Origin of the sequence: Arenibacter hampyeongensis (genome assembly GCF_002909255.1) — a bacterium.
In the GTDB taxonomy this organism is placed as follows: domain Bacteria; phylum Bacteroidota; class Bacteroidia; order Flavobacteriales; family Flavobacteriaceae; genus Arenibacter; species Arenibacter hampyeongensis.
The window spans coordinates 115,344-173,014 of the sequence record NZ_PIOB01000002.1; the positions used below are offsets into that span (position 1 = coordinate 115,344).

At 38.7% G+C, this 57,671-nt stretch carries 28 protein-coding genes, 1 tRNA gene and 1 pseudogene (1 of these 30 only partly in view); 11 read left to right on the top strand and 19 right to left on the bottom strand.

Going from position 1 to position 57,671, the window contains the following annotated elements; genetic code table 11:
* Nucleotides 1-304 precede the first annotated feature (304 nt).
* The 7 genes from CWD91_RS05535 to CWD91_RS05565 all read right to left on the bottom strand — a co-directional run bounded on the left by CWD91_RS05535 (nucleotide 305) and on the right by CWD91_RS05565 (nucleotide 8,362).
* Complete coding sequence (locus CWD91_RS05535) at nucleotides 305-757, bottom strand: hypothetical protein (protein WP_103439989.1); 453 nt, start codon at nucleotides 755-757, stop codon at nucleotides 305-307.
* 198 nt (nucleotides 758-955) lie between these two features.
* Complete coding sequence (locus CWD91_RS05540; protein WP_205164603.1) at nucleotides 956-2,212, bottom strand: sialidase family protein; 1,257 nt, start codon at nucleotides 2,210-2,212, stop codon at nucleotides 956-958.
* A 116-nt stretch (nucleotides 2,213-2,328) separates the two neighbouring features.
* Nucleotides 2,329-3,171 carry a carboxylesterase family protein gene (locus CWD91_RS05545; RefSeq protein ID WP_103439991.1) on the bottom strand — a complete coding sequence of 281 codons (843 nt, stop codon included), beginning with the start codon at nucleotides 3,169-3,171 and terminating at the stop codon, nucleotides 2,329-2,331.
* Between the two features lie 52 nt (nucleotides 3,172-3,223).
* Complete coding sequence (locus CWD91_RS05550; protein ID WP_103439992.1) at nucleotides 3,224-4,732, bottom strand: alkaline phosphatase D family protein; 1,509 nt, start codon at nucleotides 4,730-4,732, stop codon at nucleotides 3,224-3,226.
* A 79-nt stretch (nucleotides 4,733-4,811) separates the two neighbouring features.
* Nucleotides 4,812-5,468, bottom strand: coding sequence for a DNA alkylation repair protein (locus CWD91_RS05555; protein ID WP_103439993.1), 657 nt, complete (start codon nucleotides 5,466-5,468; stop codon nucleotides 4,812-4,814).
* Nucleotides 5,469-5,521: 53 nt separating this feature from the next.
* Nucleotides 5,522-6,463: an NAD(P)-dependent alcohol dehydrogenase gene (locus tag CWD91_RS05560; RefSeq protein WP_103439994.1), complete on the bottom strand. Its 942-nt coding sequence runs from the start codon at nucleotides 6,461-6,463 to the stop codon at nucleotides 5,522-5,524.
* Between the two features lie 960 nt (nucleotides 6,464-7,423).
* Entirely contained in the window at nucleotides 7,424-8,362 is a 939-nt protein-coding gene (locus tag CWD91_RS05565; protein WP_103439995.1) for an alpha/beta fold hydrolase, read from the bottom strand.
* 525 nt (nucleotides 8,363-8,887) lie between these two features.
* Here CWD91_RS05565 and CWD91_RS05570 point away from each other — a divergent pair.
* Nucleotides 8,888-9,127 (top strand): annotated as a pseudogene (locus CWD91_RS05570) (tyrosine-type recombinase/integrase); the annotation flags it as partial.
* 31 nt (nucleotides 9,128-9,158) lie between these two features.
* On the opposite strand, the gene CWD91_RS05575 reads toward CWD91_RS05570, so the two are convergent.
* From CWD91_RS05575 to CWD91_RS05590, 4 genes are read right to left on the bottom strand one after another with little or no spacing between them, the layout of a single operon-like run.
* On the bottom strand, nucleotides 9,159-10,472 hold the full coding sequence (locus CWD91_RS05575) for an APC family permease (RefSeq protein WP_103439997.1): 1,314 nt from the start codon (nucleotides 10,470-10,472) through the stop codon (nucleotides 9,159-9,161).
* Between the two features lie 58 nt (nucleotides 10,473-10,530).
* Complete coding sequence (locus CWD91_RS05580; RefSeq protein WP_239985667.1) at nucleotides 10,531-13,665, bottom strand: glycoside hydrolase family 2 TIM barrel-domain containing protein; 3,135 nt, start codon at nucleotides 13,663-13,665, stop codon at nucleotides 10,531-10,533.
* Nucleotides 13,666-13,686: 21 nt separating this feature from the next.
* A complete protein-coding gene (locus CWD91_RS05585) occupies nucleotides 13,687-16,716 on the bottom strand; it encodes an aminotransferase class III-fold pyridoxal phosphate-dependent enzyme (RefSeq protein ID WP_103439999.1) in 3,030 nt (1,009 codons plus the stop codon).
* 11 nt (nucleotides 16,717-16,727) lie between these two features.
* Nucleotides 16,728-18,749 carry an MGH1-like glycoside hydrolase domain-containing protein gene (locus CWD91_RS05590; protein WP_103440000.1) on the bottom strand — a complete coding sequence of 674 codons (2,022 nt, stop codon included), beginning with the start codon at nucleotides 18,747-18,749 and terminating at the stop codon, nucleotides 16,728-16,730.
* Between the two features lie 244 nt (nucleotides 18,750-18,993).
* Here CWD91_RS05590 and CWD91_RS05595 point away from each other — a divergent pair, with 244 nt between their 5' ends.
* From CWD91_RS05595 to CWD91_RS05610, 4 genes are all read left to right on the top strand, one after another.
* Complete coding sequence (locus CWD91_RS05595) at nucleotides 18,994-20,688, top strand: tetratricopeptide repeat protein (RefSeq protein ID WP_103440001.1); 1,695 nt, start codon at nucleotides 18,994-18,996, stop codon at nucleotides 20,686-20,688.
* Between the two features lie 299 nt (nucleotides 20,689-20,987).
* Complete coding sequence (locus tag CWD91_RS05600) at nucleotides 20,988-24,065, top strand: SusC/RagA family TonB-linked outer membrane protein (protein WP_103440002.1); 3,078 nt, start codon at nucleotides 20,988-20,990, stop codon at nucleotides 24,063-24,065.
* Nucleotides 24,066-24,097: 32 nt separating this feature from the next.
* The gene (locus tag CWD91_RS05605; protein ID WP_192877641.1) at nucleotides 24,098-25,618 is read left to right on the top strand and encodes a RagB/SusD family nutrient uptake outer membrane protein; all 1,521 of its coding nucleotides are present in this window, start codon (nucleotides 24,098-24,100) and stop codon (nucleotides 25,616-25,618) included.
* A gap of 111 nt (nucleotides 25,619-25,729) precedes the next feature.
* Entirely contained in the window at nucleotides 25,730-29,056 is a 3,327-nt protein-coding gene (locus CWD91_RS05610; protein ID WP_103440004.1) for a VCBS repeat-containing protein, read from the top strand.
* Here CWD91_RS05610 and CWD91_RS05615 read toward each other — a convergent pair.
* Nucleotides 29,053-29,940, bottom strand: a complete 888-nt coding sequence (locus tag CWD91_RS05615) for a LysR family transcriptional regulator (RefSeq protein ID WP_103440005.1) — start codon at nucleotides 29,938-29,940, stop codon at nucleotides 29,053-29,055. The two genes, CWD91_RS05610 and CWD91_RS05615, sit on opposite strands and share 4 nt — an antisense overlap.
* A 74-nt stretch (nucleotides 29,941-30,014) precedes the next feature.
* Between CWD91_RS05615 and CWD91_RS05620 the strand changes: the two genes are divergently transcribed.
* The 3 genes from CWD91_RS05620 (at nucleotide 30,015) to CWD91_RS05630 (ending at nucleotide 34,723) form a co-directional block, all read left to right on the top strand.
* Nucleotides 30,015-30,923, top strand: coding sequence for a DUF1338 domain-containing protein (locus CWD91_RS05620; protein ID WP_103440006.1), 909 nt, complete (start codon nucleotides 30,015-30,017; stop codon nucleotides 30,921-30,923).
* A 2-nt stretch (nucleotides 30,924-30,925) separates the two neighbouring features.
* Nucleotides 30,926-32,452: an L-piperidine-6-carboxylate dehydrogenase gene (amaB, locus tag CWD91_RS05625; RefSeq protein WP_103440007.1), complete on the top strand. Its 1,527-nt coding sequence runs from the start codon at nucleotides 30,926-30,928 to the stop codon at nucleotides 32,450-32,452.
* A gap of 1,056 nt (nucleotides 32,453-33,508) precedes the next feature.
* Nucleotides 33,509-34,723, top strand: a complete 1,215-nt coding sequence (locus tag CWD91_RS05630; RefSeq protein ID WP_103440008.1) for a site-specific integrase — start codon at nucleotides 33,509-33,511, stop codon at nucleotides 34,721-34,723.
* 1,483 nt (nucleotides 34,724-36,206) lie between these two features.
* Here CWD91_RS05630 and CWD91_RS05640 read toward each other — a convergent pair.
* Together CWD91_RS05640 and CWD91_RS05645 are read right to left on the bottom strand one after the other, a co-directional pair.
* Entirely contained in the window at nucleotides 36,207-37,835 is a 1,629-nt protein-coding gene (locus CWD91_RS05640; RefSeq protein WP_103440010.1) for a beta-N-acetylhexosaminidase, read from the bottom strand.
* A 143-nt stretch (nucleotides 37,836-37,978) separates the two neighbouring features.
* Complete coding sequence (locus CWD91_RS05645) at nucleotides 37,979-39,589, bottom strand: cellulase family glycosylhydrolase (RefSeq protein WP_103440011.1); 1,611 nt, start codon at nucleotides 39,587-39,589, stop codon at nucleotides 37,979-37,981.
* Nucleotides 39,590-40,055: 466 nt separating this feature from the next.
* Between CWD91_RS05645 and CWD91_RS05650 the strand changes: the two genes are divergently transcribed.
* Nucleotides 40,056-44,081, top strand: a complete 4,026-nt coding sequence (locus tag CWD91_RS05650; RefSeq protein ID WP_103440012.1) for a hybrid sensor histidine kinase/response regulator transcription factor — start codon at nucleotides 40,056-40,058, stop codon at nucleotides 44,079-44,081.
* A gap of 96 nt (nucleotides 44,082-44,177) precedes the next feature.
* Here the strand turns inward: CWD91_RS05650 and CWD91_RS05655 are convergent, their stop codons facing one another.
* From CWD91_RS05655 to CWD91_RS05670, 4 genes are all read right to left on the bottom strand, one after another.
* Nucleotides 44,178-47,561 (bottom strand): FG-GAP-like repeat-containing protein, encoded by a 3,384-nt coding sequence (locus CWD91_RS05655; protein WP_103440013.1) that lies wholly within the window; start codon nucleotides 47,559-47,561, stop codon nucleotides 44,178-44,180.
* Entirely contained in the window at nucleotides 47,551-50,940 is a 3,390-nt protein-coding gene (locus CWD91_RS05660; protein WP_103440014.1) for a VCBS repeat-containing protein, read from the bottom strand. The genes CWD91_RS05655 and CWD91_RS05660 overlap by 11 nt, the downstream gene beginning before the upstream one ends.
* A gap of 103 nt (nucleotides 50,941-51,043) precedes the next feature.
* Nucleotides 51,044-52,540, bottom strand: a complete 1,497-nt coding sequence (locus tag CWD91_RS05665) for a SusD/RagB family nutrient-binding outer membrane lipoprotein (RefSeq protein ID WP_103440015.1) — start codon at nucleotides 52,538-52,540, stop codon at nucleotides 51,044-51,046.
* Nucleotides 52,541-52,562: 22 nt separating this feature from the next.
* Nucleotides 52,563-55,772, bottom strand: coding sequence for a SusC/RagA family TonB-linked outer membrane protein (locus tag CWD91_RS05670; protein WP_103440016.1), 3,210 nt, complete (start codon nucleotides 55,770-55,772; stop codon nucleotides 52,563-52,565).
* A gap of 667 nt (nucleotides 55,773-56,439) precedes the next feature.
* On the opposite strand from CWD91_RS05670, the gene CWD91_RS05675 reads away from it, so the two are divergent.
* Nucleotides 56,440-56,616 (top strand): transposase, encoded by a 177-nt coding sequence (locus CWD91_RS05675; RefSeq protein ID WP_262923129.1) that lies wholly within the window; start codon nucleotides 56,440-56,442, stop codon nucleotides 56,614-56,616.
* A 162-nt stretch (nucleotides 56,617-56,778) separates the two neighbouring features.
* Here CWD91_RS05675 and CWD91_RS05680 read toward each other — a convergent pair.
* Nucleotides 56,779-56,855, bottom strand: a tRNA-Arg gene (locus CWD91_RS05680).
* A 335-nt stretch (nucleotides 56,856-57,190) separates the two neighbouring features.
* Here CWD91_RS05680 and CWD91_RS05685 point away from each other — a divergent pair.
* On the top strand, nucleotides 57,191-57,671 hold the 5' end (the start) of the coding sequence (locus CWD91_RS05685; RefSeq protein WP_103440017.1) for a hybrid sensor histidine kinase/response regulator transcription factor. 3,467 nt of this gene lie beyond the right edge of the window; 481 of the gene's 3,948 nt are visible here — the first part of the coding sequence; its start codon is at nucleotides 57,191-57,193; its stop codon lies off the right edge, out of view.

Sequence of the window (57,671 nt, forward strand, 5' to 3'; positions counted from 1 at the left end):
ATTAGTCGAATAAAATTTTAACAGGGGCAAAAAGGGGGAAGTACTATTACCAAGAATTGCTTCAATCCTTCTAAGGTAACGAATAATCGGTTTAGTATACACTTAATAAATAAAAATAGATAATGACCTAGGTATGGTGTTTATTGGATGGTCAGGATTTTACCATTAATTCGCAAAGAGCAGGAATGACCTAAAGTAAAATGATACTTTAGTAAACAGAACTTAATTAAACACAATACTATCACTGTAGGTTGAGCCACAGCTTCCCCCTATTGCAAAAGGCCAATGCACTTATTCAAGTTTTTCACTCTTTGGCCAAAACCTTTTTCAATGCTGTCTGAACGATTCCGATATCATTGGAACCCTGAAAACCACTAAATCCTACAGAAATGCGACTCTCATCGTCTAATTGGATCAATTGTCCGCCAACCCAGCCAATAAGGTCGGGAAGTTCTATAGGGGCATCTTCGGGGTCCATAGTACCCCCGAAAACAATCTTTTCATAATCTCCTGTATTATGCCCGGTTATCCACACCTGACTCGCTTTTTGCCAGGCAATCCTAAAGATTTCCCGTTGTTCTATTTTATCTGTACCAAATAACTTCCCATAAACTTTGCCATCTTCCGAGATGATACAGATTGCTACATTCCCATTACAAATTTCCCAATCTTCAGGACTGTTTTGAAACCCGGGAATTTCTTTTTCCAATGCTTCAAATAAGGAGTTAATAGTTTTTTCAAGTTTAGTGGTGGTCATTAAAGATTGGTTTTAGATTTATAATTCTTTGTAAAAGTGATATAATAAACATGAAACTTCAAATATTTTTATCCAACAAAAATTGAAAACATTCATTGGGCGCACCACACTTCAATCATTAATGCATTTGACAACTAAAGATTTGGGCGCTTATTAAAACCAGCGTTATACATCTGATTATTTTTAAAAACCCATATACTATTTATTTTTTATTTCGAGCATAGTGCCCGCTATATAACGGGTGCCATTATCTTGATTGAAATAGTAGATTACCAAAACTTTATCATCCTGGAGTTCGGTTGCCCAGGTATAACCAATATCACTACTGCCGCCATCATCGCGAAGTACAATCTCAGGAGCTGTTGCAAAATCGGTACATTCCGCATTTAGAATACGGGCGCGTATTCCGTATGGTTCATGGCGGTATCCGTAGGTAAGTAAAACTCTATTATCTTTTAATCGCAAAGCATTTAAAGGATGTCCCTGGAAACCCATTGACTCCCATTTAAAAGTTTTACCGCCATCTGTTGAACGGGAAATAACAGCTTGGTCTTCAAAATGAGCTGTTCTTAAAAAACCTACAAGATCGCCTTTAGGCGTTTCTATTATTGATGCCTCATTAAATGAAATTTTGCTATCAACGGCTACCGGGGAAACATAATCCCAGGTCAACCCTTTATCCTTTGAGGTGATAAGATGATTGGAAGTCTTGGTAGGGGTATCATGCGCTGCTACTACCCATAAAATCCTCCCATCATTTGCCTCGTATAATGCTCCTCGATTATATGCAGCCACTGGATTTCCTAATGCATCATTTAAAACTTCTGGTGCTATATGTGGAGGATATATAGCATCACCCCACGTTTTTCCACCATCATGGGAACGAACCAGATAGCCTCCTAAAAAAACGGCATTTCCAGAGTTAATAAAACTCGGTTCCTTTAAGTTAGATAAGCCATCAGGCCTTACAAAAGCCCAGCCATAACTGGCACAAAGAAGAGTGCCGTCCTTCATTTGCAATAAACAGGGGTCTTGGGAACCCCCAAAAGGATGTGCATAAATTAATTTCGGGGTCTTTGTCCATGTTTCTCCGTTATCGCTTGATTGCACCGATACCAAATAGCTGTTGGGATCAACGTGATTTGTTTTACTCTCTTCGAATATTTTACGATCTGGTGCCCTGCGAAATGCCACCAATATCTCTCCATCTGGCCGAGTTATTACAGACGGAAATGTAGAGAAAAACATAGAATCCTTATAAATTACGATATCCTTTATTTTACGAACACCCGGAGTACTATCCCCCAAATATTGAGGGCTTTCATTTATTGCCAGGAGAGCGCTGTCGGATTTTACTTCTGGACTGGATTTGGTTGAATTCCTATCTGTACATTGCACGGCAACAATCAGAAGCAAACCTAATAAGCTGAATGTTTTTAGTTTACGTTTCATCATAATTATATTTCCACTTTATTTAACTTGAATTATTTTTATACTTGCCGATTGCTCAGAACAGGAGTTATGTTGATTATCCCCTTCTTCCCCACTTTACCAGATCTAAAAAATCAATATCAGTATTTTATACTATTTTCTTGAGTTTCATCTTCGTTGACCTGAGCAAAAAACCAATCCAGCAAATCCGGGGTATCAAAAGCCTCATGCCAGCTCCCATGACCAACCCCGGGAAACTCAGTATATTTTGGATTTCCACCTGCCTTTTTAATTGCGGCAATCATACGTCGTGAAAAGTCAACAGGAACGGTTTTATCATTGTCACCATGGAAAACCCATAAAGGTACATGAGTGATATTTTTTGCAAGATCAGGATTAGCTCCCCCACAGATGGGTATGGCCGCAGCAAACATTTGAGGGTGGTTTAGGATGTAATGCCAGGTTCCAAAACCGCCCATGGACTGACCGGTAATATAACGTCTAATGGTATCTATATTAAATTCTTCTTCCAAGGCCGATATGGTTTCAAAAACTAAAGCTTCCACATTGGGTTGATTGTATCTTCCCCGTGCAATCAGGCCTTCTCTTTCCATCTTTCCCAGAGATCTTCCCCAATCAGCACCAGGTGGGCATTGGGGCACAAAAATAAAAGCAGGATACTTTTTTCTGTTTTCCAAAGTGGACAGCACTTGAGCTGCCTTGGAACCTGCAATTTGCTGGATATTATCCGTACCCCTGCCAGCTCCTCCTGACAGACATACTACCAAGGGGTATTGTTTATTGGGATCGTAATCCAAAGGCATAAGCAATCGATAGTGCAGCGTATCGTTTTGCATGTTCACATGGATTCTCCCGCTGAACAATTCGGCAATTTTCGTCTCCTTGGTCTGGGAGACCGATCTGGTTACACCTAAACTGAATATGCCAACTGCAATGATCAATATTTTTAGAACTCTCGTCATTACCTTTATATTAATTCTCCCCGGTACTGAATTGAAACAACTTCCTTGTCAATTAGTTTCGGCCAATTTTTTCGGTCTCATAAAGTAAATTTCCCTTTTCATCATAATGTTGAAAGGTTGCTACTGGAATACTATCCTTTCTTTGCACGGTAACCGACAAAAATCCACCACTTGCGGACTCCTTATCCCCTTGAATATAGAATTGTTTAATCAAGCTATCAGGATCGGTTGATTCGGGATCTCCTGCCAAACGCCCAGCGCGTGAATTGTTTTCGACCAAGGCACCTGTAGAGAATTCCTCAAATCCACTCGGGTGCATGGCGTGGTATTGCCAATGCCTGTCGCCACATATGATGTAAAGATTTTTATCGAGAAATCGATTATCACCCAACCATGTAAAAATTGCTTCTCCCTCATGCCTAAAACCGTCATGATTTACATGATTATCTGTTTTGTACCCATCATCGGGGCCCACCATTGGAGTAGGTGAAATTATGAGCTTAAAACTGGCATCGCTCTCCATTAAAGTCTCCTTAAGCCAATCTAATTGCCCGGTTCCCAAAAGGGTTTTGTCGGGTCCATTTTTCATTTCATTGGCACTTCTGTAGTCCCTCCCCTCCAACATCCAAACCTGAAGATCTTGGCTCATGCGATGGGTACGATAGGTTTTGGCATTTATGTCCTCCAAATCCACCACGGGTAATTGCTCCTTAAAATTCTTGATCCCCAATTCATGGGATATAGGAAACTCCTGATAGGGATCGGCATCGTTGAATCTATAATCATGATCATCCTTTTCCCAGTAGGTTCCCAACTTGCTAAAGAGTTCCCGAAACCTTGGTTGGGCAAATTGTTCATGGTATTTCCTTCGGATCCCTTCTTCATCCACCACTTCCATTCCCTTATATCCTCCAGGGTTAGGATTCTTCCCAGCTTTAACGGCTCTGTCGAAGTTGGTCTTGTGGGGATGGTCAAAGTAAACGTTATCACCAGTACCAATGAAGTAATCCGGGTTCAGGTTTTGGATAGCCTGCAATGCGGGATACCCTTGAAGCTTGTCTTCTCCGGAATATGCCGTTCCTTCCTCATATTTTCCATAATGGAAAAAATAGTGGTTCATACCCGTTACCACAACCATTGATACTTTTGTATTGCTATTGGGTCCGGGCAAAGTTTTAAAAGTTGCTACTTCACTTTCAAAAAGTGTATTCTTGTCCCTTCCGAATTGGAGACGATAGAAGTATTTATTTCCTGGCTCCAGACCTTCAATTTTCTTTTTAATAATAAAGTCGTTCTCTGATGTAGCCTCTGCAAAGTCAGAATACAGGGGATTATCAAAAGTAGCATCCTTATCAAATTCAAATCGAGCGACACCTTCTATACCGGGTAAATCCCCCTTGATCAAGCTGTCGGAAACCGTTAATCTGGATTGTAGGATTACGGAGGTAGAAGTGGCTTCACCGGCCATAATTCCTTGTCCAAGATAAATGTCCTGAACCATGGGTTTGCAGGAAGTAATTAGGGTGGCGATCAGAAGGGTTCTTATAATTGTTTTTATCATACTATGGTTATTGTTGGCTTGGTTTAGATTATGGTTCGTGTCCTATAAGGCATGCATTATACTTTGTTGGCGGTAGTTTTTATGTATTCTTTTTGCCCAATCCCAAATAATGCTTTCGCGTCTCAGGATCAAACTTCTCAATGGCATATCTTAAGGTAACCCTAGCTAGCGTTGGTGCATATTCATCCAGAAAGCCTTTCAGTTTATTTTCGTCTCTTTTGCCTGCTTCCCTGATCCAGCTACCCATTGCTTTTTGTACAAATTCGTCCGAATCATTTGCAAGAATTTCGGCAATTTTAAAGGTGTCATCCAATTCATTCTTTCTTATAAAATAGTAGGTACTTACAATGGCTGTCCTTCTTTCCATGGGATTTGGGGATTTTGCCAAATTGTATAAAGGCTTTCTGTCCTTATCGAATAAATACCCACCCACTACATAGGGTGCGGCCCTATCCACCAACCCCCAATCGTCTATATATTTATGATTTTCGATATACGCCAGGTAAGTATCCTGCCTCTCCCCTACGGAGGTTTTCTTATTACGTGCTTTCCAATCCAAGATGGATACTGCACCAAGTCGGTGATCGTAATTTTCGTCTCTTAGTAATTTAACCACCTCAGCAACCGGCATGTACTGAAAATCTTTCGCTAAAAAAAATATCTCCCTTTTAGGAATACCTCTCGAATATTGCTGGCCAATGTCTTTTAAAGTTTCAATGAATTCTGTTGCTGTCATTATCCTATGGTTTCATTGTTCTGCTTTGCTTTCGAAGTCATTTGTACTATATTTTATCCCTGTAACATTATAATTACTTTGCCTTGTGCGTGACCTTCACTTAAATATTGCATTGCTTCAGCTGTCCTGTCAAGTGAATATCTTCTTTCGATAACCGGCTTTATTTTGTGATTCTCTAAGAGCTTTACTACAAAATCCAAATCATTTTGGTTTGATTTGGCCGAAAGATATCGCATTTTCTTTTTTCCGAACGACAACAGCCAACCGAAAAAAATTGACTTCATAATTTGCAATAACCCCCCACCTACCATGACATATGTACCGTTCGAACTTAAGATTTTTCTATAGCCCAAAAGTGGATAATTGCCATTGATAGCCACAATCAGATCATAACGTTCATTACTTTTGGTGAAATCCTCCTTTGTATAATCAATTACATGATCTGCGCCCAAGGCACTTGCCTGCTTCATATTTCTGGGACCGCATACTGCTGTTGTTATCGTCCCGTAATACTTGGCAAGTTGCACGGCAAAGGTGCCAACTCCGCCGGCAGCACCAACAATTAACACCTTCTGTTCTTTTTGGATATTGCCTTTGTCACGTAATGCTTTTAAGGCTGTTGTAGCTGCAACGGGTAAAGTAACAGCTTCTTCAAACAAAATTTTCGCAGGTTTTAGTACCAAGGCTTTTTCAGGTGCCACGGTGTATTCTGCCAATCCACCAAATCCAAAATCAGAAAGGTCTCCGAGCACTTCATCCCCAGGCTTGAACTGTCGGATATTTTTTCCCACTGATTCTATCCTACCCGCTATAGCGGATCCGAAGATTTTTTTCTTCGGAGTAATTCCCATTTTCATAGAACGGTAATCCGCAGCATTTAGCGAGGCACAAACAATTTTTATCAATACTTCGTTGTCGTTTGGCCTAGGCTTCTCAACATCGCAATATATTAACTTATCGGATGGATGTTTCTTATTGTATACTATTGCTTTCATTACTGAAGCTATGTTAGCTGATTTTTCAACATATTCTTAAATGAATCCCAACGTATGGACATATGTAACGGTTCATATAATTCCATTCTAATGGGACATCCCTAAATACATTTTAGTGTCTTATAATTATTCTTAATCCAATAAAATTATCGCTGCTGTAAAGAGGGGAATCAATACAACCAGGTATTTGGTTCTAAGTTAGTAAATATTGAATTTAGTATCAGCTATATTTATATAGGTCGATATTAGCCATGGAATGGTATTCCTATGATTTGGTGAGTAGGTAGCATTCGCTTTGAAAAAGAAAAGGATAAATGTATAGAGATCGTGTTGCAGAATTTTATGATGCTGTGGACTAAATAATTTCATTTTTTCACCACAGCTTCACCAAATGAAGCTTATGATCCTGCTACTATTATTGTTGAAGTCTTTCGCTATTAAAAATCCTGATACGTATTAAGTTTAGGTAGCTCCATAGATGCCAACAATTCAATACCCCCAAAATTAACATTGGAGCCTGATGCTAATAAAAATATAACCCTAAGTAACTTTACTAGGGGATTTCAAGGGAGTCATTGTTATTATCACTAGTAGTTACGGTCTGCCTAGCACGTTTTACATGAGTTTTGTTCAGATTCTGATCTGTTCCAATATGTTCTTTGAAATTCAATTTTCTATAATGCTAAAAAGCATCTTTCAAGCTCATAACTTGAATATTTTTCGTATATTATAACTATGGATTTACCAATTGAGGTTTTCGAGATACTTATTCCTGTGGCTATAATAAGTGTAGCGCTGGTTCTTGTACATTACTTGACAAGAGGCAGTAGGAATTTCAGAAGCAGCAGAAATAGAAAGGCTAGGAAGCAGTTTTAATCGGCTAAATTCATCTTTTGGATTTATTGTAGACCAACTTTCCCTAGTTGAAAAAGCATATCACTCACCGAAAGGACTGGGTTCTTATTTTAAAAAGTCAAGCATTTTTTCATTCACTGTTTCCGCTTGATCAATAGATAAAAAATGTCCTGCATTTTGTATTGTTTCACCTTTCCCTTTTGGTAGCCTATTGGCAATTTCAACCGTTCGTTTTTCATTGATCATATCGTCATCACCAATTAAAACCAAAACAGGCATTTGTAAAGATTTAAGTTCATCATTGGAAAAAGGTTGCATACTGCTTACAAATTTGTTTTCAGACTCCAATTCCGCACCCAATTTATATTGATTTACGTAGGCAACGCTAATATTGGCAACATTGCTGGACATGCTTTCCAAGCTTTGTGCAATTTGTTTTTCCTTTGAAGAAAGTATCCTAACAATATTTTTTAATAAATCCGTACTTGGTTTGATCCATGTAAAAGTTTGGGCCGGACTTAATAATATTAAGCTTTTTATCTTTGTCTGATCGTTTAATGCTAGCTTAACCGCCAACCACCCACCCCGGGAAGCTCCAATAACATGAAAGCTATCCAACTCCAAGGCAAATAGAACTTCTTTATACCAATCGGTAACTTTTTCCACACTATCAATATCATTGTACAAAAAGGATTTTCCTGCTTCCAATATAAAGTCGACCGCAAACACCCGATGGTTTTTGGTAAGCGATTCAATATTGGGATACCACATGGTAGAACTTGCATTCATTCCGTGAAGCAATACCACTGGTTCTGCATTTTTAGGGCCACTTACAATAACATGGGCAATTCCGTTGGTTGTAGGAATATATAATTCCTCATAAGAGACATTCCATAATTTTAAGGTTTCGTCATAAGCTTCAAAATAAGCTGCATTTGAAGCAGATGGCTCTGTAATATATTCTGGTGTTTTTTTGTATTTATCGTATTTGTCCGTACAACCAACACCTAAAACAAAAAAAACAAGCAATAGAAATAGTCTCATAGAATGCAATATACAATGGATAAATCCCAAAAGTTATGTGAATTGCATAAAGATAGAATAAACTATCCTGGAGTAAGTGTTTTGTTCCTTCATACCGTGACGTAAATTAACATTCCAATTTCGATACGCTGGCCGCACCCTGAGCCTGCCTACCGTTAGGTTGGCCTGCCATGTCGATAGACAGGCGGAGTCGAAGGTCTGGACAAGCAAAGAAAACGTAGGTTCCTGAATACCTTGAAACAACAGGCAGAAATGCTTTTACAAAGAATAGATGATACCAAATTATAACTTTTTAGGTTATATTAATCTTTATTTTGAGCTAAAAAATTATCAGCCCTCTTCTTTTCGCGGTTTAAGGGTGCGTTGCTGAAGAACCAATATGCACCACTGCGAGTTTATTTAATTACTACAAAGCTCAAACAAGTTTGGCTTTTTCACTGCCCCATAGGATTACCTGCGGTGATATTTCCTTATTAATTTCCCGCAAAATATAATGGCAGTACAAAGCATTATGAGAAATATAAAACCCAAAGAAGAAGGATGAACAGCCGTCTTAAGACTATTGCCAAGGATGCAGGTATCGAAGAACATTTTACCACTTATACCATCCGTCATTCCTGGGCTACGATAGCCAAGTTTATGGGGATTTCAACAGAGGTTATCAGCGAAGGATTGGGCCATAACTCCTTAAAAACAACACAGATCTATCTAAAGAGTTTTACCAACCATGTTTTGGATGAGGCGAATGAGATGGTGGTTTCCTAAATAGTTATTCAAATAACCTCTTTTAATTCCCTTATCTATTATGCCTTACTACATTAATTAAATAATAGATTATGGATAATACTCCAATAAAAGTACCAATGGCAATCAATTCATTAAATGACAGATTGGATAAAAAGAATAAAATTACGAGAACTGCCATAATTGGGACAAGATATCCTCCAGGAATTCTAAATGAACCTTTAGACAATACGGAATCTTCCCTATTTTCCTTTTTTCTCAATTTTATCACAGCGATTGCCACTCCCAAATAAATAAGTAAAATAGAGGCGCTAGATAGAATTGCCAATTGCTTAAATCCACCTAATGAAGCAAATAAAAAGCAAAGTCCAACATAAATTATAATTGACACATATGGCGTAGAGAACTTCTTATGAACTCGAGATGCAATTTCAATTGGAATTACTTCATCCTTTGCGGCCCGATATAGCATCCTTGGCATACTCAATATTTCACTACTCAAATTTCCGAACATGGATACTACAGCTCCAATGGTTATCAAAGTAAACCCTATTGGTCCAAAAATCTTGCTTGCCACCTCGCCCAATGGATTTTCTTTGAAACTGGCCAATGTTTCCCCCAATACTCCCTGGGCAGCAGTTTGGATCATTACATAAATTAGCAACACCACCGTAATACTTATCAGTATGGCCCTTGGTATAGTTTTATTAGGATTCCTTACCTCGCCACTTACCGAAAGACCTGATTCCGCACCTTGAAAGGCAAAGAATAGTATCAAGGATACTTCTCCAACATCCATAACGGTTGGGGTAAAATCCCATACGAGATTTACAATGTCTACTTTCGTCCATGCTAAAAAAATCAACACCATTAAGGGGGCAATTTTAAAAATAGTAATCAACTTCACCAATCTTATTCCTTCCTTGACCCCAATTACATTAATGTATCCTAAGCCTGAAAAAAGACAAAGAAAGAAGATTGTTCTGATAATTGTTCCCTTAAAAAAAGGATTGATAGAACCCATAATATCAACAATGGTATTGGCAACTGCTGCATCTGCGGAAATAGTTGCCAATAGAAAAAGAACAGCCGCAATAAAACCGAAATACTTGCCGAATACACCTTCAATATAGGCATATGCCCCACCTGTATCAGTTATTTTACTGCCAATTTCGGCAAAACACAGCATGACTAAAGAAATCAACAATCCACAAAAAAGATAAGCCAACACACTTGCTGAACCAAGGCCAGCAGCCACAACGGCAGGCAAAACGAATATGCCAGCTCCAATCATTATATTGATCAAATTGGCACTTAGACCCCAAGTTCCTATATTTCTTTTTAATTCGTCAGCTTGCTCTTTCATAGATTAACATTCAATTATACAATGATAAACATTAGGTACTGTTGTGGATAATATTATGCTATCTCAAAAATGGCTCTATCGAATATGAATAGCTAAATGACTTTGGTTGAATAGTATATTCGACATGCACGTTCCTTCCCCATGAATTATCACCTCCGACTCCCATTTGCAATAAATCCACATTCCACTGTACCGTCTCTCCGATTCTAATATCTGCCCCATGTCTTTTTGTTACTGGAACAAGGCCAGAGGCCGAAATCCCAGCCTGATCCTTATTAAAGTCAATTTCTTTCATCGTAAAGGGCCAAACACTGGAATTCAAAAGCACATTGCTTTTTACATTTAGCGTCAAATCATTTGAAGAAACGTTCATCCAACGAACATCCGTTTTATTTCCAGTTTCTTGCGGTCTCATATATCTATGAAACTGATCTATCACCTTTCCTTTATAAATCCCTATTTTAACTCCGGTCTTCCTATCCCAATAACTTTCAGTAGGACCCTTGCCGTACCAAGAAACATCACTAAAATCCTTAGGTAGGGTAAGATACATTCCTAACCTTGGAATATTGGGAAGATCTTTTTGATTGGGCTCAAAGTGATAATCAATAGTCAAAACTCCTTCATTGGAAATTTCATAATAAACTACTACTTCGGCTACTTTGTTTGGAAGAGAGTATGCAACCTTATATCCAACCCCTTTATGTGATTGTGACGGTTGACCTACCAATTCGGCAGAATAGTTATAACTGGCATCCTGCCATATTTCTGCCCATTTATCCATTCTGTTCCCCAAATCATTATCTGTTGGTGGTCTCCAGAAATTAGGACGAATAGGTTGGTCCGTAATTTTCTTTCCCATAAATGTCCATGAAGTAATTTCTCCACTGTTCCCGTTAATCATAAGATTAATAATATCGTTTGCTATTTCGATGATTTGCCCAGTAGATTTCATGTTTAAAATAGGGCCCTTTGTAATTGGCCTTGAAACATATGCTCCTTTATGAAGCACAAATTGACCCCAGGCCAACTCATATCCTTGTGGTATTAAGGCCGAATTATTTTTTTGAACAAGGCTTACTTCGAGTATGTATTCCCTATTTAAGTCATTGAAATCAGGAAAATTTTTAATTTGAATTTTACTAGATTCCTGGGGGCCTACTTCCAACATTTTTTCTAAACTTTGGAATACCTCTACCCCATCTTTTAATACCATAATATTTAGTTCCTTATCTGAAAAATCTGCAAAGAAGTTTTTATTCTCAATCCCAATAGTTCCATTTCCCAAATATCTAAACTGAACCGGTTCATATACCTTTTTCACTTCAGAAAGATGTGGATGTGGATTGCGGAAAGGATCCACCAGTCCATTGTTTAAAAAATTTCCATCCGTTGGTAAATCGGGGTGATAATCATGACCATATGCAAAATAGGGCTTGCCGTCCTTATCTTTAAGTTCCAGACTCTGATCTACCCAATCCCAAATGAACCCTCCTTGTAGGTTGGGGTATTTTTCAATAATATCCCAATAATCCTGTAAATTTCCCACAGAATTGCCCATGGCGTGCGCATATTCTATCATTATTGATGGCTTGTCCGAATCCGAATTTCCATGTTCGATAAGATATTCGGGTGTAGGATACATTGGGCAGTACAGGTCTGTATAATCCTCCTTTCCAGCTGGCTCATATTGTACGATCCGGTTGTCGTCGTGACTTTTCAACCATTTGTAAGTAGATCTAAAAATTTCACCTTCCCCAGCTTCGTTACCCAAGGACCAAGAATATATGGAGGGGTGGTTCCTATCGCGATAATACATCCTTTGGGTACGCATCATATGTGCAGGTAACCAACTCATTTCATTTCCTATCTGGGTTTTCTCGCTTATGGCTAGTGGATGGCTTTCAATGTTGGCTTCGTCAACCACATATATTCCGTAAGTGTCACAAAGATCTAACCAATAGGGATCGTTTGGGTAATGCGAACTGCGTACGGCATTAATATTATTTTGCTTCATGAGCATAATATCCTTTTCCATAGATGCCTTTGATACCACATGTCCTGTCAGGGGGTCGGTTTCATGCCTGTCCACACCTTTAATATAAATGGCCTTTCCGTTCAAAAGAACTTGACTGTTCTTGATTTCCACCCTTTTAAAACCAATATTTCGCTTTATGTACTGATTGTTTTTTGGATTCTTAGGGTCTTCCAATGAAATTATAAGTTGGTACAAATTAGGAAGTTCTGCTGACCATTTTTTCACATTTTCAATAACTGTTTCGGAATGATAATTGATTTTGGATGAGGCCGGAATTTGGATTGATTCTTCAGTTTTGTAGACAATCGACTTACCATCCAAAACCTCCAAGTGTAATGTCCTATTTACCAATCCTCCAGAATTGTTTTGAAGAAACACGGTATCCTTAAATATCCCATGCTTATAAGTGTCATCTAAATTGGTATAGGCATAATAATCCATTATATGAACTTTTGGCCTGCTATACAGATAAACATCCCTTTCAATACCGCTAAGACGTAACATATCCTGACTTTCCAAATAACTGGCATCGCTCCACCTAAATAGCTGAAGGGCAATCAGGTTTTTCCCTACAGTTAGGTTTTTTGTAATGTTGAACTCTGCTGGTGTCTTGCTACCTTGAGAATAGCCCACATATTGGCCATTTACATATACGTACATGGCAGATTTTGCAGCTGCAAAATGTAGAATAATGTCTTCCTCCAGAAATTCATCTGTAAGCCAAATTTCTTTGCGATATGTACCAACAGGGTTGTAATCTGTGGGTACATTGGGCCATTTGGTGTCAAACGGATAACGTTCGTCCAAATATATGGGATGGTCATAGCCTTCTACTTCCCAATTGGCAGGAACTTGGATTGTGTCCCAATCACTATCATCAATATTTATATTTTGAAAAGTTGTGGGTCTCTGTTTGGGGTCTTTTACAAAATTGAATTTCCAGTCTCCATTTAAATTCAAAAAGCGCCTCGAGTTTTCCTTATCCGGTTTCACCTTAGTTTCAAGACCAAAAAAAGTAGCTCTCGGGGGTAATTTGTTTTCCTCAAAAATCTGATGATTGTAATGGTTTACTTGTTCTGGAACGGAGGTCAATCTTTTTTGTTTGCAGCTCAAAAAAGTAAGAACAAAAGGAAATATTAAAAGTTGTAATCTCATCAATATAATTGTATCAAAAAATTAATAGTTTATCATAAAATCTTCGGTAAGAATTCCCTTGAGATAAAAAATAAGTTCCTCGGCATTCTCTTGGGTAAATACCATGGGAGGTTTGATTTTTAATACGTTATGGTCCGGGCCATCCGTGCTCATAAGGATACCGATATCTTTCATACGGTTGGCCAAATAATCGGTCTGGGCAGCCAAAGGCTCCATTTTTTCATCCACCAACTCGATTCCCAAGAAAAGTCCCTGGCCCCTAACATCACCAATAATGGGAAACTTCTTCGCCAGATCTATTAGTTCCTTTTTTAGATAGTTTCCAACCGCCAAGGCATGTGACTGGAGCTTCTCCCGTTTCACCACCCTCAGAACCTCGGCACCTATGGCACAGGAAACCGGATTGCCCCCAAAGGTGTTGAAATACTCCATTCCATTGGCAAATCTTTCCGCTACTTCTTGGGTACAGGCCACGGCAGCCAGGGGATGTCCGTTGCCCAGTGGTTTCCCTATGGTCACGATATCGGGGACCACCCCGTACAATTGGAAGCCCCAAAATGTAGTTCCCATACGGCCACAACCCACTTGCACCTCATCTGAAATACAGAGTCCGCCCGCTTCCCCAACGTATTGATAGGCCTTTGCCAAGAATCCCTTCGGTAATTCTATCTGTCCCCCACAACTAATGATCGGCTCTATGATAAAGGCCCCTACTCCCCTTCCTTTGGCCTGTATATTATCTATTTGCTTTGTGACCTCAATGGCATATTGCTCTCCTGTATCCTTTCCCCTGTACTTGCCCCTAAAGGCATCGGGAAGGGGAAAAATATGGGTGTGTTCCGGAGCGCCCTGGCCTCCCTTTCCGTCAAACTTATAGGAGCTGATATCGATGCACATATTGGTATTGCCATGGTAGCCCACCTCGGAGGCGATTATGTCGCGCTGCCCGGTAGCGGCCTTTACCATCCGGATCGCCAACTCATTGGCCTCACTACCTGAATTCACAAAATGGAGCACACTTAATTCCGGGGGCAGGGTCTCCAACAGCTCCTTGGCCAATTCATTGATATTTTCATGCAAATACCGACTATTGGTATTGATCAGTGCCATTTGTTCCTGTCCTGCCCTTACCACGGCTGGATGTTCATGCCCCACATGGGCCACATTGTTTACGGTATCCAAGTATTTTCTTCCGTATTGGTCCATTAGGTACTGCCCTGCACCCCGAACCATTTTAATGGGCACCTTGTACTGCAGGCTTAAACTTTTGCCCAAATGTTGTTTTCTATAGTCGATGATGTCTGCATTGGAGGTAGCCTGCTTCCCCTCCAATCCCTTGGTTTTAAACAAAAGGTTGGGGTCCGGACAAAGGCTTTTCCATAAGTGGGTCTGACTGTAATACCCCACTCCGGGGAAATCAATTTTAAAATCGAGCATGGAAAGCATGATCTGAAAATGCAGATGTGGGGACCAATTGCCGTTCTCTGTGCAACTGCCCAAGATACCAATTTCATCACCTGCCCTTAAATGATTGCCAACCTTATGGCGGATGGCACTGTCCACCGACAAATGTCCGTAAAGGCTATAAAACTCCAAGCCTTCCTCCCGGTGCCTTAAAATTACCAGTCCGCCGTATTCCTTGTCCCCCGCATCATTTACAGCGGTGACCACTTCCCCGTTAAAAAGGGCGTGTACCGGTGTTGCTGCCGGCAACCAAAAATCGACCCCCAAATGAATGCTCCTACTCTCCCTCCCTTTGTTCCCTATCTTATCATAGGACGTAGTGGTGTAGAGAGGGCGGGGCTCAAGATAGCCTCCGGCCAATATTTTGGAAGGATGTTCTCCCTGCAGTTTATTAATTCTATACTGAAAATAGTCCAGATCGTTAAAGTCCTTTTCATGCCCCAACCATTTACTGGACACACTAAGATCCAAGGGGTATACTGTGTTGGAACCGACAGTGGGAAATAGTTTATCAATGGAAAGGGATTGCTTTTTGGCCCAGGTCGAGAATTTTTCTTCCTTGGGATGGGCGGTATATCCACATGCCCCCCTAAAACTAAAATGGGCAAAATCCGCATTGATGTCCCTCCATTTCCGGAGCAGTTCCCAGGCCGGTTCTTCGCTGATCAACAGATAGCTATTGTCCGGTTCCTCTTTTTTATTGATGGCCGATTTGGTTACGGATATCACCAAGCGCATGGCGATGGCCATGTACAAATGTTCCAGTTCAGTTTCTTCCAAAGGAAAGGCATGGTGATAGCCCCGTACAATGGGCAAGGCGGCCTCCAACGGATCATTGTGCCCCATGATGGCATATGCACAGGCAACGGCCAGATCGTTGATGATCTGCGTATACACCGAATCCCCGAAATCTATGGCGGAGATCACATGGGGATCGATCAGGTCCCCGGAAACTATAACATTGTTGTCGTTGGCGTCATTGTGTACCACTGCCTTGCGTAACTTGGAATAACCGGGCTGCGCCTCTTTAAATTGATTCTGAAAATAGGAGATGACTTCTTTGTCCCCATTCTTAAAAAGGTCAAGATATTCTGTGGTCCAACCGCCCTGTGCCACATCCCAGACAAATTCCCTGTGGGCCTCGGGATGGTCAAAACCTTGCAGGGCCCGTGTCAGTCTCCCACATTGTTCCCCCAGACTATGGCGCAGCCCATCCAATTGCGGGTTCACCCCGCTCCAGACCCTGCCTGATATCCAGGACAGAAGGCGTACCTTCCTGATCTGCCCATAATCGTCCCTGATCTCAGAAATCAGATTCCCCTGCCTATCCGGAACGACCTGGGGAGACGTTAGATCCTTGGCGTGTTCGCTGGCGTAGAGCAGCAATTTCTGTTGAAAGTCTAAATAATCCTCGTTCTCGTCAGGTCGGGAGACTTTCAAGATATACTCCTGCCCATCAACTGCATCGATCTTAAAATTAAAATCGATTTCCCCGGGAAGTGGTTTGGCCGAACCTTGAATGTCAAAATTTTCAAGGGCAATATTTGTGGCCTGATCTGCAGTTATTATAATCTTGCTATATTCCATTGATATTTTTTTTAGTCCTCGGTCAACATCAATATAATATGTGCCGCACTCCAACTAAAGTTATGAGCCTCCCTACCTTCCCCTGTGATCGGATGATAATTTTCCCTAATGGATTTTCCTTTTTCCAAAAGGCCTTCGGCACCATCCATTATTTGGATAGTGGCCTTGTCCGCTTCCAAATCATATCCGTAATTCCGTAGTCCCTTTATTCCGAAATAAGCTTGATCTAGCCAGTTTGGTCCCCGCCAATACCCATTTAGGGGATCAAATTTAGGGTGGTCTTTGGACATGGTCTGGAAAGGGACTTTGGAGAAAAACTTTTGTTCATCCATCATCTTGGTTTTTACAGCTTCCGCTTGTTCAGGGGAAGCAGCCTTCGCCCATAAGGCAGTCCAACCTTCACTTCCAGCACCCTTTATAAATTGGGTACCCTCTAAATTGGTATCGTAAAACCATCCTTCCTCCTTGTCATAAAATTGGTCCTGAATCAACCGTTTCAACTTCTTAGCATTGGATTTAAGTTCATCTGACTCCGCTTTTTTACCTAATCTCTCGGCCAAATGGGCCAAATACAATTTTTCAGCATATAAATAGGCATTCAAGTCTACACTTTCTTGATTCAGGGAATATGCCCCTTCCGAATTTTTTAAAATTTTAGAGGAATCAAATCGTATGGCATTGTCCATTCCACTTTCCCATTTGGCAGCCAACACGGTACCGTCCGTAGATCCATATTCACATAAACCATCCTTATCGTGGTCCCGCTTGGCATACCACCACCTATGGTACGTTATCAGCTGGGGGTACATTTCTTTAGCAAAATTAATATCTCTGTCCTTCTGCAGAATTTGAACTACAGCCCATGCGGCCAAAGGTGGCTTGGTATCCCTATAATTGTGATTTTCAATGGTTGTATCCCTATAGATGCAATCCAAAATAAATCCGTCGTCCTCCTGATAATCGAACATTGCTCTTATTTGATCCTTGGCAAGTTCAGGGGCGAATCGGGAAAGGCCCGCACCGTGCTTCCAGGAATCCCATGACCAAAATCCATGGAACCATTCATAATGATAGCTCGGAAACAATCCCTGATGGTTTAGTTCCCCAGCGGCTATCCGCCAATTGTTTTGAAGCGTAAGTTGGGCCTTGGCCAATACTCTTGCATATTTATTATCCTTAAACTGTGGCTTACTGTTTTCAATTAGTGTTTTTAGTTCATCGTTTTTTTCTTGCTTCCGAGTATTTAAAATTGAATCAAAATCTGAAATATTTATTATCTTCTTTTCTTCCTCCCAAGAGTATTCTGGAAAAATAAATGTTTGTGCGATTACAACTTCTTTGGTTTGGTTGGGTTTGAGTTCCAATTCTTGAAATTCTGTAGAAAAACCTTTTTCCAAATTATTGATAATTGTAGATTTTGGAAAAGTAATGACCCCCAAAGCAGTACTTATGTTTGAACTTATTTTGAGAACATTTCTTTGGGAAGACAACTTTAAACTATTAGTCAATAAAGGTTCATTTTTCCAATGATATGTTAATTGAATGATGCGTTGGTTCGTATTTGTAAACTCATATTTAATTAAAGCTGTATGACCGTTTAAAAACAGAAGTGTTTCTTTTAATTCAACCCCATCTGCACTAAAAGTTTGTTCCAAATGGCTTGAATAACTTTTCTGCTCGATTGTGTTTTCCTTTTTAAAATTAATGGGATGACTGCCAATAGCAATTCTAATTGAAGCAACAGATTTACTTGACCAAACGCCATTTTGCTGTGTCATCAGGAAAGGCCCGGAAAAATCTCCAAAAGGTTCTGTCGAATCAGATAGACCATATGCGAACCAGGCACCCTGGTCTGAAAACATTAAACCAGACCTATCTACAGAATCCTTTGGTGTAATATGGAAATCCAAAATATCTTCACTAAAGTTTAGATAATTGCTTTTGCCATCAGTGCTTATTTGCCCTATTGAACTATAACAGCCAAAACCCAATAACAATACCACAATATTCTTAACTATTTTATATAAATGCATATTTTCTTTATTGGATTTTAACCTTTTTAAACCTTCTTTGATAACCTAATATCAGAATGGAACAAATTTTCAATTATTTTTTATTAATATCCCAAAAACTACCTTTACTTGACCTTTACTGGTCCCATTATTTGGACTTTAATAAAATGGACATTCAGATATAATTTAGATATTTGTAAATAGCATAATTCTTGCACCCACCTTTAGCAATAAACTCGGTCTTTTTGCTTATAAATCCTAGCACATGGAAAAATTGATAAAACCTATTTTAATCATTTTACTACTTATAGGTACTACTGTGCATTCCCAAACCAACATATGGGATGAAAATCCGAGCGACTCTCAAAAAGAGCTAGATAGTCTGCTAACTATATTACCCTACTCAAGCGGTAAGGATAAATTGCCATTGCTAAACAGAGTTGCCGAAATTTATTGGTCTATAAACCCCAATAAAACGATAGAATATGCAAATGAAGCTTTACTGTTATCTAGGGAGACGAATGATATGGGTCAAGAAGGATTAGCACTTATTAATCTTTGTCAAGGCTATTTGTTTAATGATTTTTACGATAAGGCTTTACAATATGGTCTGCAATCATTGGAAATCAGAAAAGACCTTAAGAACAATTATGATTTAGCCTTTACGCTTCGTACACTTGGATGGTTGTATTTCGACATTGGCTATTTTGACAAGGCTCTTGAATATCATACGGAAACTTTAAAAATACATGAAAAAATAGGTGACAGACAGCGAATCGCATATAGTTATAACAGTTTGGGATTAATTCATGAACATAAGGGGAATTGCAATTTGGCATTATCATATTTCAAAAAATCTTTGGAATTTAAAAAACCATTTAACAATAAGGATAGAATTGCAGAGACCATGAAAAATATGGGAGTTTGTTATCGCAAAATAAATGAACCCGATTCTGCCAAAACATATTTAGAATCTTCCTTAGAAATTACAAAACAAATTAAGGACGAACAAAATATGGTTCATATTCTAAACGAACTTTCAATAGTAAATTTAAAACTAGGAAATTTAGACAAGTGTTACTCGTTCTTAAAGGAATCGAGATTAATAATGCAGGGATTGATGGACAATAAAGAATGGGTAGTTGAAAATGATAGAATTATGTCCGATTATTTTTTGGCAAAACAAGATTATAAAGAGGCATTAAATTACTATAAGAATTATGCAGAAGGGAATTCAGAAATTTTTTCGAGCAATAAAAGTGAAAAACTTACGGATATGAGGATTCGTTACGAGGACGAACGCAGAGCATCCCAAATTAAATTATTGGAGCAACAAAGGAATTTGGAAACACAGAGAAGAAATTCTGTCCTAATCGGATCCTTTTTATTGGCAATTATAGCTATACTGATCATAGCTTCATTGTGGAATAATATAAAAAAGAAAAAAGCAATTTATCAACAAAGTCATAAGCTATCATTGGAAAAATTAAAAACACAATCTCTTTTGCAAGAAAATCTTGAGCACAAATTGGATTTCCGTATGAAAGAGCTGACAAATTTGGCTTTGTTTATCTCTCAAAGAACATCTATTTATAAAGACCTTACAAATTCTTTTAAAATCTTAAAATCTACTGATATAGATCAATTAAAAAAGGATATTAATTCACTCATCAAAGAATATACATTTAAGTTTGATATTAACGAAGATATACAAAGGTTTCATACAAACGTAGAAACGCTACAAAGTGACTTTTTATTTAGAATTAAGGAAAAATACCCTCACCTAACTGATAAGGACATACAACTTGCCGTTCAAGTTAAGCTCAAACTCAGCTCAAAAGAAATAGCAAATATCAACAACATTTCTTTAAATTCTGTAGAAATAGGCAGGCATCGATTAAGGAAAAAACTAAATATCGATAAAAAAGAAAATCTTGTTAGTTTTCTCGAAAATATTTAAGGCTTCAAAACAACTACATTTATAAACTTACCTTTCAAAGTAGGCTAATCTACTCCCCACCTGCTTCCCTGCATTGCCATGGATATTGCTATTCCCCAATAAAACCCAGCTCCTCTTTACAATTTTCATATGCAGCCATATCCCATTAAACTCAGGCAATTCACCGCTTTTAAGAAGGATGTAAAGGTCATGTAAAGGTGATTTATGAGGTTTTATGTAATAATAAAATAATATTTGAGAACTCTTAAGCTCATGCCAAAATTTGGAATATGGGCAATGACTAACATAAACTTAATAATATGAAAAAAAAACAATCAAAAAATCAAAACCATCGTTTTAACGGTCTGTTTTTATTGCTTTTTATGCTTGCTTCGTTCGGGTTTACCACCAGATCCTTTTCACAAAGCAAGGTAGTAAGGGGAACTGTTACAGACAATACTGGAGTAGTACTGCCAGGCGCCTCTGTTACAGTTAAAGCAAATCAAACACAAGGGGTACAGTCGGACTTTGACGGTAATTATACCATTGAGGTAGCCGGACCTGAAACCACTTTAATTTTCAGATATCTTGGTTTTATTACCAAGGAAGTTGTAGTGGGCAGCCAAACGGTAATAAATGTAATTCTTGAGGAGGATGCACAAAGTTTGGATGAGGTAATTTTGGTAGGTTATGGCACCCAGAGACAAACCGAGGTAACAGCTGCCATTTCCTCAGTGGATGTGGCTGAAATCCAAAAAATTCCAACAGCGGATGTTGGGACCTCCCTTCAAGGACAGGTTGCTGGACTTAATGTGTCTACCGCTACCGGAGCACCCGGAGCGGATCCTGTTATACGGGTAAGGGGCCTAGGGACTATTGGAAACAATAACCCCTTGTTTGTTATAGACGGAATACCAGGGGAATTGTCTTATCTGAATCCAGCGGATATAGAGAACATCAGTATTCTTAGAGATGCATCGGCAGCCACCATTTATGGTTCAAGAGCATCCAATGGGGTAATAATTGTTACCACAAAAAGGGGTAAAACAGGAGAACCGAGAGTTACCGTTAATTCCTATCTAAGTACACAATCCGTAAAGAACAATGTAGATGTGGCCAATAGGGATCAACACAACCAAATAAAATTGGAAGCATATTCCAATGTTGGTGAAACCCCAGCTCCGTATCTAACCGGTAATCAACAATTTTCCGATTCAAATTGGGTAGATGCATACTTGCAGAACGCTTTCGAGCAAAAGCACGATGTGGGAATTTCCGGAGGAACAGAGAAAATGAAATACAGTTTTTCTGGCGGTTATTTTGAAAATTCAGGGACGGTCATCAATACGGGATTTGACAGATTGAGTACTCGTTTTAATATGGATTTTCAATTGCTCAACGACCGTCTTAAAATTGCTCCGGGCATAAGTTACACTAGGGAAAATACCAAAGGTATATTTGAACCCATAGGAAGTGGAAACGCGAGTTTTTCTCCGTTTTTGGACATTTATTCCCAATTGCCGCACAAGGCTATTTATGATCCGAATTCCACAAATGGATTTGCCACTCCGGCAGCTGGACTGGGATCGGGCAATCCTATTGGGACAACAGAATTGGAAGACCGCAGAAACCAGGATGACTATATGCAATTCAATGTTGCGGCTACACTTCAAATAATTGAGGGCTTAAGCTATCAATTTCAATATGGGGCCAACATAGAGAATACCCATTTCTCAGATTTCATACCATCATTTAACTTTGGTCCACAGGCAGTAAATGAAAATCCATTCCTAACTGAAACGAGATCTAGAACTACCAGTTGGACTTTGAACAACACTTTAAATTACAATAAATCCTTTGGGATGCACGACATTGATGTATTGTTGGGTATTTCCAGAGAAAAAAGTGAGTTTAGATCTGTAGGTGGCAGTAATAATGAACTTGCCTCAGATCAGCTATTGGCATTGAGTGCCGGTATAGGAGACGAATCTTCATTTGGGTTTAATTCCACAAATTCATTGCAATCGTATTTTGGAAGATTAAGTTATGACTTCGACAACAAATACTATGTGCAGACTAGTGTAAGACGTGACGGATCTTCCCGATTTGGCAAAAGCAATAAATATGGAACATTTTATTCCGTATCCTTGGGATGGGCTGTACATAATGAGGATTTTTTCTCATCAGACCTGATCAGTATGTTAAAACCTAGGTTTAGTTACGGAACTTTAGGAAATCAACTTATCCCAGAGCATTTATTTCTATCTAGGATTTCTTCAGGTGGGCAGCAACTAAACTATCCCTTTGGTGAAGGCGCCAGTCAGCCCATAGTTGTAGGTGCCATTAGCACTTCATTGCCAACCCCGGACATTAGATGGGAAGAAACGGCAACAACGAATATTGGTTTGGATATCGGATTCCTACAAAACCGTATTAAAGGTTCCTTTGATTATTTTATTTCCAAAACTACGGATATGTTGGTGTCGATACCAATTCCCGCAAGTTCAGGGATTACAACGTTCCCTTTGACCAATGGGGGTAATCTAGAAAACAAAGGTTGGGAATTTTCTACTACTTACAGCAGTGAAAACAATAAGGATTTCTCATATGACATAACTGCAAATATTAGCGGTTCCAAAAACAAGGTAACTAAACTGGGGGTGGCCAACGAATCCTTTACAGATGGTTTTATTGAGTTTAACAATTTCCCTACCACACGTACCGAAGTGGGTGGTGAAATTGGAAGATTTTACTTGTTCAAAGCAGATGGAATATTCCAAAACCAAGCAGAGATAGATGCCCATGGTATTCAACCTAACGCGGCTCCTGGAGATTTAAAATTCTTGGATACTTCTGGGGATGGTGCGTTGGATGATGATGACAAACAATTCTTGGGCAGCGGTCTTCCAGATTTTGAATATGGGATTACTCTTACGGGGCGCTATAAAAATTTCGACGCAAGTATGTTTTTTCAAGGTACGCAAGGAAATGAAATTTACAATGGTGTAAAAATGTGGTTGTATAGAACCGATAGGCAAAATATGTCACCCGATTTATTAAATGCCTGGACACCTCAGAATGCGGGAAGCAGTATTCCTAGAAATGCATTTGGAGATCCTAACAACAACATTCGGCCTTCCAGCTACTTTCTGGAAGACGGTTCCTATTTTAGGTTAAAGAACATTCAGATAGGATATACCATGCCGGAATCCGTAATTAACAAATTGACCATTTCCAAAATGAGGTTATACGTTACTGCAAACAATGTATTTACGGTTACGGACTATTCCGGTTTTGATCCAGGACTTGGAAATGGAGGAACATTTACCAAGGGAGTGGACAGAGGATTTTACCCACTATCCAAATCATTTATTTTAGGTATAAACCTATCACTTTAATGGACAGCGTTAAATTTTTAAAAATTACGATAATGAAAAAAAATAGATATATACTGATTGCTTTATTAACAATAAGCTCTTTGATATCCTGTAGCGACGATTTTATAGAAGTGGCAAATAAGGAAACCTTGACCGATTCGAGTTTTTGGCAAACTGAAAGCCACGCCTTACAGGCCCTAACCGCAACTTATGGTGCTTTACACGGGGCAGATGGCAGCAAATGGACCTTTTTTGAGGAAATCTATGTTGCAATGGCGTACCGTGGTGATGATATAATAAACAATACTGCAGAAACTTACGGGAGAACCTTGGCCAGTTTTAGTAATACCACTGAGGAGAGTGGGCCTTATAATATTTGGCAAGCGGCTTATACAGGTATTGGTCGTGCCAATCAAATTCTGGAGCAAGTACCAGAAATGGAAGCCCTGTCACAAGAAACTAAGGATGTAATTGTAGCCGAGGCTAAATTCTTAAGAGCCTATTATTATTTTTGGTTGGCCACTGGATTTGAAAATGTGCCTCTTATGTTAAATTTTGAGGTGGATTTGGATAATTTATTTCCAAGCCAAGCCCCTAAATCCGTGGTTTGGGCACAGATAGAAAAAGATCTCATAGAGGCAGAACCAAAATTGTTGTTAGAACACTCTTCAGATTGGAAAGGTAGAGCTACCCAAGGTGCCGCCAAAGCACTATTGGGCAAGGCCTATTTATTTCAAGAGAAATGGGGCGAAGCAGAAACAAAATTGGCCGAAGTTGTAGGCATGGATTATGATCTACTTGATAACTATGCAGATAACTTCAATGGAAATTCAGAAAATGGACCTGAAAGTATTTTTGAAGTACAGTTTTCAGGTGATCGTTCCAATGGTAATGATGAACGCCAAGTTTTCAATTTTGAAATTGCCCCTGCTGCATTTGGCGGTTGGGAACTATTGTTTCCATCGCAGTGGCTTGTAGATGAAATGAAAACCGATCTTGATGCCAACGGAGATCCTAGTGAGCGGGTTTATGAAAGTATTTTCTTTGATGACCCCAATTCTGAAATGTATAGTATGGAAGCAGGTGAAAACATATCCTACAGCGATGTTGCTTCGGATTTAAACCATCCAAAATATTTTAAAAAATACTCCTTCAATGCCGATGAGGACTTTTATAATGGTACAAATGTTACTATCATCCGTTTTGCAGATGTGCTTTTAATGTATGCAGAGGCTTTAAATGAAAACAATAAGACTCCCGAGGCTATAATCGAGATAAATAAGGTAAGAGCCAGGAGTAATGCTGTTCCTTTGGGCAGCATGGGTAAAGACGAATTAAGAAATCAGATCCGACACCACGAACGTCCTGTAGAATTGGCCATGGAGTTTGGTATTCGTTGGTTTGACCTTTACAGATGGCAGCGTGGCAGTACCGCTACGGAATCGATTAAAACCACTATGTTGAACCATGGCAAGCCCAATGCGGATAATTTTACCGATAAGCATATTGTATTTCCAATACCCCTGCAAGAATTGAATATCAATTCAAACCTTAATCAAAATACAGGCTGGTAGCAAAAGATAATAAAGAGTTGATTTTGAGTTAGTTTTTTTAACGTAAGCGCCTAAAGGTTTAATTATCTTTAGGTGTTTACATTTTATTTCTGTAATAAAAACCTGTTGAAGATGGATCTAAATTTAAGTAATTCGAAATTCTATATTTTACTGTCATTAGTCTTAGTATTACAGTCATGTAACAACGGGAGAGAAAATAAATCAAGAGTCATTAATACTGAGGAAGAACCCTTGTTCACTGCTATCTACCCAGTGGAAACGGGAATAAGCTTCGTTAACGAAATACCTGAAAGTAGTGCCATGAATAGTATGGTCTATGAGTATTTTTATAACGGAGGTGGTGTCGCTATAGGTGATATTGACAATGACGGCTTGCCAGATATCTATTTCACTTCCAATCTAAAGGAAAATAAGCTATATAAAAACAATGGACATTTTCAATTTGAAGATATTACCAAAACGGCAAATGTAGCAGGTACATTTGGGTGGACAACTGGGGTTACCATGGCAGATGTGAACGCCGATGGCTGGTTGGATATTTATGTATGCAAATCTGGTAAAGGAAAGGCCGAAAATAGAGAAAACCTCTTGTTCATAAACAACAAGAAAGGCTCCTTTACGGAAGCCGCTAAGGAATATGGACTTAATTTTTCAGGTTACAGTACCCAAGCTGCTTTTTTCGATTTTGACAAGGATGGAGACTTGGATATGTTTTTATTGAATCACAACGTATCCCCAATAAACACTGATAACCCTGAAAAATATAAGAATGAAAATAACGAATTGTCCGGAGACCGACTTTACCGTAATGATAATGGCAAATTTATTAATATTTCCAGTAAGGCCGGAATATTGAATAATTCTTTGGGCTTTGGACTAGGTGTTTCCATAGGAGATTTAAACCAGGATGGGTGGCCTGATATATATGTCGCCAACGATTATATAGAGCAGGACTATCTCTATTACAATAATGGGGATGGCACATTTTCAGAAAATCTAAAGAATTCTATGGGACATACTTCACATTTTTCCATGGGAACCGATATTGCCGATTTCAATAATGATGGCCTTTTGGACATTATTTCCTTGGACATGGTTGCTGAGGACAATTATGGTATTAAAACCAGTATGAGTGGCATGAATCCCAAGGCTTTTAATCATGCTGTTGAAAATGGATTCCATTACCAATACATGTACAATGCACTTCAAATGAATAATGGTAATGGGACCTTTGGGGACATAGCGCAACTTACAGGTATTTCCAATACGGATTGGAGTTGGGGGCCCCTTTTTGCCGATTTTGACAATGATGGGTTAAAAGACCTCTTCATTTCCAATGGACTTAAAAGGGATTTTAGGAATAATGATTTTAGAAAATACAAGATCAAGCGCTTGGAAGAGGCCCAAAAAAATGGTGAGAATATGTCCCAAGTGATAGAGGATTTGGTAAATAAAACACCACAGAGGAAAACCCACAACTATTTTTTCAAAAATAAGGGCGACTTAACTTTTGAAAAAGCAATGACAGATTGGGGTGTGGACATACCAACTTTTTCCAACGGGGCAGCCTATGCCGATCTGGACCTAGATGGGGATTTGGACTTGGTAATCAACAACATAGATGAGGAGGCTACGGTCTTAAGAAACAATGCATCCGTAAACTATGTTCAATTTCAGTTTAAAGGAAATGACAACAATCCATTTGGTATTGGTACTAAAATTTTGTTAGAAACTGAAAAAGGTATTCAAATGGCCGAGAACTACCCAACCAGGGGCTATCAATCCGCAGTGGAGCCAATATTACATTTCGGCCTGGGCCAAGAGAGTATTATAAAAAATGCCATCGTTACATGGCCCGATGGGAAAAGTGAAACATTTAGGAACCTGCACCTAAATCAAAAAATAACGGTAGAATATAAGAATGCGGTAACCTATGATCAAAACACTAAAAACATTGCATCGCCTATTTTTAGAGATATCACTGAAGAAATGGGAGCTAAACATGTCCATATTGAAAATGAATACGATGACTTTTCCCTTGAAATTCTCCTTCCTCACAAAATGTCCCAATTTGGTCCTGGCCTTACCGCTGGGGATGTAAATAATGATGGTTTAGAAGATTTTTTCATAGGGGGAGCAAAAGGATACGCAGGGGTTTTGTATCTCCAGGAAGGGAATGGTTCTTTCAGCCCTTGGAAGGGTACTACTTGGACCAGAGACAAGGAATTCGAAGATGTGGACGCTGAATTTTTTGATGCCGACAATGATGGAGACCTGGATTTATATGTAGTAAGCGGTGGAAATGAGTGGGAAGCTGATAATTCTATGTACCAGGATCGTTTATACATTAATAATGGAGGTAATTTTAGTAAATCGAACGATAGACTACCCAAAATGACTATTAGCGGCAGTACTGTAAAACCCTGCGATTTTGATGAAGACGGTGATTTAGACCTATTCGTGGGCAGTCGCATGTTTCCACATAAATATCCTTACTCCCAGACCAGTAAACTATTGGAAAATGTAAATGGTTTTTTCAAAGATGTTACTATAAAAAAGGCACCTGCCCTACAAGATGCAGGAATGATAACCGATGCCATATGGACGGATTATGACGGAGACAACAAAACAGATTTGATTGTAGTGGGGGAATGGACCGGAATCAGCTTTTACAAAAATAAGAATGGCCGATTGGAACCAAGTCCGGACATTTTACCGCAAAGTCAAGGCTGGTGGAATTGCATAGAAGCTTCGGATATGGATGGGGATGGGGATATGGATTTTGTTGTGGGCAACTTGGGATTGAATTCCAAGTATAAAGCCTCCCAAGATGCTCCTTTTGAGGTGTACTCCACGGATTTTGACGATAATGGAACCAACGATATTGTTTTGGGATATTACGACAGGGGAAACCTATTTCCCTTACGAGGGCGTGAATGTTCTTCCCAGCAAATGCCATTCATTAAAGAGAAATTTCCAACTTACGATAGTTTTGGTTCGGCGAAGCTTGATCAAGTATATGACGAAGAAAAATTGAAAGAGGCCCTGCATCTGAAAGTTAGTTCATTTGCATCTGTATACTTGGAAAATTCAGGAAATGGTCAGTTTAATATTCATAACTTGCCTAATGAGGTACAGGTATCGGCCATAAACGATATTTATATTCAAGATTTTGATAGCGATGGTATAAATGATATCCTAGTTGCAGGGAACTTGTATCAAACAGAGGTAGAGACCCCTAGAAACGATGCCAGCATAGGTATGCTATTGAAGGGAAATGGAAAATCGTTATTTACTACTATGCCACATACCAAAAGTGGCCTTTTTATTGACGGGGATGTAAAGAAAATTAGGGGCATTCGTTCTGGGAACTCCAAAGTTACTTCCCTCCTAGTGGCCAAAAATAATGATTCACTTAGATTGATTAAGATCAACTAAATCAATTCCAAAAAATAATGCAAGGCAGGGTTGGTATTATTTTTTTTCCAAGCGGCAAAAAGCTCGGTCCTATGTGGCACCTTGTCAAGTTCCAAGAATTTAATCTTATAATTATGTTCATCACGAAGCGAATTGGGAACAATGGAAATTCCCATGCCGTTTTCCACCAACTTAAAAATAGTAGGACCGTGTATGGACTTGTGGGATATACGGGGACTAAACCCTTGATCTGCACATAAATTCTGAATCTGTTGAAAATACATTGGGCTATTTTCATTGGGAAAAAGAATAAAGGACTCCTCAGAAAGTTGTCCCATATGCTTAAAATTGTCTTTTGTTATAAAATGATCTTCAGGTAAAACCAGCGAAAAATTTTCCTTATAAACAGATTTGATTCGAAGATCTGGTGATACTATATTGGAGCGCATGAAACCTATATCAAGCTCCTCATGTTCCAAGGCCCTAATCTGCTCTGTATTGGTAAGCTCCTCCAAATAGAAATTTATTTTGGTGTATTTCTTTCCAAATTGCTTTAAAATCGACGGTAAGTACATTTGCATGGCCGAACCTACGAATCCAATTTTTAATTGCCCTATTACTCCATCATGGGTCAATTGCCAACGCTCCATGGAATCTTCCAATTGTTTAAGAATAAGCTGTGCCTCTTTTACCAATAGTTGGCCAGGTCTGCTAAGGGCAACCTTTCTATTTGTCCTGTCGAATAGGGTCACCCCCAAAATAGCCTCCAATTGTTTTATTTGCTGGCTTAGGGCCGACTGCGAAATGAAAAGGATATCGGCGGCTTTCCTATAATGCAATGTCTCTGCCAAAACCAAAAAATAGCGCAATGGACGAAGTTCCAATTGATTAGTTATACTTATCATTTATGAAGTAATAAGAATTGTTTAAAATCAAATGTACAACTAAATTTGTTCCTTTAATAATAATAATATCTGATATGGAAACCAAGAGAAATACAGCTTTGGACAATATTTTGGAAGCATTGTTTACTCCTTATAGAGAACGTGTACCTGATGTGCAGAAAATAAGTAAGGCCATGGTTTCAAGTGGCGTTATTAAAGATGAAAGTGAGATAGTAAACGATCATATCGCCTTTCGGACCCTTGGTGTTCCGAATTTGGGAATAGCTTCTTTTGAGAAAATATTTTTGCATTACGGATATGAAAAAAGGGATTATTACTATTTTGAAGGAAAAAAACTGGATGCCTATTGGTACGCACCACCGGAAGACCATTACCCGCGAATTTTTATGAGCGAACTCAGGGTTTCCGAACTTTCAGAGGAAGCCCAGAAAATAATTAAAAAGTATACCCAGGATATTACCATAGACCCAGTGGATCAAATTGACCTGGACGACACTAAACAGGTTGGACAATTTTTTTATAAACCATTATGGAATATGCCATCGTTGGCTGATTATAATACCTTAGCAGATGAAAGTGAATATGCCGCATGGGTAATTTATAACCGGTATTATTTAAACCATTACACCATAAGTGTTCATGATCTTCCGAAGGCCTACAATACCATTGAAAAATTCAATGAGTTTTTGGAATCCATAGATATAAAATTGAACACTTCTGGAGGTAAGATCAAAACAAGCAAAGATGGACTTTTAAAGCAAAGTAGCACCATCGCCAAAATGGTGGAGGCGGAATTTAGTGGCGGAGAGAAAGCGCTAATAGCAGGAAGTTATGTAGAATTTGCGGAACGCCTCCCTTTACCGGCGTATCAGGATGGTAAGACAATAAACTTTACTAGAGTACATAGGCGGGATGGATTTGAATCGGCCAACGCCGACAAAATATTTGAAAGTACGTATAGGGAACAGACTAATAATGTGTAAATATGAATAAAGTAATTGAAGATCTTGGGTTAAAAACACCTTTTTACGGCGTCAGTAGCGGGCAGAAAAATTGGGTAAGTAAGGGTGACAAGCTAAATATTAAATCCCCTGTCGATGGCAAATCGATTGGTGACGTAAACCTTGCAGAAAATAATGATTATGAGGCCCTAATGGCTGAAGCCCAAATTGCATTTCCAATTTGGAAAGCCATGCCAGCACCCCATCGTGGAGAAATTGTTCGTCAGTTTGGGGATGCTCTTAGAAAGGAAAAGGAAAACCTGGGAAAATTGGTAAGCTATGAAATGGGAAAGAGCCTACAGGAAGGCTATGGAGAAGTTCAGGAAATGATCGACATCTGTGATTTTGCTGTGGGCCTATCACGACAGTTGTATGGTCTGCAAATGCATTCAGAAAGACCAGGCCATAGAATGTTTGAACAGTGGCACCCATTGGGAGTAGTAGGTATTATTTCCGCCTTTAATTTTCCTGTAGCGGTATGGGCATGGAATGCTGCACTAGCATGGGTATGTGGAAATGTATGTATTTGGAAGCCATCTGAAAAAACTCCTTTTTCTGCAATGGCTTGTCAGGAAATTTTCAGAAAGGTATTAATAGCGAACGACCTTCCGGAGGGAATTTCCAATGTAATCATAGGGGATCGCGCTATTGGAAAATTAATGTCCTCCGACCCAAACATAGCCTTAATATCCGCAACGGGTTCTACCCAAATGGGAAAGAGCGTAGCTGAAACAGTTGGCAGACGTTTGGGGAAATCTATATTGGAACTAGGTGGTAACAATGCCATAATTGTAGCTGAAGACGCAGATTTAAATCACGCAGTTCCAGCGATTGTTTTTGGTGCCGTGGGTACCGCTGGACAACGTTGTACTTCTACTAGACGGTTAATTGTTCACGAGAGTCAATTCGAATCCCTATTGGAGAAATTAAAACAAGCATATGGTCAAATACGTATAGGTGACCCCTTGGATGAAAATAACCATGTTGGGCCATTAATTGACACCATGGCAGTAGAGGCTTATTTAAATACGGTAAAAAAAGCCCAGAACCAAGGCGGCGAACTTGTTTATGGCGGCCAAGTTTTGGATGGAGAAAAATATACCTCCGGCTGTTACGTAATGCCTACAATTATTAAGGCAGAACCCGATATGCCAATTATGAAACAGGAAACCTTTGCTCCAATTCTTTATGTAACCTCATATAAAGACCTGAACGAAGCCATTAACATACAGAACAATGTACCCCAAGGATTATCCTCTTCCATATTTACCCTGAATATGAGAAAAGCAGAAACCTTCTTATCCAACTCGGGTTCCGATTGTGGTATTGCCAATGTGAATATAGGCACATCAGGGGCAGAAATCGGTGGAGCTTTTGGGGGTGAAAAAGAAACGGGTGGTGGCCGTGAAAGTGGCTCCGATTCTTGGAAGGCCTACATGCGCAGACAGACCTGTACAGTAAATTATAGCACAGATTTACCCTTGGCCCAAGGGATAAAATTTGACATATAATACGTAAAATTTAAATTTAACCCACCATTATAGGCAATACCAATAAATAAAATCTAAGGGATCATGTCGTTGCTTTATCCCTATACTTCTATATTTGCCCAATACAAGCTAGGCTTTCAATTTATTGGACGCCTAGCTTTTCATTGGATTAGATAAACTTATTTAGTAGGTTTCAAATTCAAAGGGGTTTAACCTTGATACTGTGGGGGAACAACAGTTACTTTATAAATTCTAAAAGGATATATCCGCGAATCAGTAAAATTTCCAAACTTATTTATTATAAATATAAATTACAACTTGTAGTACATCCATCTAAATTCACCTAACACTCTCCTTTCCCATAATGTGCTTCGCCTCCTCCCAATTCAATAAAAATTCCTCCTCAAAAAGCACCCCTGTATATATGAATTGTGTTTCTCGGAGTGGTTGAAAATTGACGCATTTTATTCCGCCGATTTAAATATTAATCATAACCGAAAACATTACATGACCATAATTAGTGACCCCCTGCTTTTTGATTTCCAAAAGCAAATACTATTCAAAATAAAAAATAAGTAAAATATTGATTATTAAATATTTAGAGATATTTCAATAATTTTAATACCACTAGTTTTCTAACGTTAAAATATAAAAGTGTGCCTAATCTGAGCCTTTTACCAAATAAAAAAGGCCTCCAATCTCTCTTAAGCTTTGTTTTTATTGGTGATGGCACTAGGATTACCTGCGGTGATCCTATCCCATCAATGTTGCAAATTCAAAACCGCGCAGCTAGCACTGCGAGTTCTTTGTTTTATTGCAAGGCTACGAACGCTGTTCGGCCTTTCCATAAAACAAAAAACCACGCCTTTAGGCGTGGTTTTGAGAGTGTCGTGATGGCACTAGGATTCGAACCTAGGACCGCCTGCTTAGAAGACGGGTGATTATTGAATTTATTTGTTTCAAAATATATGTATAATATTGATTATCAATTATATATATTTCATAAGAATTCATATTAAACCATATAATACCCGATTTTGAGTGCAAATTGAGTGCAAATTTTTATATCTTTAGAATATGAAGACAAACATCACTCTTTCCATGGACACTAGGCGCAAGCGCAAAGATGGTATGTGCCCGATTATCTTTAGACTAAGCCACCATCGAAAGACGATTGCCATTGCAACTGGATTTGCCGTTCCTCCCGAGTATTGGAACAATAAGAATCGCGAGGTCAAAAGAACCTATAATGGCGTTTCGTCCGTTGCGCGTTTAAATAACCTCCTTGTCAAGAAGAAAACCGAATTAAGGGATGGGATAAATGAATTGGAAGAAAATGGACAGCTCGAAGGGCTGAGCATCACCGAACTCAAAAACACCTTGACCAGGCCGACCAACAAAATTTCCTTTTTTGATTTTACCAATCGATTAATAAGTGAGATGGAAGAAGCGAATCGTTTCGGGAACGCTAAAGCCTATAGATGTGCCCTTGGTTCATTGAAGAATTTCAACAAAAAGGAGTCTCTCCGGTTTGAAGAGATGACCTACACTTATCTTAAACGATTTGAGACGGCACATTTGAAAAAAGGAAATAGTATAAATGGATTATCCATGTATATGAGAACGTTCAGAGCCATATACAACAAAGCCATACATCAGGGGGTAGTATCTGCGGATTCTTATCCCTTTAGGAAATACAAGATAAAATCCGAGCCAACGGCAAAACGGGCGATCAGCATAGAAAAAATAAGACGGATCCTTGATTTGGAATTAGAACCCGGCACCCCTTTGTTCAACACCCGGAATTATTTTTTGTGCTCTTACCTTATGAACGGCATTTCATTTATTGATATGGCCTTTTTAAAACTGGATAATATCATTGATGGACGCATCCAGTACCGTAGACAAAAAACCGCCCGATATTACGATATTAAGGTAACTCCACAGTTATCATCGATTATGGATTGTTATTTGATAGGCAAGGACAAAACCGATTATATTTTTCCCATTGTTAAGCGCAAAGAAATGCAAGATCAGTTTAAGGACATCCAATGGGAAAGAAAGCGATATAACAAACGACTAAAAGAGATTGCCACGCTTTGTGAAATTGAAGAGCATTTGACAAGTTATGTAAGCCGTCATTCCATGGCTACGAATCTTATACTAAATGATGTTCCCATTAATGCGCTGAGCAAAATGCTCGGGCACAGCGATATTAGTACAACTGAAATATATATTAAAAATCTCCCTACGCATATAATGGATGGATACCAGGAAAGATTGGAAATTTAATTTTTACATGAAGTGTTTAATGTAAAAATAGATTTCTAATAAGTTTTGTATGGATTTATATTGGTGAAGTAGAATTTGTCTCATTTCCCTTATTCCCCCTATGCACAAAAAAGCATGCCTTAGGGTGCCGTATTTTAAATCAGCTAGTTCCGAACCATTGAAACTAGGCGTTAGGTAATGCTCACGTTTCTTCTCCCTAAAAAGTTTTATCCTGTCTTATTAATTGCCGTTTTCTCATTCGATTTTTATCGCCTTTCTGGTACAGACACCGTTTTCACTTCGACAGAAGTAGGAGTTTTAAGTTGCTTAAAACATAACTTGCTATCTTCTCCGAAGATAATATTGACTATCTTCTCCGAAGATAATATTGACAATTTCTTTTAAAGGTTAAATTACTCAAAACGAGTTGATCGGATATGGCCATACTTTAAAACAAAAATACCTTCCGATTACACAAATCCTATTTACCTATGTATATATTTCCATATATTCATATTTGCATATATGCATATATCCATATATCGTGACCGCAGAAATCCATTTATTTTTTATTCTTTGGTGTATTTAATCGTTCCAAGTGCAACCGGGAGGCTATGGAATATTACAACGAATATGAATGGTCGTGGTTGGGGAGAAGAAAGGTCAAGCTGTCTTTTCAGCTTGTACTTTCCCGCGGCTAGGAGGGTGTCGGGAAAAACTGGAACGTAAAGACTTTCCTAGTGGACATGTGAAACATCGGCGTATGGAGAGGATGGAACGGAAGGGTTGCCCGACTTCCGCCTTTAGGGCATGGAAAAACAATCTTTTTTTTGAACTTTTAGGAATTGGACTACGGCCTTTCGAGGGAGCCATTGTTAAGAGGTTTATTCCGTCAGTATGGCAATTATTTTGTTCCCTTTTGAATTCAAGAACATTCTATCCATTTTGTCCTTATTTTTCGTAAATTTAATCCGATTTTCCTCGGTTTTTAGTTAAAATTTGTCCTTTTCGAAAGGTATTATTTCATACGCCATATTCGCTACTTTTTCTAAGTACAGTTTACCTTTCTATCCCACCTTAGGACTAAATCGTTCTGGTGAACAACTGTCACCGTAGTCAAGATAAAGTTCTATTGCGCCATCCTCTCATATTGTTTTGTGTCCATATTCGGGAACAAACTCAGATGGAATCACAGTATCTACGAAATATTACAGATATTGAGCATATCGCGACTCTATAGGACCACCATACGTGAGATAATTACAGATTATAAATACAAAGACGTCTAAAACTAGAATATAAATAGTTAAAAATCAACAGAGTTTAGATTTCTACTAATGAAATTATCACTAGACTGGATTTGGATATCCTACAACCCCACTACTGACAAAGTGATGGTGGAATTGGATAGTCCTCGGGTTCATATTGCTTCGGGCTCAACTCCGAATAAATAATTCATCATCTTTGACAATGGTTAGTGTGGATCCATGTCCTTTTTTAAGGATCACTCGCTTATTGGCCCATTAAATGCTTCTGGTTGAAGTATTTTACGTTCATCAATGCCAATATTCGGAATGCGGTAATTAATACCCGCCCTTTGATATCTCAAGAACTGCATGGACAATCTTTCTTGAAATGATTCCCAATCAATATTATCCTCGTAGGTCCATGCCTTTTCAGCTACTGCAGATAGCCTTGGATAGGCCATGTATTCCAATCGCTTTTCATCGGCAATAAATTCGGTCCAGATACCGGCCTCAATACCAATAATACGGGCAGACATAGTATCGTTAAAAGTTTCTGGAATTGGCTGCCATCTATATAATGCTTCCAATGAATTTGGTCCATTGTGTAATCCTTCCCATTGTGCACCTGCTTCTTTTAAATCAGAGGGATAGTCCAAATAAAGGAAGTCTACAGGGGATAAAATAATATCATAACCTTGTTCAACAGCAGTATATAGTACTTCGGGAAACTCTCCACGCCACCATTGCAAGGTGGTCTCCTTATTTATACCAAAAATGGAAGCTTCGTCCCAGGCTACCGGCTTTAATCCGGACCGGACAATGAAATCAGCCATCCTTCGGTCGAACCAGCCTTCAAATTGGTGTTGATCTTTAAGATTCAGTTCGTTCATTTTGGCCCTCATATCAGGTCTTCCCTCCCAATTATGTTGTCTTACCTCATCGCTTCCAAAATGGATATAAGTAGTGCTAAAAAGTTTGGACAAACGCAGAATTACCGTTTCTATCATTTTTATTGCATCCACATCCGCAATATTTAAAGTGTTATTGCCACCACTAAATTCTGGGTAAGCTCTTTCTATTGCTCCCGAATGACCAGGAATATCCACCTCAGGGATTATCATAATATGCCTTTCGTTTGCATAGGCCGTAATATCCCTGGCTTCTTCCTCGGTAAGGTACATAGCTGGACCATTAGGATCGGTCCTATCTCCCAAAGAACCAATTTCATGAAGTTTGGGATATTCCTTTACTTCTATTCGCCATCCAGTATCATCCGTAAGATGAAGGTGCAGCCTGTTCAATTTTTGAGCAGCCATCTGATCTATTAATTTCTTTATTACTTTAGGGCCAAAGAAATGTCGCGAAATATCCAGAAGAACTCCCCGCCATTTAAACCTGGGCTGATCAGTGATGGTAAGATGATCTAACTTAATTTCTGATAACATATTTTTTTCCGCAGAAACAGGAACTAACTGCAAAATCGTTTGAAAGGCATAAAAATATCCAGCCTCCGAAGAGGCTTTTATAGTTATCCCTGTGTCATTAATATCCAACAGATATGCTTCGTTGGCCATGGAACTATCCTCGATTAATACAATCGAATTCCTCTTTAATGATTCTGTTCCAACACGGCAAGACAACCCAACCAAATTCTCTAGCTCACTATTGAACCATTTGGCAACTCCGTGCTGTTCTTCTGTTGAAAATACCATCTGAGTCATGGAATCCATAACAAATGACCCTTCAAACACTTGAATCTCTTGGGGCTGTGGAATTATAGGCAATACTACATTAGTTTTTTCTTTCCGGACCGCAGGATTACAAGAAACTATAAACAGCAATAATAGGCCCTGGAATAAGGCTTTGGGTGAAATAAGTTTTTTCATTTAACTGTTTATTTTAATTATCTCACTTAATAGTTTTACTGAGAACAAATGCATAAAGAACTAATGGATTCAATGATCCAAACATTGAAGATAGCAAATTCCGTGATAGTTTGACTTAAGGATCAATTAATGGAAACCGTAAGTTAATCGCCTATTTCAAAGGTCAGTTTTCTTTCCCCTCCATCTTTTATTGGAGGAATAATTAACCAACCTGCATCCGAGTATTTAATTTTTTCAATTGTAACATCACCCCATTTATTTAATGCGTCTATATCAAGTTTGGATAGTGAGGGTGCAAAAATTATGGTCACAGCATTGTTCTTTTTACCTTCCCTCCATGTCATAGTGAATTGGCGGGATTCAAAATCATTGCCATAACTGATTAATTCCCCATTTACATATGCCGGATACACCCGGACCAAAGCTTGTTTAAAATATTCTAAATTTTCCGTCCCAGGGTCATAAGACCAATAGGCATTTCCAAAAAGATGCTTTTCAATCAGTTGAACAGAATTTTTTGCAACGGGAATAACGCTCGTTGAATTTCCATAAAAAGCACCCCATTCACCCAACCAGACAGGCATTTTTAATTGCTCCCCTTTTTTGGCAATCTGATCATAGATATAGGACACCCTCTCATTGGATGCCATAGCCACCGACTCTGTATCCGTTACCAAATCGTAACCATGTGGTGCATATGCAATCAATGGATCTGGTGACCCATTGGGTAAATTAACCCTTTCGATACTACTCCCCACCCCTGTGTTACTGTAATAACTATGCTCAAGAAATAAAATGTGTTTTGTATCCACTTCTCGGATAGCTAGTGCAACTTTCTGATACATTTGCTGCAAATATGTTGTTTCAAACTCTTTATTAAGTTCAAAAAGTCGACTAAAAACAAAATGATAAATTTCAGTGTTGTAGAGAATTTTAAGAGCCTCCATTCTATTCCCTTCATCTCGCCATATAATGGTCAATTGTTCTTCATTTAACTTTTCCCCAGTTAAGGAATAATGCAGTTCCCCATAAGCGGTTAGTAAGATCTTGGTGGATTCCAAGGCTGAAGATCCAGGAAAAGGCTCATTCATAATATCGAACCCGATAACCTTTGAATTGTCTACATACCTTTTTGCTATATGTTGCCATAAAAAGGCATAATGGTCTTGAAGACCAATACCATCGCTTGCTGGTTTGTTCAACCAAAAGTTGTCGAAAGAAGTTTGAACCGCCTCACTCATCATATAGGCATCACTCCAAATGGCACCCGCGTTATGTGGTTTCCCGTCATCCAAAGTAGCCCATTCCGGCGCTCCATCGGAATATTTCACACTAAATAGATCCTGATGCATATCCAACACAACAAACAAATTATTTTTTTCTGCAAGTGCGATCCGCTGATCTATTTCTTTTAAATATTCTTCGTTATACACTCCGGGTTCGGGCTCCAATCTATCCCAAATAATAATAAACCGAATACAGTTGACTCCCCATTTTGCCAGATTCTCATACAATTCCGGCCCACTTTGAAAAATATAGCCTTCTTCCTTGTTTTTGCTTACAATGTTTATTCCATTCAAAATAACCTGTCTGCCATTATCATCAACAAAATGACTTCCATTGATCGTTATGGTTTTTGGGAATTTTTTTCCGACCTGGGGCGTAGAATTACTATTATTTTTACAAGCCATAATTAAGACCACAAGAAACAATACAATCACTTGGACAATCTTAACATTCAATTTTACATTCATTTTAAATTGATTTTTATCGACATTTCATGTTTTAAACCAACCACTATATAAACTGAAAGAAGCGGTAATAACCTCACTGCCATAGTAAATTGGTCTAAAGCATTTTATATTTTCAATCCCGGCACACCTCTGGGTATTTGCTTTTGCGATAGAATAAACAAAGGGCGATCATAATCGCCCTTTGTTACTCAAAAACTAACTCAAAACAACTAACTTATTACTTCTTATACTTTTGATCTAAAGAATTGTTATATTGCATATCATCTTCCAACAAACCCATTATTGCCTGCAAGTATTATTGTTCAATAATACATAACAAACAGCACAAATCGTTATAACGGATTCCGATATCTTTGGCACAATTTCAGGGAATACAACGTTTTCAGGATTGTTTACCATTTTTTCGGAAAGGCATTATGAAATCCTTACAAATTCCTATTTTTACGAATGACCAGAATAAGCTTTTATGAATTTTAGAAAGATTTTAATACTATTCGCACTGTTTACCTTTTTAATAGGGGAAAAGGCCTATTCGCAAATTGTGAACTACAATACCAAGGATGGTTTGGTCTTCAACAACGTGGACCACATAAGTGAGGATGATGAAGGACTTATATATATTTCTACTGGGGAAGGCCTAAATATTTTTGATGGCAGTCAGTTTACACTCCTTAATCTGCACAATATTGATGGTTTTAGCAATAAAATATCTCAGACTTTATTTTTGAAAAAAGGATTGATATTGATCGGCACCCGTGACAAAGGACTTTTTTTATGGAATAAACTCAAAAAAATGATTGCCCCCATAATCATAGAAAATGAGCAGTTAGAATCCTTGGTGGACATTTCCACTTTATTTTTGGATAACCAGGACATTGTATGGGTGGGCAGTGATAATGGTACCCTATTTTCGTTTCCCCTCTCGGATATAGATTCCAACTCCTCTGATTATCTTTTAAAGGATGCCGAAGTACTCACAATACTTCCAGGGGCAATTAATACTATTCTGGAAGTGGATGGCACCATGTTAATCGGCATTGTAGGCTCTAAAATTACCAGGGTCCGGAAAGCCAACAACAATTACCTTATTGATCAGCCAATAGACGTGTCAGGGGCAACTAGCATAACGAGTTTGGCTTGGAATAAGGAAGCCTTGTTTTTGGGAACGGATAAGGGACTGTTTAAGTTAAAGGATTTTGCACCTAAAGAGAATAATGACGTGCAGACCCTTGCAGATTCCTGGAAATTGGACAATTCTGCCATACGTTCCCTAAGCGTGTATCGGAAATCCTTGTGGGTAGGCACTGAGGGGCAGGGTATTTATAATTTTTCAACCGATGGTGCCGAACTAAAGCATTTCCTATATGATCAAAGTAGGCAAAACAATCTTAACTCCAATTATGTATTGACCTCCTATATAGATAGCAACAATAATCTTTGGATCGGCACTTGGTTTGGTGGCATGAACGTAATCGATTTAAGCGAAAGAAATTATTCTTTAATTTATGATGCGGAAAATGAGAAGAATCTTTTCTCAAACATTATTTGGGCTATGGCCAAGTTACCAGATGGTAGAATTTTTCTAGGCACTCACGGCAATGGGCTTGGAGAATACACTACAGACCGGAAAAATTTTAAATCCATAGTAACCAACGAAGAAATAAAATCCATTTCATCCCTATACTACGACCCAATCACCAATCTTCTGCTCATAGGCACATGGGGCAATGGGATTAAAATGTACGATCCAGCAACCCATAAATTGGTACCAAACAAATATGACCTAAGTCTATTAGATCAAGATCGCATTTACAGCATCACACGTGGCCCCAGTAATAACTTGTGGATAGGTAGCTCCGAGAATGGGCTATATCATTTTTCAAAGGACAAATTGCAATTGCAGAAAATAGATCTTCCCAATGAATCTGCAAAAAGCCCTACTGATATAAAAAATATTATTAGCGATAACAAAAACAGACAAATTTGGGCCGGATCTATAAAAAATGGTCTTTTTTCCTTAAAACTTGATGAGAGCGGCGCTGTCAAGAGTATGAAACAGTTCGAAGATTTTGCTACCCAAAATGATAAAATTTATGTAGAGAACCTCTATAGCCATAATAATGGTGACCTTTGGATTCTTTGTAGAAATGGTATCGGAATAGTTAAACCTAACGAGAATCCAAAGCGCAACCAAATAATTAATGGATGTGTAGTTACAGGAATGACAGCAGATGCATTAGGCAATTTATGGGCCGGCACCCATAAGGGTATTTTTAAAATGGATCCTGAAGCTTTGACCGCAACTTATACTTTATCCGAATACTCTTGTTACGGCATACTTTATAACCCCGTGGACAATACGATTATAACGGCCTCGGACAATGGTTTATTAAAAATAGACCCTGACGAGCCTATTCGACTACCGCCTTTTCCTACACTGATGTTATCCAATTTGCACACTCTAAATCAAACAATAACACCGCAAACAGAATTTCACGGACAGGTAATTCTGCCCCAAAACCTGAATTATTGCGACACCATTATTCTACCCCACAACAGTCAATCTTTTTCCATTGGTTTTAATGCATTGACCTTTACAGGGAAGAAAAAAGTACGGTTGCAGCATAGGCTTAATAATTTTGAACAGGGATGGAGAGAATCGACGGGTATTTCCAATATTGCCAATTATACCAATATACCTTCGGGAACCTATGAACTGGAAGTAAAGGTAGGGCATGAACATCTTGGTTGGAATCCGCAATCCAGAAAGCTTACCATTATAAAACTAAAGCCGTGGTGGGCTTCACCGCTGGCCTATTTAGCTTATTCTCTTTGCCTGGGATTAATTCTCTATATTATATATAAAGTGGTAAGGGTGCGAATACAAATTAATCAGGCATTAAAAATTGAAAAGATAAAACAGGAGCGAAATCACGAACTCTACCAACAAAAACTTTCTTTTTTCACTAATGTTTCACATGATCTAAGAACGCCATTAACGCTTATAATTGGCCCCCTAGAAGAGATGCTTTCCAGTGGAGAGATAGAGCAAAAACTTCAAAAAAAGTTGATGAGGATACACAAAAATGGGCAGTTGTTATTAAATATTGTAAATCAGATATTGAATTTTAGAAAGGCGGAGAGCAATACTATGGATTTGGAATTGGAACAAATTGATCTTAATGCCTTTGTCAAAAATACCTGTTCCCAATTTTATGAAATGGCACAAACAAATGATCTGGATTTTGAGGTATCTTGTCCTGACGAGAAATTGATTCTTTTGGCAGATTCCAACAAATTGGAATCCATTCTAATAAATTTAATCTCCAATGCCATAAAATTCACTCCCAAATACGGGGAAGTCATCGTACAGGTGTATAATGACAACGAATATATTTCCATTAGCATTATGGATACGGGAATGGGTATCCCGAAAGATGAATTGGATTTAATTTTTACCCGATTTTACAGGTCAAAGAAAAGCAATGAATTACAGGGCAATGGTATTGGAACCACACTAGTGAAAAAATATACAGAAATGCACAATGGAAAAATTGAAGTCCATAGTGTAGAAAATGAAGGGTCCGAATTTATTGTTCATTTCCCAATTATCAATGAACTTTCAGAATATCCACATCATGTTATAAGTTCCCATCCAGAATTTAGTATGGATGCCATCCCTGAAATTAAGTCTGCAACTGCAAATCCAAAAAAACATTCCATATTGGTTATAGACGACAGTGAGGATATTAGGGATTATTTAAAAGAAATCCTTGAAGTCGAATATAAAGTCTATACCGCAAATAATGGGAAGGAAGGGCTTTCCTTGACCAATAAAAATATGCCAAATTTAGTGATAAGTGATATTATGATGAAAGGTTTGGATGGAACAGAGGTGTGTAACCAGATAAAATCCAATGTAAACACCTCCCATATCCCGGTAATTTTATTGACCGCCAAGACATCTATAGACTCCAAAATTGAAGGGTTTGAAAAAGGTGCCGATGCCTATATAGAAAAACCTTTTAATAGTAGGTTTTTATTGACCAGGGTCAAGAAGATAATAGAACAAATGGAAGGTTTAAGGAAGAAAATATTGGAATCCGATAATTTATTGGGAGAAGCCCAACCTCAATCTGTGGATGAACGGTTTATTGAAAAAATCATTGGGCATATAGAATCCAATATTTCGGAATCGGAATTCTCTGTACAACGTCTTATCGAAAACATGAATATGAGCCAAGACCAACTCTATAGAAAAATTAAGGCGCTGACCGGACTGTCGATCAACCATTTTATTCGTTTAGTACGATTAAAAAAAGCGGCCCGATTGCTTGCCAACGGAGATTATACCGTTAGTGAGGTCTTGTTTAAAGTTGGATTCAACAATCCATCCTATTTTACAAGATGCTTTAAAGCCGAATTTGGAGTATTACCCAGAGAATACAGCCCGTCTAACACACCAGCGTTAATACAAAAGGATTCCGATTAGACAGCAGTTAATAGCCATAACTTAATACTATAAACTTTGTTCGGGCTATTATATTTTTGAATTCTCAATGGCTTTTGGTCGCCTGGGTTAGCACATTTAATATTTTATTATTTTTAATGGTCCATCGTTAATACCGACTAGCACCCCCCTATCAGCTCCCAATTTTATCGATTTTAATTCCTTAACATCATAAGGTAGGCTTAAACCACTTTCTGGCATAGGGATGGTTTTAAAGCCACATTTTCCATTTCCTTTTAAAAAGAGTCCAATGCCCGCGTCGTTGCGAGGTGTTTCAACTTCTGAACCATACATGTTCCCTGCAAGTATAAGATCCAGTGCCCCATCTTTGTCCACATCGGCAATTATAATATCGTTTATACTGGATATTTGGGCTTCAATGGGTAAGTCATGTATTTTAAATTCACCGCTTCCCAAATTCTCAAGGGCTATACTTTGGAACATATGGGCCTTATATTCCAAGGATCGGTTTAATTGATCCTCCCCATAGACTTCGCTTAAGGATGCGGAGGCAAAAGTATCGTAGTCAGGAAAGACTTTTTTCAATCCAGGGATCTGTTGGGATGAGCAAGATCTGCCTCTCAAAGGATAGTGTTCCCCATAATTATAGTATCCCAGTACTATATCATTTTTCCCATTTTGGTCAAAATCGCCATAATTCACTGTAAAAGGCTCCTCTGGATTGGCCTTATACTTGTAATTGAGCCCGAGATTCCCAATTATATAATCATCGTCACCGTCGTCATCCAAATCGGCAGCATTTATGCTATACCACCAGCCTGTAGTGTTTTGGAGGGAATTTGGCAGGACCAATTTTTTAAAATTACCTTCCATGTTCTCCAGTATTGTTACTGGCATCCACTCCCCCACAACTATAAGGTCTAAATCCCCGTCTTGGTCATAGTCGGTCCAGGAAGCATCCGTTACCATACCCAGATCAATAAGGTCTTTAATAATAACTTCCTCAAACTTAAGAGACCCTGTTTCCTTCCAATTATTTTTCAAAAGGTAACTTTCTGTTGGTTCGGGATAATGGCCGGGTACCTGCCTGCCGCAGACAAAAAGATCCATGTCGCCATCATTGTCATAATCTGCCTTAATTACTCTAGAACCACTAGCCGTTAATTGCGGCAAGGCAGATTTTAACAAGGTGAAATTGCCGTTGCCATCATTACTATAAAATCTGTCCTGATATAGGTCTATGCCCTTTTCATATTCATTGCCACCACTTACTACATACAAATCCAAATCTCCGTCCAAATCGGCATCTATAAATTCGGACCCCATATCCTCATGATAGGGATAGCCAGAATACGCTTCCATTCGTGCCTTGGTAAATGTGCCAGCCTTAACCTGAAGAAAGACACTTCCGCTTTGTCCCACTGCTCCACCCACGAAGAAATCATCCAGTCCATCCCCGTTAACATCACCTACGGCCAGTCCCGGACCAAATGCAGACATTTTATGGGGCAACAACACCTCTCTTTCAAAGTCATCAAAAGTATTCTCCTGATGTATATGATTTAGGCCAATCTCCTTGGAAATATCCATAAAGGGTCGGTTTGTTGTTTTTTGCTTACCTACCGCCGATATTTTCAATATTGCCCGATCAAGGACCATTGTCTGATTGGGTTTAATTTTATGTAGCACCGAGTTTCCCCCATCGTACCATGAGATTACCAAACTATCGATTTTCTTGGCAGTTCCCAATCCAAAATGGATAAGGCTTTCACTACTCGAATAAAACCCCCTTGCACTTGTTAACTCCCCCAGTTGTATGCCTCCATCATAATAAATAGTTGCCCTGGTTCCAAAAAAGCTCTTGTGCTTGTTATCTTCAGTAAATTTTATATTAAGAAAATTATTCTTGGCCAATTTGTCAGAATTATTCTCATAGATAAAAGCTATATCATCAACATTGTTCACCACTAGATCCAAATCCCCGTCCTTGTCAAGATCACCATAGGCGGCCCCAGAAGAAAAGGAAGGCAGATCAATCCCCCACTCTTCTGCAGCTTTCACAAAATTTAACCCACCCCTGTTCTTAAAGACATAGTTGGGTATTTTTTCTGAGGGAAAAAATGCTAAAACAGTATCCAATGAGACAAACTCCCTAATTTTATCCAAATTGGTAGCAGCATCCTTAATTTGGTGTTTGTCAACGATACTGGTCAGATAGGCATCAATATTCTTGAGGGCATCCGTATTCCTAATATCCTTCTTAATACCATTGGTCACATAAATATCCTGAAAACCATTATTATCAAAATCTGCAAATAAGGTGGACCAGCTCCAATCTGTGTTCGACATTCCTGCCAATTGCCCGATCTCGCTAAATACAAGGTTACCATCGGCATCGGCATCGGCACCGTTGTTCATTTGCAGGGTATTGAACATATATTGGTAATGCCCACCAAGATCAACTATGTTCCAAAATTCCTGTGGGTTCATGCCTCCCATATTTGCCTTAAGTCGATAGTTGTCCTCTGCAACCATATCTACCACTGCCAGATCTAGAAGACCATCATTATTAATATCCCCAACATCCGAGCCCATACTAAAAAATGATATGTGCTTTAAATAGTCATTGGCCTTATTCGTAAAGGTTCCGTCTCCATTGTTTATATAAAAGAAGTCGGGGCCCTCATAATCATTGGTAACATAGAGGTCTGGCCATTGATCATTATTAAAATCGCCCACTACAGAACTGAGGCCATAACCCACATTCTCCAGACCTACAGCTGTTGTAATATCCTTAAACCCTTCACCTGTGTTCTCCAAAAATCGATAGGTAAGGTCCGGGCTAAGCCAATTTCGACCTTTTAATGGAGACAACAAGGAAGGGTTAGGGGGTTGATTGATCAGGAACATATCAAAATCCCCATCTTTGTCAAAATCAAAAAAATTAGCGTGTATAGCTCTAAAAGGGTCGTTCAAATTATACTTGCGTGCCGATTCCGTAAATGTTAAGTCCCCATTATTGATATACAGTTCGTTTATTCTAAGCTCAGGATTGTCATCGAACAAATTCTTGCAGACGTAAATGTCCTGGTAACCATCCCCGTTAATATCTACTATATTGACGCCTTTAGACCATCCGCCTCTATCCAATATTCCAGATGATTCGGTGATATCCCTAAATTTAAGGTTTCCTAGATTTAAATATAGCCTATCCCGCACTTGGTTGCCTGCGAAGTAAATATCAGGCAATCCATCATTATTGATATCCTCTATGGCCACCCCTGCACCATTATAAAACAATTCATAAATAAGGGCATTGGCCTCTTTAGTATCAATTACGGTATTGTTAAAATTTATACCCGTTTGGCTACTGGACAATAAGGAGAATAGCTTTTCTTCATTTGCTCTTTTAATGAGGGTTTGGGTGTGACCAATTTGCACTCCAAAGGAGAAAAAAGCGAGAAGCAAAGCAATTTTGATTATTTTCCAGTTATTCGTCATACAAACTTGAATTACTATTTATTTTAACGCTCCCCATCATCCCATTGTTAACGGCACTTATTATTAGTCTGTTTCCTGGTGTGTTTATAAACATTAATTTCTGAACGTCCCCCTCTAGAAATAAGCCACTTTCCGTTGGTGGCACTGGAATAAACCCTCCCTTGCCGTCACCTTTTAAGAACAGGCCAACACTGGCATCATTTCGCGTAGTCTCTACTTCTACCGGATACATATTACCGGCCAACAGAATATCTTTATTCCCATCGCCATCAAAATCCTCTAGTAGAATGGCATCCACATTTGAAATCTGCGCTTCATTGGGCAGCACTTTCATAGTAAACATTCCCTTACCTTTATTTTCGAAATATGCACTGGCAAAAGTTTTTGCCGTATAATGTAATGCGGCTTGAAGGTTATCCTCCCCATAGACCTCTGATAAATTGGCGGATGCAAAAATATCATAGGTCTGGAATCGTTGAGAGATCAAAGGTATTTGCTCCGAGGAGCAGGACCTTCCACGAAGCGGAAACTGCTCCCCAAAATTATAATAACTAAGCACTATATCTTTGGAGCCATTTTTATCAAAATCGCTATAATGAACCTCAAAAGGAGTGTTTTCTGTAGCCTTATACTTGTAATTGAGTCCCAAATTACCAGCTACAAGGTCCATGTCCCCATCATTGTCCATGTCAGCAACTGCCAAACTGTACCACCATCCTTCGGTATCTGGCAGACCTTGGGATTGGGTATCATTAGCGAACCTATTTCCAGTATTTTTAATAAAAGTTATAGGCATCCATTCTCCGGTAAGGACAAGGTCTGTTTTACCATCTTCATCAAAATCGATCCATTCGGCATCCGTGACCATTCCTATGTCCAATAATTCTTTGGCTATGGTTTTGGTAACATCCTTAAAAGTCCCTTTATAATTATTCAATATTCTACTGCTTACCGGCGATGGATAATCCCATGGCGTATGTCGTCCTCCAATAAATAGATCAAGATCACCATCATTATCATAATCGTAAGGCCGAACAACCGATCCACTTTCAGTAAACGCTGGGAGCCTATTTGTAGCCAGCTTAAAATTCCCACTCCCATCATTCATATATAGTCTATCTTGGTAATATTCGGAATTCGGCGCCCATTCATTTCCACCGCTCACAACATAAAGATCTTGATCGCCATCATTGTCCATATCAAAAAACACGGCATCCAGGTCTTCATATCCCAATGCTTGGTTCCAGGTCTTGCTTGCTACTTTCTTAAATTCTCCCAACTTATTTTGGAGAAATAGTGTTGGTTCATAACCTGCCGCTCCCCCAATAAAAAAATCTTCCAAACCATCCCCGTTAACATCGCCAACTGCTAATGCTGGCCCAAACTGGGACTGTTTATGTGGCAATAACACTTGTTTGTCAAAATCATTGATCTTGTTCTCTACGTGCTCAAATTGAATACCTTGGACCGAGCTAAACAATGGGCTCCTATTTAAAATACCATTAAAATTAACAGTAATGGCTTCGCCGATGTCGATATTGAGGCTTTGGTTTGGATCTACATCAGTAAAAATACTTATTTTAAGATTTGGCCAAGTCACCTTTAGGGTATCTATTTTTTTGTTTTCCCTAAATCCAAAATGTGCCATTTGTTCACTTGATGAATACATTCCCCGAACACTTGTAAATTCATAAAGCTGTCTTTTATCCCCTTGGTAGGCTTCCACTCTTGCACCTAGCATTGGAGTATTCCTTTCTTTATCTGTTAAGTTAATTCTCAAGTAATTTTGATCTGCTTTTTTATCCCCGTTATTTCGGTAAATAAAAGCCAGATCATTAACATTATTTACTACAAGGTCCAAATCCCCATCGTTATCGAGGTCACCGTAAGAGCAACCGGCTGAAAAAGTCTTTTCGGACAAGCCCCATTCATCCGATATTTTTTCAAAGATCATACCATCCTTATTTTTGAACGCATAATTGGACAATTTAACCGAGGGTATATGATCAAGTGTTTTCTCCAAGTCAAGAATATCCAAAATAGAAACATCTCCTGCAGTAGGATTGTTTTGAACAAAATCGTTGGCTACCTGAGTGACATAGTTTGAAACTGCCTTATCCGAATCTGTATTGCGAATGTCCCGTAGAAGTCCGTTGGTCACATAAATATCCTTTAATCCATCGTTGTCAAAATCGGCAAGAATATTGGACCAGCTCCAATCGGTACTGGACACGCCTGCCATCTGCGCAATATCTCCAAACTGGGGTGTTCCCGAGAAAGTACCTTGATTTAATTGCAAGGTGTTATACATATATTGATAATGTCCATCATTATTCACAATATTCCAGAATGATTTTGGGTTCATTCCGCTCATATTGGATTTAATGCGAAAATTATCCTCTGCAACCATATCCAAGACCATAAGGTCTAAATAGCCATCATTGTTAATATCCGCTGCATCGACTCCCATACTAAAATAGGAAATATGATTTAAGGATTTATCTATGATATTAGTAAAGGTCCCATCAGTATTATTTAGAAAAAAGGCATCCGGGGGGCCAAAATCATGCGCAATGTAAATATCTGGCCATCCGTCATTGTTGGCATCAAAGACGGAAACACTATTAGCGTTACCAAATTTCAAAACTCCTGCATCCAAGGTAACATCTGTAAAAGTTCTATCCCCATTATTTCTATATAATTTTGGAGCAAACCTTTCCTGATTGCGGTCTACATCGAACATTTCTGAGAAATTCCCTGGATTGGGGGGATTATTAAGAAGAAACATATCCAGAAGGCCGTCTTTATTATAATCCAAAAATGTGGCATGTCTAGTCCTTTCGCTATTGTCCAGACCGTACTCTGCCGCAGATTCCTTAAATGTTGTTTTATTATCTGGATTGTCTTTAGAAGTATTGATATAAAGTCTGTTCCTGCGAATTTCAGGATTGCCATCATACAGCTCCCTGGTCACATAAATATCCAGCCAACCATCATTATCAATATCTCCTATGATAACACCAGAAGACCAACCTCCATTATCTTGGATACCCGAAGACAGGGTTATATCCTCAAACTGCATTTCGCCCTTATTTAGATACAATTGATCACTGACCAAGTTTCCAGCGAAATAGATGTCCTGTAAACCATCATTGTTAAAATCACCTATTCCTACGCCTGCTCCACCGTAAAAATTTGAATATATGAGGATATTACTCTCCTTGGTGTCCTTTATTGTATTTTCGAAAGTTACTCCCGTAATTGCGGAGTCCAATAAAGTAAATTGCTCCTGTACTTGGCCAATGGCAAATATTGGCAAAAGAAGCATTGTAGTTACCGAAAGTAACCAAAAACAAATTGTGGAGTCATATGTTTTCATCCTAATAAACCTAGTAAATAAAAATAAAATAAAGGAGAGTTTCCCCTCCTTTATTAATCTAACTCAAAAAACTAACATTGTATATGTGTTAAGAATATTACTATTATTGCTTATCCCACCATACTCGGGTAGTGTAAGTGTTTGCACCTTGATTTGCAATTGCAGCATTTACATTTTCTGCATTTACAGTAAATTCCACTAAAGGATACTTCATTCGTCTTGGAATAGTTCCTCCAGTAGCATTTCCAGTATAATTTACAGGTATCAAAACAGGGAATTCAACCCTTCTCCAGTTGGCATAAGCCTCCAAAGGATTTAGAAAGGTCGCGGCCCAATACTGCTCACCGATCATCTCCAGCCCATCAGCCTCTACGAAAGGATTGGCTGCTAAATAAGCATCCACATCTGCTGTTGCAGGCGCCGTTACACCATAATATGTCCAATTTGCCATGGCAGCACGAACGCCGTTGTTATAATGAGTTTCGGCATCCCCGGTATGCCAACCCCTTAAAGCTGCCTCTGCCAACATTAATTCTACTTCGGCATAAGTTATATACATTGATGGCGAATCTCTTTCAACCAAGGCTTGATTAACTTGTGAATAATCCAAAAGATCACCTCCTGCAGGTCCATCGGATGCCAATGTTGTAGGATCCAAGCCATTTGGCAAGCCCTGATGAGGCCCACCAGACTCCACAAAGGACAATATCTCCAATCTAGGGTCGCCATTATCTTGCATCCAGCTAACGAAGGTATCGCTTAATCGCATGAACTTATCAACAACAAATGAATAGCCAATAGGACTTTCAACACCACCTTCTTCATGTTCAATTTTGGCCAAGTCATCCAGCTCGGTCATAACTCCTCCTGCAATGGCTTTCTTGACCCAAGATTCTGCCGAGGCCGGATCTGCTTTTGACATTCTAAGACCCAACCTTAACATCATGGAATACGATAATTTTTTCCATTTTGAAATATCACCGTTATAGAAAACATCCTGATTCCCTGGGTTTTCAGCTGACGCACTTAAAGTGGTTGCGGCAGTCTCCAGTTCACTTAACATGTTGGCATAAATGTCTTGCTGGCGATCGTATACCGGAAACCAAGTGTTCGATAAATAACCTTGGCCAGCTTCAGAATAGGGAATATCACCATAAAGGTCAGTTACCTTATGAAAAGAGATAACCTTCATAATACGTCCCATAGCGTTGTAATTCACATCTGCTGGATCTTCAGCAGTACGTGTTACAAAGTCAATTACATCTTTGGCTTCATTTACCCAATATTCATCAAATACAGCATAGCTATAATCAATAAAGTCCATGTATTTATCTCCTGGTAAAAGATTGGTCGCGATATTAACATCCGCCAACTGCTGAATAGAAGATGACGCCCATCCTAGACCGACCCTACGCATTTCATATTGCGCGCCAGCCGCTTTTAATTGTATCTCCGTGAGCTGAAGCCCAAGGGGTAAGTCTGCAATTGCATTTGGATTTTCATTCAATTCTGCTAGATCCTCCGCACAAGATGACAGTGAAATAGCTGCGATTGTAACAAAAAAACAGGCAATTTTCATGCTGATTCTATTTATTTTCATAATACTATTATTTTATTAATTACTAAAAAGTAAGATTCACGTTAAATCCAAATGAACTTGTTTGTGGCATGGCAAAGAAATCAAGTCCTTGTGCGTTGCCTGAAGCATAACTAGATTCAGGGTCAATATTTTCGACGTTGGAATGAATTAGCCAAAGATTTCTTCCTACAAGTGAAACGTTTGCTTTACTTATAAAGGTTTTTGCTAAGAGTTTTGAAGGAATATTATAGCCCAATGTAATTTCTCTTAATTTCACAAAGCCAGCATCATAAATAAATTCTTCGGCAATGTCGTTGTAAATTCTTTCGTAATAAGCACTTATGCCACTCGCGGGTATTACGCCAAGACCAGTTTCACGCCCAACCAAAGTATTCTTATGTACCCCTCTTCGGTATAATTGTGCATTGGTTCCACTATGTCCTACAGCTCCATCCTTCATATCCACCAGAACACCTAGAGTGAAATCTTTATATCTAAAACTATTATGTAAACCTGCAACAAAAGGATGAACTCCTGTACCAAATGCCACCGTTCCTGCGGCTACATCTACTTGTGGCAAACCGTTGGCATCAAGGGTTAATTCTCCATTTGCACCTCTAAGATATTGACTTCCCGTTATTTGTCCAAAAGGTTTCCCTTCAATATGGGTAACCCAAGCATGTCTAGCCCTACTTAATCCAATATTAAAGCTTTCTTCATCGTTGTCAGGATCTACTAAACTGACAACTTTACTTGTATTATGACTCATGTTAAAGGAAACATTCCAACTAAAGTTTTCGGTTCTTACTGGCACACCGGTAAGCAACAATTCTACTCCTTTATTCGTAAGTTCACCCACATTTATTATGGTTGATCTATATCCAGAAGTATAAGAAATTCCAGCATTTAGGATATCGTCTTCGGTTTTTTTGTCATAGTAAGAAAAATCTACTCCTAATCTATTGTTTAAAAACTGTATGTTAAACCCTAGTTCCAATTCTGTTACAAGCAACGGGCTAAGATTTGAATTCCTTACCGAGCTACCACTTATCGCTCCACGTGGAATTCCTAGTTGAGCCCTACCTAAACTATAATTCTGATTTAAAGAATAGGCCCCAATATCACCAACACTTCCAACCTGCGCCCAAGAAGTTCTAACCTTAACAAAGTCGATTACTTCCGGCAAGGTTAAGACATCCGATAATACTGCACTCAACCCTATCGATGGATAAAAGACATCCCTCCCATCCATAACCGAGAACCAGTCATTTCTTGCCGAACCTGTTAAAAATAGCCAGTTATTATATGAAATTTCTGCTTGACCATATACTGAATGTGAACCTAATTTTACGTAAGAGCTACCTCCTCCATTATTAATACCATTTGCTATGGAGTAGAAAAATGGTAACGCAAAATTATTTCCAGATGCACTAGTTCCATCTTCTTGTAATCTCATCTTATTGGCACCAGCCAAGAAATCATATGCAATGCCGTTGTCAAATTCATGTCGTGAACCTAGCATTAAATCAAAATTGGTCTGTTGATATTTATTTTGACTTTGACTCATACCTCCATTTAAATTATGTCCAGTTCCTGTAGGGTTTATACTTTCAGATAAACGATCGGACTGATCAATACCAGCTCTTCCTTTAACATATACCCAGTCATTAACATCATATTGCATGGAAGCACTTGCTATAATACGATCTTTACTATCTTTGTCGGTTTGTTGATAAGCTGCCCAGTAGGGATTTTGCATCCATATAGAGCTAGTAGGTAACAACTCATAGCCTTTTTTGCCAAATGTACTACCATATAGATCAGTTGCATCTTCTGGATTTGCCCCTAATCTGTTAGGATCCCCTCTTAAATCCAGGATGTTTGTTGTTACTGGCAACTGCCATACCGTATAGTGCGAATTGCCCGGAGAATCGGCCAACTGAGCTCTATTTTTTACATCCTGCAAAATATATTGGGCACTTGTTTGAAATGACAATTTATTATCAAATGCCTTACCGTGCAAATTCGCACTAAAGGTCTGTCTTTTCATTCCGGAATTAGGCATAACATCTTCATTTTCCATGTTAGAAGCTGAAAATCTATACCCTACATTTTCCGTTCCGCCACTTAAAGAAACAGTGTTTGTTGAAGTGCCCCCCGTTCTATAGAATTTGTCAAAATTATTACCACTATAAGAATACGGCCTACTTACACCATCAAATTGTACAACACTGGAACCATCCAATTTGGCACCCCATGAAAACTCCCCAGCAGCCCAAGCTTCAGCCTGTGTTGAAGGTTTTACTCCTAAAAGTCCAGATCCATATTGCGTTTGAGGATCTAAATGATTAATTGCATTTTCCAATACATAGTTGGAATTTACTTCCACTTGAAGTCCATGATTTGTTTTACCTCTTTTTGTTGTAATAAGAATAACTCCGTTGGAGGCTTGAGACCCATAGAGTGCAGCGGCTGAATTACCTTTTAGTACCGACATGGATTCTATATCGTCTGGGTTGATATTTCCGATACCATCACCCCCATCAGAACCACCCCATTCACCTGCAGAACCTCTGTTAGCATTATCTATAGGAATACCGTCAACAACATATAATGGTTGATTATTTCCGGTTAAGGATGAATTTCCTCGAATTAAAACACGTGCTGTTCCAGCAGGTCCCGAAGCAGTTCTGGTCACATCCACACCTGCTACTTTACCAACTAAACCGTTTGCAATGTTTGTTTCCCTGGCTTCGGTAAATTCATCACCACCCACTTTTGAAACTGAATACGCCAAAGATCTTTTCGATCTTTCAATACCAAGGGCGGTAACCACAACCTCATCCAAAGCATTGGCTGTCACTTTCAATTGAATGTTGATTTCACTTCTACCATTAATAGAAATAATCTGGGTTTCATAACCTATATAGGATATGGTCAATTTTGTAGCATTTTCCGGTACGGATATACTATAGTTTCCATCAAAATCAGAGGTCGCTCCAATTACTGTCCCTTCCACCACTACTGTTGCACCGGGCAACGGCACATTATTCTCGTCCAGAATAGTACCTGTAACCTCCTGGTCTTGAAAAACGCCTTCAATTAGACCTTCATCTACCATAGGTTCCAAAATAACCCTAGCTTCCATAGTAATCGCAGCAAGTGCAAATAGGAATAACACAAGGTTTATTTTTAGTTTTTGATTTTCAGGCTTTTTAAATAAAAAGAGCCTGCACCCTCTAAGTTTTCTCATACTTTATTTAGTTTTAATTGGTTTTTAGTTATAATTACAATTCGTCCATAAACAGATTTGACTTGAAATATTGGATCTGAGATTTTCGTAGATGTCAAATTTTGAAAATGGAGCTCAACTGGAATTACTTAAGCACAATATTAGCCATGACCTAGTCCCCTTTGTTAGAACTGATTCAAAAAAATGTAACATAATTTCGAGGCATTAACACATTTTTAAGAAAACTTAGCACATATTCGGAATAATTGCTACGATGCGATTAACTTCGACCAGGATTGATCGAGCATTCCCAAAAGATTGGGACAGTAGGCTATGCTTAAAACAGATAATTCAATTTATTGATATGACACGAAGAAGATTTATACTTAAGTTCAAGACCAAGGTTGTTCCTAAAGCCTTTGATTGATCGACGGACCATACTCATTATAAGGCCCATAAGTTCAATGTTTACCCCTGGAATATCAATATTTATAGACTGGAGTTTCACTCTCAGGCAAAAGAGGATATTGTTACAGGATCCAAATCGCAGAAAACGGAAGCTCAGCAAAACAGGAAGGTCTGCTCAAGGCCATTGGCCAGTATAAATGGAGCTTGATTTTTAAAGGACGCCCTACTTTAAAAATAGTAAAAGGACGACGACAATTGAACCCTCAATTATAGTTCCATCCTGAACTATTTTATAAATAGAAGTACAAACGCATCCGCAGAATCGCTCAACGTTAAAATAATGGCATTCAGGGCACAGTTTAGAGGCGTTAGAAATACAGAATTCTTCCTATTTAAGTTAACTCAACTGTTTGCATTAATATTCAAATATCCAGAAATTGGGCTTGTTCCGACTTAAGCTCAATATAAGATCTAATTTTGTAAACTTGACTATACCCAAGTTTATAATTAAATCACCAAATCAATCCATTAAAAACCATATAATGACAATATATGAGTGCAAATTGAGTGCAAATAAAAAGCCTTAGAGATTTAAAAATCTATAAGGCCTTGATTTTAATGGTGATGGCACTAGGATTCGAACCTAGGACCGCCTGCTTAGAAGGCAGGTGCTCTATCCAGCTGAGCTATGCCACCATCACTAAATAAGATAAATTCCGTCTTTAGCGGCTGCAAATATACAATTATCATTAATTAATGCGCAACTTAAATCGTAAAAAAAACACCTGCCTATTTCAACATAAAAACCAATGAAAATTTGCACCTTGTTTGGCAATTGATTAGAACTTACTGATATTACCTATCAATTCTGACCAATATATTACTTAACCATTATCATTTTCCTACAATAGCTACCGATCCAATTACATATTTTAATATCATATGTAGATTTTAACAATTTTTATTCATAAGTTAACATATTATTTAAAATTGGACGCTAAAATTATCCCTAGAAAAAAAGTAATCTCCCCATGATTCCGCACTACCTCCGAGTTTTAGCAAACTACGTCCTACTTATTACTTGCCTATCTGTTCAATCCCAAAAACAGGTCTCCTTTCGTCAATTATCCGTAAAAGATGGCTTGTCTCAAAATTCGGCAATATCAATTACTCAAGACCGAACGGGGTTTTTATGGATTGCAACCCAAGACGGTTTGAACAAATATGATGGAAGACACTTTGAGAAATACAAACAATATTTCAAGGATATCACCAACCCCACATACAGTAAATTAGGAAAGGTTTTTGTAGATAGCAACGATGAATTATGGATTATACCCATTTCACAAATACCCCATAAACTAAACAGGAGTACCAACACTTTTGAACCCATTGTCGGAATAGAAGATGCCAGTACCATCTTTGAGGACCAACAAAAAAATCTTTGGTTCGGAAGTTATTCAACAGGGCTTTATAGACTATCATTCAGTGATAAAAAAATTGAGCACGTAC

What these genes read in the sequence shown, in the direction of transcription:
- CWD91_RS05535 (WP_103439989.1), bottom strand. Translation starts at nt 757, where the DNA reads ATGACCACCACTAAACTTGAAAAAACTATTAACTCCTTATTTGAAGCA.
- CWD91_RS05540 (WP_205164603.1), bottom strand. Translation starts at nt 2,212, where the DNA reads ATGATGAAACGTAAACTAAAAACATTCAGCTTATTAGGTTTGCTTCTG.
- CWD91_RS05545 (WP_103439991.1), bottom strand. Translation starts at nt 3,171, where the DNA reads ATGACGAGAGTTCTAAAAATATTGATCATTGCAGTTGGCATATTCAGT.
- CWD91_RS05550 (WP_103439992.1), bottom strand. Translation starts at nt 4,732, where the DNA reads ATGATAAAAACAATTATAAGAACCCTTCTGATCGCCACCCTAATTACT.
- CWD91_RS05555 (WP_103439993.1), bottom strand. Translation starts at nt 5,468, where the DNA reads ATGACAGCAACAGAATTCATTGAAACTTTAAAAGACATTGGCCAGCAA.
- CWD91_RS05560 (WP_103439994.1), bottom strand. Translation starts at nt 6,463, where the DNA reads ATGAAAGCAATAGTATACAATAAGAAACATCCATCCGATAAGTTAATA.
- CWD91_RS05565 (WP_103439995.1), bottom strand. Translation starts at nt 8,362, where the DNA reads ATGAGACTATTTCTATTGCTTGTTTTTTTTGTTTTAGGTGTTGGTTGT.
- CWD91_RS05575 (WP_103439997.1), bottom strand. Translation starts at nt 10,472, where the DNA reads ATGAAAGAGCAAGCTGACGAATTAAAAAGAAATATAGGAACTTGGGGT.
- CWD91_RS05580 (WP_239985667.1), bottom strand. Translation starts at nt 13,665, where the DNA reads ATGAGATTACAACTTTTAATATTTCCTTTTGTTCTTACTTTTTTGAGC.
- CWD91_RS05585 (WP_103439999.1), bottom strand. Translation starts at nt 16,716, where the DNA reads ATGGAATATAGCAAGATTATAATAACTGCAGATCAGGCCACAAATATT.
- CWD91_RS05590 (WP_103440000.1), bottom strand. Translation starts at nt 18,749, where the DNA reads ATGCATTTATATAAAATAGTTAAGAATATTGTGGTATTGTTATTGGGT.
- CWD91_RS05595 (WP_103440001.1), top strand. Translation starts at nt 18,994, where the DNA reads ATGGAAAAATTGATAAAACCTATTTTAATCATTTTACTACTTATAGGT.
- CWD91_RS05600 (WP_103440002.1), top strand. Translation starts at nt 20,988, where the DNA reads ATGAAAAAAAAACAATCAAAAAATCAAAACCATCGTTTTAACGGTCTG.
- CWD91_RS05605 (WP_192877641.1), top strand. Translation starts at nt 24,098, where the DNA reads ATGAAAAAAAATAGATATATACTGATTGCTTTATTAACAATAAGCTCT.
- CWD91_RS05610 (WP_103440004.1), top strand. Translation starts at nt 25,730, where the DNA reads ATGGATCTAAATTTAAGTAATTCGAAATTCTATATTTTACTGTCATTA.
- CWD91_RS05615 (WP_103440005.1), bottom strand. Translation starts at nt 29,940, where the DNA reads ATGATAAGTATAACTAATCAATTGGAACTTCGTCCATTGCGCTATTTT.
- CWD91_RS05620 (WP_103440006.1), top strand. Translation starts at nt 30,015, where the DNA reads ATGGAAACCAAGAGAAATACAGCTTTGGACAATATTTTGGAAGCATTG.
- amaB (WP_103440007.1), top strand. Translation starts at nt 30,926, where the DNA reads ATGAATAAAGTAATTGAAGATCTTGGGTTAAAAACACCTTTTTACGGC.
- CWD91_RS05630 (WP_103440008.1), top strand. Translation starts at nt 33,509, where the DNA reads ATGAAGACAAACATCACTCTTTCCATGGACACTAGGCGCAAGCGCAAA.
- CWD91_RS05640 (WP_103440010.1), bottom strand. Translation starts at nt 37,835, where the DNA reads ATGAAAAAACTTATTTCACCCAAAGCCTTATTCCAGGGCCTATTATTG.
- CWD91_RS05645 (WP_103440011.1), bottom strand. Translation starts at nt 39,589, where the DNA reads ATGAATGTAAAATTGAATGTTAAGATTGTCCAAGTGATTGTATTGTTT.
- CWD91_RS05650 (WP_103440012.1), top strand. Translation starts at nt 40,056, where the DNA reads ATGAATTTTAGAAAGATTTTAATACTATTCGCACTGTTTACCTTTTTA.
- CWD91_RS05655 (WP_103440013.1), bottom strand. Translation starts at nt 47,561, where the DNA reads ATGACGAATAACTGGAAAATAATCAAAATTGCTTTGCTTCTCGCTTTT.
- CWD91_RS05660 (WP_103440014.1), bottom strand. Translation starts at nt 50,940, where the DNA reads ATGAAAACATATGACTCCACAATTTGTTTTTGGTTACTTTCGGTAACT.
- CWD91_RS05665 (WP_103440015.1), bottom strand. Translation starts at nt 52,540, where the DNA reads ATGAAAATAAATAGAATCAGCATGAAAATTGCCTGTTTTTTTGTTACA.
- CWD91_RS05670 (WP_103440016.1), bottom strand. Translation starts at nt 55,772, where the DNA reads ATGAGAAAACTTAGAGGGTGCAGGCTCTTTTTATTTAAAAAGCCTGAA.